Source organism: Pontibacter locisalis (genome assembly GCF_042684605.1).
GTDB lineage: Bacteria > Bacteroidota > Bacteroidia > Cytophagales > Hymenobacteraceae > Pontibacter > Pontibacter locisalis.
The window spans coordinates 217,691-274,431 of the sequence record NZ_JBHULU010000012.1; the positions used below are offsets into that span (position 1 = coordinate 217,691).

At 44.1% G+C, this 56,741-nt stretch carries 56 protein-coding genes and 1 pseudogene (2 of these 57 running past the window's edge); 28 read left to right on the forward strand and 29 right to left on the reverse strand.

Annotation, left to right across the window (positions count from 1 at the left end):
* A protein-coding gene (locus tag ACFSRY_RS09010) for a hypothetical protein (protein ID WP_377505696.1) crosses the window boundary here: on the forward strand, positions 1–694 show its 3' portion. Its footprint begins 467 nt before the window's first position; 694 of the gene's 1,161 nt are visible here — the last part of the coding sequence; its start codon lies off the left edge, out of view; it ends in the stop codon at positions 692–694.
* A gap of 12 nt (positions 695–706) precedes the next feature.
* Here ACFSRY_RS09010 and ACFSRY_RS09015 read toward each other — a convergent pair whose 3' ends face one another.
* The 3 genes from ACFSRY_RS09015 to ACFSRY_RS09025 form a co-directional block, all read right to left on the reverse strand.
* Entirely contained in the window at positions 707–1,468 is a 762-nt protein-coding gene (locus ACFSRY_RS09015) for a creatininase family protein (RefSeq protein ID WP_377505700.1), read from the reverse strand.
* A gap of 106 nt (positions 1,469–1,574) precedes the next feature.
* On the reverse strand, positions 1,575–2,807 hold the full coding sequence (gene gldJ, locus ACFSRY_RS09020) for a gliding motility lipoprotein GldJ (RefSeq protein ID WP_377505703.1): 1,233 nt from the start codon (positions 2,805–2,807) through the stop codon (positions 1,575–1,577).
* Between the two features lie 63 nt (positions 2,808–2,870).
* Positions 2,871–3,884 (reverse strand): PorP/SprF family type IX secretion system membrane protein, encoded by a 1,014-nt coding sequence (locus ACFSRY_RS09025; RefSeq protein WP_377505706.1) that lies wholly within the window; start codon positions 3,882–3,884, stop codon positions 2,871–2,873.
* Positions 3,885–4,027: 143 nt separating this feature from the next.
* Here ACFSRY_RS09025 and ACFSRY_RS09030 point away from each other — a divergent pair, with 143 nt between their 5' ends.
* Together ACFSRY_RS09030 and ACFSRY_RS09035 are read left to right on the forward strand one after the other, a co-directional pair.
* The gene (locus ACFSRY_RS09030; RefSeq protein WP_377505709.1) at positions 4,028–7,051 is read left to right on the forward strand and encodes an AsmA family protein; all 3,024 of its coding nucleotides are present in this window, start codon (positions 4,028–4,030) and stop codon (positions 7,049–7,051) included.
* Positions 7,052–7,317: 266 nt separating this feature from the next.
* A complete protein-coding gene (locus ACFSRY_RS09035; RefSeq protein ID WP_377505712.1) occupies positions 7,318–8,106 on the forward strand; it encodes a DUF4382 domain-containing protein in 789 nt (262 codons plus the stop codon).
* Between the two features lie 85 nt (positions 8,107–8,191).
* On the opposite strand, the gene ACFSRY_RS09040 is transcribed toward ACFSRY_RS09035, so the two are convergent.
* From ACFSRY_RS09040 to ACFSRY_RS09055, 4 genes are all read right to left on the reverse strand, one after another.
* The gene (locus ACFSRY_RS09040) at positions 8,192–8,668 is read right to left on the reverse strand and encodes a DinB family protein (protein ID WP_377505715.1); all 477 of its coding nucleotides are present in this window, start codon (positions 8,666–8,668) and stop codon (positions 8,192–8,194) included.
* Positions 8,669–8,673: 5 nt separating this feature from the next.
* Positions 8,674–9,066 carry a DUF6970 domain-containing protein gene (locus ACFSRY_RS09045; RefSeq protein ID WP_377505718.1) on the reverse strand — a complete coding sequence of 131 codons (393 nt, stop codon included), beginning with the start codon at positions 9,064–9,066 and terminating at the stop codon, positions 8,674–8,676.
* 108 nt (positions 9,067–9,174) lie between these two features.
* Positions 9,175–9,558: a diacylglycerol kinase gene (locus ACFSRY_RS09050; RefSeq protein ID WP_377505721.1), complete on the reverse strand. Its 384-nt coding sequence runs from the start codon at positions 9,556–9,558 to the stop codon at positions 9,175–9,177.
* A gap of 44 nt (positions 9,559–9,602) precedes the next feature.
* Entirely contained in the window at positions 9,603–11,141 is a 1,539-nt protein-coding gene (locus tag ACFSRY_RS09055; protein WP_377505725.1) for a hypothetical protein, read from the reverse strand.
* Between the two features lie 224 nt (positions 11,142–11,365).
* On the opposite strand from ACFSRY_RS09055, the gene ACFSRY_RS09060 reads away from it, so the two are divergent.
* Entirely contained in the window at positions 11,366–12,094 is a 729-nt protein-coding gene (locus ACFSRY_RS09060) for a hypothetical protein (protein ID WP_377505728.1), read from the forward strand.
* A 35-nt stretch (positions 12,095–12,129) separates the two neighbouring features.
* On the forward strand, positions 12,130–12,723 hold the full coding sequence (locus ACFSRY_RS09065) for a hypothetical protein (RefSeq protein ID WP_377505731.1): 594 nt from the start codon (positions 12,130–12,132) through the stop codon (positions 12,721–12,723).
* A gap of 149 nt (positions 12,724–12,872) precedes the next feature.
* On the opposite strand, the gene ACFSRY_RS09070 is transcribed toward ACFSRY_RS09065, so the two are convergent.
* The 7 genes from ACFSRY_RS09070 to ACFSRY_RS09100 all read right to left on the reverse strand — a co-directional run bounded on the left by ACFSRY_RS09070 (position 12,873) and on the right by ACFSRY_RS09100 (position 17,807).
* Positions 12,873–13,196 (reverse strand): peptide-methionine (R)-S-oxide reductase, encoded by a 324-nt coding sequence (locus tag ACFSRY_RS09070; RefSeq protein WP_377506199.1) that lies wholly within the window; start codon positions 13,194–13,196, stop codon positions 12,873–12,875.
* 39 nt (positions 13,197–13,235) lie between these two features.
* Positions 13,236–13,637, reverse strand: coding sequence for a methionine-R-sulfoxide reductase (locus tag ACFSRY_RS09075; RefSeq protein ID WP_377505734.1), 402 nt, complete (start codon positions 13,635–13,637; stop codon positions 13,236–13,238).
* 72 nt (positions 13,638–13,709) lie between these two features.
* Positions 13,710–14,684, reverse strand: a complete 975-nt coding sequence (gene rlmF, locus ACFSRY_RS09080; RefSeq protein WP_377505737.1) for a 23S rRNA (adenine(1618)-N(6))-methyltransferase RlmF — start codon at positions 14,682–14,684, stop codon at positions 13,710–13,712.
* Between the two features lie 155 nt (positions 14,685–14,839).
* A complete protein-coding gene (locus ACFSRY_RS09085) occupies positions 14,840–15,616 on the reverse strand; it encodes an SDR family NAD(P)-dependent oxidoreductase (protein WP_377505740.1) in 777 nt (258 codons plus the stop codon).
* Between the two features lie 101 nt (positions 15,617–15,717).
* Positions 15,718–16,200, reverse strand: a complete 483-nt coding sequence (locus tag ACFSRY_RS09090; RefSeq protein WP_377505743.1) for a DUF1905 domain-containing protein — start codon at positions 16,198–16,200, stop codon at positions 15,718–15,720.
* A gap of 94 nt (positions 16,201–16,294) precedes the next feature.
* Positions 16,295–16,975, reverse strand: a complete 681-nt coding sequence (locus tag ACFSRY_RS09095; protein WP_377505746.1) for a hypothetical protein — start codon at positions 16,973–16,975, stop codon at positions 16,295–16,297.
* A gap of 13 nt (positions 16,976–16,988) precedes the next feature.
* Positions 16,989–17,807: an AraC family transcriptional regulator gene (locus ACFSRY_RS09100; protein ID WP_377505749.1), complete on the reverse strand. Its 819-nt coding sequence runs from the start codon at positions 17,805–17,807 to the stop codon at positions 16,989–16,991.
* 123 nt (positions 17,808–17,930) lie between these two features.
* Here ACFSRY_RS09100 and ACFSRY_RS09105 point away from each other — a divergent pair, with 123 nt between their 5' ends.
* Positions 17,931–18,671 (forward strand): SDR family oxidoreductase, encoded by a 741-nt coding sequence (locus ACFSRY_RS09105; protein ID WP_377505752.1) that lies wholly within the window; start codon positions 17,931–17,933, stop codon positions 18,669–18,671.
* A 255-nt stretch (positions 18,672–18,926) separates the two neighbouring features.
* Here ACFSRY_RS09105 and ACFSRY_RS09110 read toward each other — a convergent pair whose 3' ends face one another.
* The 5 genes and pseudogenes from ACFSRY_RS09110 to ACFSRY_RS09130 all read right to left on the reverse strand — a co-directional run bounded on the left by ACFSRY_RS09110 (position 18,927) and on the right by ACFSRY_RS09130 (position 23,112).
* Positions 18,927–19,430, reverse strand: coding sequence for a YkgJ family cysteine cluster protein (locus ACFSRY_RS09110; protein ID WP_377505755.1), 504 nt, complete (start codon positions 19,428–19,430; stop codon positions 18,927–18,929).
* A gap of 256 nt (positions 19,431–19,686) precedes the next feature.
* On the reverse strand, positions 19,687–20,256 hold the full coding sequence (locus ACFSRY_RS09115) for a hypothetical protein (RefSeq protein WP_377505758.1): 570 nt from the start codon (positions 20,254–20,256) through the stop codon (positions 19,687–19,689).
* Positions 20,257–20,375: 119 nt separating this feature from the next.
* Positions 20,376–21,773: a class II fumarate hydratase gene (fumC, locus tag ACFSRY_RS09120; protein ID WP_377505761.1), complete on the reverse strand. Its 1,398-nt coding sequence runs from the start codon at positions 21,771–21,773 to the stop codon at positions 20,376–20,378.
* Between the two features lie 119 nt (positions 21,774–21,892).
* Positions 21,893–22,609 carry a hypothetical protein gene (locus ACFSRY_RS09125; protein WP_377505764.1) on the reverse strand — a complete coding sequence of 239 codons (717 nt, stop codon included), beginning with the start codon at positions 22,607–22,609 and terminating at the stop codon, positions 21,893–21,895.
* Positions 22,610–22,633: 24 nt separating this feature from the next.
* Positions 22,634–23,112: pseudogene (locus tag ACFSRY_RS09130) on the reverse strand (Mpo1 family 2-hydroxy fatty acid dioxygenase).
* A gap of 254 nt (positions 23,113–23,366) precedes the next feature.
* Here ACFSRY_RS09130 and ACFSRY_RS09135 point away from each other — a divergent pair.
* A complete protein-coding gene (locus ACFSRY_RS09135) occupies positions 23,367–26,291 on the forward strand; it encodes a CHASE domain-containing protein (RefSeq protein WP_377505767.1) in 2,925 nt (974 codons plus the stop codon).
* On the opposite strand, the gene ACFSRY_RS09140 is transcribed toward ACFSRY_RS09135, so the two are convergent.
* A complete protein-coding gene (locus ACFSRY_RS09140) occupies positions 26,288–27,430 on the reverse strand; it encodes a porin family protein (RefSeq protein ID WP_377505770.1) in 1,143 nt (380 codons plus the stop codon). The genes ACFSRY_RS09135 and ACFSRY_RS09140 overlap by 4 nt on opposite strands.
* Before the next feature lie 176 nt (positions 27,431–27,606).
* On the opposite strand from ACFSRY_RS09140, the gene radA reads away from it, so the two are divergent.
* From radA to ACFSRY_RS09160, 4 genes are all read left to right on the forward strand, one after another.
* Positions 27,607–28,986 carry a DNA repair protein RadA gene (gene radA, locus ACFSRY_RS09145; RefSeq protein WP_377505773.1) on the forward strand — a complete coding sequence of 460 codons (1,380 nt, stop codon included), beginning with the start codon at positions 27,607–27,609 and terminating at the stop codon, positions 28,984–28,986.
* A 230-nt stretch (positions 28,987–29,216) separates the two neighbouring features.
* Positions 29,217–30,404, forward strand: coding sequence for a baeRF7 domain-containing protein (locus ACFSRY_RS09150; protein ID WP_377505776.1), 1,188 nt, complete (start codon positions 29,217–29,219; stop codon positions 30,402–30,404).
* A 120-nt stretch (positions 30,405–30,524) separates the two neighbouring features.
* Entirely contained in the window at positions 30,525–31,547 is a 1,023-nt protein-coding gene (locus ACFSRY_RS09155; protein ID WP_377505779.1) for an SPASM domain-containing protein, read from the forward strand.
* Between the two features lie 34 nt (positions 31,548–31,581).
* Complete coding sequence (locus ACFSRY_RS09160; protein ID WP_377505782.1) at positions 31,582–32,514, forward strand: mechanosensitive ion channel family protein; 933 nt, start codon at positions 31,582–31,584, stop codon at positions 32,512–32,514.
* Between the two features lie 66 nt (positions 32,515–32,580).
* Here ACFSRY_RS09160 and ACFSRY_RS09165 read toward each other — a convergent pair whose 3' ends face one another.
* The 5 genes from ACFSRY_RS09165 to ACFSRY_RS09185 form a co-directional block, all read right to left on the reverse strand.
* On the reverse strand, positions 32,581–32,919 hold the full coding sequence (locus ACFSRY_RS09165) for a hypothetical protein (protein ID WP_377505785.1): 339 nt from the start codon (positions 32,917–32,919) through the stop codon (positions 32,581–32,583).
* A gap of 357 nt (positions 32,920–33,276) precedes the next feature.
* The gene (locus ACFSRY_RS09170; protein ID WP_377505788.1) at positions 33,277–34,080 is read right to left on the reverse strand and encodes an inositol monophosphatase family protein; all 804 of its coding nucleotides are present in this window, start codon (positions 34,078–34,080) and stop codon (positions 33,277–33,279) included.
* Positions 34,081–34,084: 4 nt separating this feature from the next.
* Positions 34,085–35,326: an Lnb N-terminal periplasmic domain-containing protein gene (locus tag ACFSRY_RS09175; protein WP_377505791.1), complete on the reverse strand. Its 1,242-nt coding sequence runs from the start codon at positions 35,324–35,326 to the stop codon at positions 34,085–34,087.
* Positions 35,327–35,344: 18 nt separating this feature from the next.
* Positions 35,345–36,034, reverse strand: coding sequence for a 16S rRNA (cytidine(1402)-2'-O)-methyltransferase (gene rsmI / locus ACFSRY_RS09180; RefSeq protein WP_377505793.1), 690 nt, complete (start codon positions 36,032–36,034; stop codon positions 35,345–35,347).
* 12 nt (positions 36,035–36,046) lie between these two features.
* Positions 36,047–36,298 (reverse strand): 4a-hydroxytetrahydrobiopterin dehydratase, encoded by a 252-nt coding sequence (locus tag ACFSRY_RS09185; RefSeq protein ID WP_377505795.1) that lies wholly within the window; start codon positions 36,296–36,298, stop codon positions 36,047–36,049.
* Between the two features lie 111 nt (positions 36,299–36,409).
* Here ACFSRY_RS09185 and ACFSRY_RS09190 point away from each other — a divergent pair, with 111 nt between their 5' ends.
* From ACFSRY_RS09190 to rpiB, 8 genes are all read left to right on the forward strand, one after another.
* Positions 36,410–37,279: an SDR family oxidoreductase gene (locus ACFSRY_RS09190; protein WP_377505798.1), complete on the forward strand. Its 870-nt coding sequence runs from the start codon at positions 36,410–36,412 to the stop codon at positions 37,277–37,279.
* Between the two features lie 88 nt (positions 37,280–37,367).
* Entirely contained in the window at positions 37,368–37,670 is a 303-nt protein-coding gene (locus tag ACFSRY_RS09195; protein ID WP_377505801.1) for a hypothetical protein, read from the forward strand.
* 74 nt (positions 37,671–37,744) lie between these two features.
* A complete protein-coding gene (locus ACFSRY_RS09200; protein ID WP_377505804.1) occupies positions 37,745–37,981 on the forward strand; it encodes a hypothetical protein in 237 nt (78 codons plus the stop codon).
* A gap of 84 nt (positions 37,982–38,065) precedes the next feature.
* Positions 38,066–38,761, forward strand: coding sequence for a metallophosphoesterase (locus ACFSRY_RS09205; protein WP_377505807.1), 696 nt, complete (start codon positions 38,066–38,068; stop codon positions 38,759–38,761).
* 387 nt (positions 38,762–39,148) lie between these two features.
* Positions 39,149–41,245 (forward strand): T9SS type A sorting domain-containing protein, encoded by a 2,097-nt coding sequence (locus tag ACFSRY_RS09210; RefSeq protein ID WP_377505810.1) that lies wholly within the window; start codon positions 39,149–39,151, stop codon positions 41,243–41,245.
* Positions 41,246–41,442: 197 nt separating this feature from the next.
* A complete protein-coding gene (gene glyA / locus ACFSRY_RS09215; RefSeq protein ID WP_377505813.1) occupies positions 41,443–42,717 on the forward strand; it encodes a serine hydroxymethyltransferase in 1,275 nt (424 codons plus the stop codon).
* Positions 42,718–42,741: 24 nt separating this feature from the next.
* Positions 42,742–43,584, forward strand: a complete 843-nt coding sequence (tatC, locus tag ACFSRY_RS09220; protein ID WP_377505816.1) for a twin-arginine translocase subunit TatC — start codon at positions 42,742–42,744, stop codon at positions 43,582–43,584.
* Entirely contained in the window at positions 43,584–44,021 is a 438-nt protein-coding gene (gene rpiB, locus ACFSRY_RS09225) for a ribose 5-phosphate isomerase B (RefSeq protein ID WP_377505819.1), read from the forward strand. The genes tatC and rpiB overlap by 1 nt, the downstream gene beginning before the upstream one ends.
* Positions 44,022–44,025: 4 nt before the next feature.
* On the opposite strand, the gene ACFSRY_RS09230 is transcribed toward rpiB, so the two are convergent.
* Positions 44,026–45,432 (reverse strand): hypothetical protein, encoded by a 1,407-nt coding sequence (locus ACFSRY_RS09230; RefSeq protein WP_377505822.1) that lies wholly within the window; start codon positions 45,430–45,432, stop codon positions 44,026–44,028.
* Between the two features lie 102 nt (positions 45,433–45,534).
* On the opposite strand from ACFSRY_RS09230, the gene ACFSRY_RS09235 reads away from it, so the two are divergent.
* The 4 genes from ACFSRY_RS09235 (at position 45,535) to ACFSRY_RS09250 (ending at position 51,108) form a co-directional block, all read left to right on the forward strand.
* The gene (locus ACFSRY_RS09235) at positions 45,535–45,927 is read left to right on the forward strand and encodes a ribosome-binding factor A (protein WP_377505825.1); all 393 of its coding nucleotides are present in this window, start codon (positions 45,535–45,537) and stop codon (positions 45,925–45,927) included.
* Positions 45,928–45,949: 22 nt separating this feature from the next.
* A complete protein-coding gene (locus ACFSRY_RS09240) occupies positions 45,950–46,759 on the forward strand; it encodes a class I SAM-dependent methyltransferase (protein WP_377505828.1) in 810 nt (269 codons plus the stop codon).
* Between the two features lie 32 nt (positions 46,760–46,791).
* On the forward strand, positions 46,792–48,015 hold the full coding sequence (locus ACFSRY_RS09245; protein WP_377505831.1) for an ABC transporter permease: 1,224 nt from the start codon (positions 46,792–46,794) through the stop codon (positions 48,013–48,015).
* Positions 48,016–48,189: 174 nt separating this feature from the next.
* A complete protein-coding gene (locus ACFSRY_RS09250; protein WP_377505834.1) occupies positions 48,190–51,108 on the forward strand; it encodes a DEAD/DEAH box helicase in 2,919 nt (972 codons plus the stop codon).
* Between the two features lie 50 nt (positions 51,109–51,158).
* On the opposite strand, the gene ACFSRY_RS09255 is transcribed toward ACFSRY_RS09250, so the two are convergent.
* Positions 51,159–51,815, reverse strand: a complete 657-nt coding sequence (locus ACFSRY_RS09255; protein ID WP_377505838.1) for a hypothetical protein — start codon at positions 51,813–51,815, stop codon at positions 51,159–51,161.
* Between the two features lie 185 nt (positions 51,816–52,000).
* Between ACFSRY_RS09255 and ACFSRY_RS09260 the strand changes: the two genes are divergently transcribed.
* The 4 genes from ACFSRY_RS09260 (at position 52,001) to ACFSRY_RS09275 (ending at position 55,415) form a co-directional block, all read left to right on the forward strand.
* On the forward strand, positions 52,001–52,441 hold the full coding sequence (locus ACFSRY_RS09260; RefSeq protein WP_377505841.1) for an SRPBCC family protein: 441 nt from the start codon (positions 52,001–52,003) through the stop codon (positions 52,439–52,441).
* Positions 52,442–52,499: 58 nt separating this feature from the next.
* Complete coding sequence (crtD, locus tag ACFSRY_RS09265; RefSeq protein WP_377505844.1) at positions 52,500–54,002, forward strand: 1-hydroxycarotenoid 3,4-desaturase CrtD; 1,503 nt, start codon at positions 52,500–52,502, stop codon at positions 54,000–54,002.
* Complete coding sequence (locus tag ACFSRY_RS09270; RefSeq protein WP_377505847.1) at positions 53,995–54,675, forward strand: carotenoid biosynthesis protein; 681 nt, start codon at positions 53,995–53,997, stop codon at positions 54,673–54,675. Before crtD ends, ACFSRY_RS09270 begins: the two co-directional genes overlap by 8 nt.
* 125 nt (positions 54,676–54,800) lie before the next feature.
* Complete coding sequence (locus ACFSRY_RS09275; protein WP_377505851.1) at positions 54,801–55,415, forward strand: TetR/AcrR family transcriptional regulator; 615 nt, start codon at positions 54,801–54,803, stop codon at positions 55,413–55,415.
* 84 nt (positions 55,416–55,499) lie between these two features.
* Here the strand turns inward: ACFSRY_RS09275 and ACFSRY_RS09280 are convergent, their stop codons facing one another.
* Complete coding sequence (locus tag ACFSRY_RS09280) at positions 55,500–55,742, reverse strand: DUF6952 family protein (RefSeq protein ID WP_377505854.1); 243 nt, start codon at positions 55,740–55,742, stop codon at positions 55,500–55,502.
* 6 nt (positions 55,743–55,748) lie between these two features.
* Positions 55,749–56,069 carry a thioredoxin family protein gene (locus ACFSRY_RS09285; RefSeq protein WP_377505857.1) on the reverse strand — a complete coding sequence of 107 codons (321 nt, stop codon included), beginning with the start codon at positions 56,067–56,069 and terminating at the stop codon, positions 55,749–55,751.
* A gap of 300 nt (positions 56,070–56,369) precedes the next feature.
* Between ACFSRY_RS09285 and prfA the strand changes: the two genes are divergently transcribed.
* Positions 56,370–56,741 carry the beginning of a peptide chain release factor 1 gene (gene prfA / locus ACFSRY_RS09290; RefSeq protein ID WP_377505860.1) on the forward strand. 705 nt of this gene lie beyond the right edge of the window, so the window shows 372 of its 1,077 coding nt (coding positions 1–372); the start codon lies at positions 56,370–56,372; the stop codon falls past the right edge of the window.

Consider the following 56,741-nt stretch of genomic DNA (forward strand, 5'->3'; position numbering starts at 1 on the left):
CAGAGATGGTGAAACTGTTCCTATGATCGAATTTAAAGGGGGAGCTAAGTATAACCGACCGGCCTCTCAGCATGATGTGGTAGAACCGACCCTTCGCCAGTCTCTGGTGGAAGGCTTTCGATATTTTAACACCTGGATTGATCAGGAAGCGAATAAGAATGAGTTGTTTGCAAAAGCCATTAAGGTGAAGTTTGAGGAATACAGCACAGTTAGAGATGATACTGTGTTTTATATTTCGGGGCGTCCACTAAGCTGGATTTATTTCACCGGAGCGCCTAATGCCGCCAGTAAATATGCAGCAGCCGTTTATCCGGGGTTTTCTTACGAGGGAAAGAGTGAGGTTATAAACGGGGAGATAGACCTTACGCTGGTAATGAAGGTGTTTGTTGTGAAAAGTTCTTCCTGGGTTAAAAATGCCGCCCGGGATGCCTACAGCCTGAACCATGAACAGCGCCATTTCGATATTGTAAAGCTGATCGCCGAACGCTTCAAGCAAAAAGTTAAGCCAGATAATCTGTCTTTAACAGATTATAACAGCAACATCCAATACCAGTACATTGAGTCGTTCCGGGAAATGAACCGCTTGCAGGAGCAGTACGACAGCGAAACGCGCCATGGCATTGACCAGGCTGCACAGCAGCGCTGGAATCAAAAGATAGACGAAGAGCTCAAGGCTTTATCTATTAAGAAATAACAGCTACCTCCCCTACTCATAGCGGTTTTGTATATTAATTTTAGCCAGCTCTAGGTAAAGCTCCGCTACTTTCTCTGTCACTACTTTGAAGAACTTCTCCCCTTTTTCCCTGGTGGCAGCTTTGGGGTTTCCGATTCCGGTATCCTTTGTAACCATAGACCATTGCCTTTCGGACCAGGCCCACCCTTCTCTGATGCCCTTGATCCTGGATTTTCTTTCTTTTCCCTCACCGGCTTCTTCTAACGGTAGCACCAACTCAGGCCTTAGGTAAAGTATCAGGCTGGTTTCCATTTCGTCAGCATGGTCTCCCTTCTCATCAAAGTGCTCATGTTTGTCAGGCAACTGAAACCAATTGCAGCTCACAAGCAACATCTCCGGAAAACGTAGTCCTAGTTCCCGCAGCATAGGTTTGAAATCATTACCACCGTGGCTGTTTACGATCAGAAGCTTATAAATCTTTTGTCTGTTAAGTACTTCAATAATATCCCCGAGTATGGCAAGTTGTGTGCTTGGGTTTAGGTTGATATCCAGTTTAATGTCAGCCTGACCAGTATTTACTCCAAAAGGAATAGTAGGCAGTACAATAACTTTGGCTCCTTTCTCCCATGCTATCCTTCCTGCTTCCGCAGCTATATTATCAGCTTCGATTACATCTGTAGCATAAGGCAGGTGATAATTATGGGCTTCTGTAGCTCCCCAGGGAAGTATAGCTAGCTCTACCTCCTGCTCTTTGATGGACTTCCAGTTGCTCTCGGCAAGTATATACGGTCTCATAAGCTCTGCTCCTTTAAATGGTAATCTGCTGTTTTATTGCAAAATGGAGTATAAAAAAAGCGCCCGGGAGTTATCCCGGACGCTTCCTTTAAATATTTCGATTTTATTATCTGTTAGATCCGGCGTTGATCATAGCGCAACGGAAACCGATAGTTGCTGTAGATGAGTCCTGAGCCATGAAACGGCGTGTACCAGGAGATAACCAGTAAGCAACATCTTTCCATGAACCACCTTTGAAAACTCGAACCTCATCGTTGATAAGAGAGTGGAAGCCTTCGCTAGAGTCATAGTTCTCTTTTTCATCCAGGTAACCATCTCTACGGAACGGGTTCAGGTCTTCAACATCCTCGTAGGAAAGCGGACGGTATACATCTTGTACCCACTCGTTCACGTTACCAGCCATATTGTACAGGCCAAAGTCATTTGGAGGATAGCTGTAGATATAATCTGTGATCATCGCTCCGTCATTCAGCGCACCTGCAATACCGGCATAGTCACCACGGCCACGCTTAAAGTTAGCTAAGAACTTACCCATCTCTTTACGACCATACGGGTTACGTACCTGGTGGCCATCCCAAGGATAAAGGCGGCGGTTGTTTTGGTTCTCATCTTCAGAGTACTGCGTACCGATCATTGCCTGGGCAGCGTACTCCCACTCAGCCTCTGTTGGCAGGCGGTAGTTTGGCAACACATAACCAGATTCGATAGATGGTTTTGTAGATTCTGCAGCTTCGTCACCGCCTCCTCTACGGCCTAAAAGGCCTCTTCTGCCACCGCCTCCGGCTTGCTTAGCAAGGTTTTCGTTCACTTTAGCTGTACGCCATACGCAATAGTCGTTAGCCTGCAGCCAGCTTACACCCACAACCGGGAAGAAGCGGAAACCTGGATAACGAAGGTAATATGTTACATAAGGGTCATTGAATGACAACTGGCGCGACCAAACAGTAGTGTCCGGAAGAGCAGCAGTATAAACCTCTGGCAGTGAATCCTGCTTTAAGTAATGCAGGTACTCCAGCCAGTGGATGTTTGCCACTTCTGTTTCATCCATGTAAAAAGACGCAACAGTAACTGTACGCTCAATATTATCACGTGTCATGGCTATGTCTTCCTCCATAGAGCCCAACACAGTACGACCACCTTCAATAAAGACAAGGCCCGGGCCTCCCTGAATATCAGCGTAATCATTAACAGCAAAAGCCTTTTCATCCTCGCCATACTCTATACCAGTGGCGGAGCTATAGTTGCCAGGGTCTCTGCTTGTAGGTTGATTTCCTTTAGAACAGGATGACAGGAGAAGACCTCCAAATGCCACAACCGTTAGATACTTTGCAAATTTCATAAAATAGTACCCAGTTAAGATAAGATTCTTGTATCGTAATTTATTATGCAATTATAAATAAAATCAGAATGCCGGACAAGGGATAGAATTGTTAATTTTCCGTCTTGAGCGGCCTCTAAGAAAACTATTAATTTCTAACTGTTCAAAAACAACAGAAATTTCATTTGCGCCCCCTACCTGTTTGCTAAAACCACTAAGCCCTATATCATGGCTAAATCCTATATTTAAGGATTTTATTTTTAAACCAGCTATTACGGCTAAAACCTGATCCTGGTTGGTTTCAGATACAGCAGGAACTCCTTTATATATTATACCTAACGAAAGAGGTGTATATATAGTGTGCACACCGATATCGAGCCTGTTAAAATTTATCTGATGTATGTAAGTAGCTGAAGGTGTAAAACTTAATTCAAATAACTGGCCTCGCTCCTGGTAGGAACTAGCATAGAACTTGTAGCCAGCATTAGCAACGTAACTTATAGGTACTTTTGTTTCATTTGCGAACCCATAATTTGGTTTATTTAAGTTTGCTACTTTTAGCCCGAACCAAAACTGTTCTGTAAAAGCCAGGCCTCCTACAGCAAAACTAAGGTAACTGCTAGGTTCAACAGTGTTCGCCTCAGCAGAAGTAACGGAGACTAATCCATTGTCCGATAACTGGTCCCCGAATACAAGGTTATCATAATTAATGCTAAGCCGCCCGTACGTGGCCTGCAAGCCTGCTGACATTGCCCACTTCTCTGTTAATTGTGTGTGGTAGCCATATCCGGCAGTAGCTTGTAGTTTTTGTAGTCCTCCAATACCAGCCCGGTCCTGCTGCAGTAGTAGGTTTATTGCACTTTTTGTATCTCCTACCCTGTAATCTGCGGCAAGCTGGTTAGAAATAAAAGAGCCGTTGAGCGCCGGCCACTGGTTTCGGTGAGCAACGGCAACGCTCCAGTTATGGTTCAGGCCAGAAAAGGCAGGGTTCAAGTATAATCGATTTGCATACTGTTGCGTAAAATGCACATCCTGTGCCATTGCATATAAGCTGCAAAGGCAAAAAACAAGGAAGAAAAATTTACGCTTATTTTTCATTTGAACGTCGCTCTAAAACCGCTTTGAACTGCCTTCAGGTACCTGAAAACAAAGCTTAAAAAATTATTTGCACGGTTTTAGCTATAAAATATATAGTTTAGCTTCTATAAGCTGTTATAATTGAAACTACTACTATCTTACTAATGAAAAAAGTAGCAATAGGCTTTTTTATCTTTTTGGCAGTATTGTTTGCCGCAGCAGCCCTGGTTCCGGTTCTTTTCAAAGATAAAATTAAACAAGCCCTCGACAAAGAGATCGCCAAGAATATAAATGCTCAGGTAATCTACGAAACAGATGACGTTAGCCTCTCCCTTTTTCGTAGCTTCCCAAATTTATCAATGAGCGTTGATAACCTTTCCATCGTAGGCAAGGATTCCTTTCAGACAGACACACTGGCACACATTCCCTCTTTTTCTATGGGTCTGGACCTGATGAGTGTGATCAGTGGCGATGAGCTGAAGGTAAACTCTATAACTTTAGACGAACCAGTAATAAAGCTTATTGTGCTGGAGAGCGGAAAAGCTAACTGGGATATCTTTATTGAAGATACTACTGTTACGGAAGCAGATGCGGCAGCCTCTGATTTTAAGATGGCTATAAAGAAGTGGGAGGTTAATAACGGAACGCTCTTTTACGAGGATCGCAGTATACCGATGAGCCTTGCTGGGTATAATGTAAATCATACCGGTAGCGGAGACTTCGAGCAGGATGTATTTGATATGGTTTCCGAGACTACTGCCGAGAAATTTAACCTGGTGTACGATGGTGTTAAGTACATCCAGAACGCTACCCTGGATGCGGAAGTGGTGATGACCATGGACCTGGAGCAGCAGCTGTACACTTTCAAAGACAACAGCATCAGGCTTAACTCCCTCCCCTTCAAGTTTGACGGATCAATCCTGATGCCTGATGAGACCATTGCCATGGACCTGACTTTCAGAGCCACTGATGCAGACTTTAAAAGTGTACTGTCTGTGGTGCCAGGGATGTATTCAGAGCAGTTTGAGGATATAAAGACTGAAGGCAAGCTCAGTTTTGACGGTTATATCAAAGGCCGGATGAATGATACTTTAACCCCTGGTTTTGGTACTGAGTTAAAAATAGTGGATGCTATGTTCAAGTACCCGGATATGCCGCAGGCTGCCACTAATATAAACGTGCACATGCTGGTAGATAACCCGGATGGTGACATGGCCAAAACAGTAATTGATGTAAAGAGATTACATATGGAGTTCGGTAATAACCCGATAGATGGCCGTGTTCTGGTACGGGGACTGGAACCAATGTATGTAGATGGTAACGTAAAGGCTAACGTGAACCTGCAGGAGCTTACCAATGTGTTCCCGATAGAAGGTACAACTTTGCGTGGCTTACTGAAAGTTGATGCCAACGCCAAGGGAACCTACAGTGAAAAGAAAATGCCGGTGATTGAAGCCGACATGGTGCTGACGAACGGCTACGTTAAGTCAAAAGACTTTCCTGAACCGATTGAGCGACTGAACATGGTGGCTAATATCCTGAACAAAACAGGAAACACTGATGACACCCGCATTAACATAGAGCAATTTAACATGGCACTGGCAGGAGAACCACTCGAAGGCCGTGCGTTGATAGTAGGAATTGATCAGCCAGCTTTCGATTTTAAAGTGGATGGTACACTGAACCTGACCAAGCTTACTAAAATCTTCCCGATTGAGAACACCACCCTTGCAGGAGTGATTAAGGCAAATGTAGCAGCCAAAGGAAAGATGTCTGATATAGAAGCTGAAAAGTATAGCAATGTACAGGCAAACGGTTCTGTTGCGATAGATGACCTGAAGTATGTAAGCACAGATTTGCCTAATGGAATAAGAATAGACAAAGCTGCTGCCACTTTTAATAATGACCGGATCCAGATACAAAGTTTGAGCGGTTACTTAGGCAAGAGTGATATTAGGGCTACTGGCACCGTTTCTAATTACTTAGGATATGCGCTTGCTGATAACCAGTCGCTACGCGGTAACTTCAACATCAGCTCTAACCGTTTCGATGTAAACGAATGGATGGTGGATGACGAAGGTGCTCCTGCGGATGCATCAACAGAAGGTGTGGTGGAAATACCCTCTAACCTTGATGTAACACTAAACATTGACGCGAAAGAGGTGTTGTATACTGATCTCAAGCTTAATAATGTTGCTGGGCAGGTGCAGGTAAAGGATAAGATTGCCAGGTTGAATAAAGTTACCTTCAATACGCTTGGGGGCACCTTTGCAACCAGCGGTAGCTATAACACCCAGGATCTGCAGCGCCCGTTATTCGATATGAAGCTGGATATACAGAATTTGGGTTTTAAAGAGGCATTCGATGCTTTTAATACTGTAAAAGTGTTTGCTCCTATAGCCCAGGTGTTGGAGGGTAAGTTCTCAACTAACTTTGCTTTTGCCGGTGAGTTAGGCCAGGACATGGTGCCAATCTTCAATACCCTTGATGGAACAGGGGTGATCAAAGTACTTAAGGCAGCTGTAAGAAATGTACCGTTAGTAAATAAGATCAGCAACCTCACAAACTTTGAGGAGCTGAAAAGCTTTGTTATCGAGAACAGGTACATAGATGCCCAGATTGTAGATGGAAAGCTGGTGGTGAAGCCTTTTGATATAACCGTAGGTAACATTGACATGTCAGTAGGTGGTAGCACCAGTGTGGATGGAGGCTTGGACTATGTAACTGCTCTGAATGTTCCGGCTGGCAAGGTTGGCAGAGAGGTTAATGCTCGTCTTGCTGGCATACTTGGCAAAGAGAATATGAAAGAGTCGGAGCGCGTGACACTAAAGTTAAATATTGGTGGTACTTACTCCGATCCCAAAGTTGCTTTAACGGGTGGTTCCGTGAAAGAGAAAGCCACTGAGTTTGTTAAAGAGGCTGTTGAAAACAAACTGGATGTTGCCAAGCAGCAAGTAGAGCAGCGCAAGCAACAGTTGCAGGACAGTATTCAGGCTGAGCTGGCTCGTAAAAAGCAGGAAGCAGAACAAAAGGCTCTGCAGGAAATTGAAAGAAAGCGAAGCGAGGCAGAGCAGCAAATTAAAAAACAGGCTGCAGACAAGATCAGTGATTTTCTGAAGCCTAAACCAAAACCAGCACCTAAGCAAGAGCCTGCTAAACAGGATACAACAAAGGCAACGTCAAATTAATACAATTTGTGGTGCTTTATATAAGTATGAATATATCAAATTGATATATTCTCATAAAGATGCCAAAAGCAACCGCTTCTGGCATCTTTATTTATGGGGTAAACGTAATTTCGTGCAATTATTTCCGTTCCTCCATCTGGATGGCCTCCAAGTGAGAAGGCAGGTGAAGATGCATTTTAAAATTAGATTTTAGCTTTTTCCATTTCTTCATCTTGTCTTCATTTTACTGTCAGATATTTGACAGATAACTTTAACATTCAATTATTATGAAAAGAAAACACATTCTACCGCTATTACTGAGCTGCCTTGTTTGGTTCAGTGCCTGCGACAATGAAAACGACAACACTGGTACTGCTAAAATGCAAGTTCGCATGACGGACGCGCCTGGTGATTATGAAGAAGTAAATATTGATATACAGTCAGTGCAGGTGCACAAAGAAGCTGACGGTGATGATGCTGGATGGATCACGTTGGATGAAATTAATCCCGGTGTATACAACCTGCTTGACTTTGCCAATGGTAAGGATACTTTGTTAGCTAGCTCTACTCTTCCGGCTGGTAAGATCTCACAGATCAGACTTATTCTTGGAAACGAGAACTCCCTGAAACTGAAAGACGGAACTATAACTCCACTTAAAACTCCTAGCGGACAGCAGTCTGGTGTTAAGTTAAGTATCAATGCCGATCTTGAAAGTGACGTTACGTATGTATTGCTACTGGATTTCGATGCAGCCAAGTCTGTAGTGCCAAGAGGCAATGGACAGTATAACCTGAAGCCGGTTATCCGCACTATTACCCAGGCAGTTGCTGGTGGAATCAGAGGTAAAGTAACACCAGCTGAGTATAAGCCGGGTATTTACGTAATCTCTGCCGCAAACGACACTATTGGTGGTTTCGCGAATGAGAGCGGCGATTTCCTTATCAAAGGCGTACCGGCAGGTACTTATACAGTTAAGTTCTACACAGAAAATGATGCTCATAACAAAACTGTAGAGAACGTAAGCGTATCGCAGAACCAGATCAAAGATCTTGGTATTGTAGAACTGCCTGAGTAGCAGAACCTGCTTTAGATTAAAACACACTATTAACACAAAAGGCTACCTGAACAAGGTAGCCTTTTGTGTTAATAGTGCTACAGAGTTAGTATACCTGGCCCATTAGCTCACGCACGTACGTTACGTAATCAGTGTTAGGCGGTGTATGTCCGTTTTTGCGCAAATCTGTTGCAACCTGAGCACGGTGATAGGTAGCGTGGTTAAAAGCATGCGTTAGGATGTCCAATACGCGGGTGCTGTACTTGTTGCCCTGGCTGTTTGTATAATTAATAAGGCGGTTAAATTCTTTCTCATCTGATTTATCCACTAATTCGGCAATCTTATAAGAAGCATACTGATGTAGCTTCTTTAGCTCTTCTAGGGAATGCTCCTGCCACACTTTTACCGAACTTTCTGTACCAGTTATACGGGCAATCCATATTGCCTGAGCGTTAAGGGCATGGCTCTGCAGGCGTAAAGCATTTGCAGGTACCTCAGGCAAGTTGCTGAACACATCCAGCATAGTTTGATTAGCCCAGATATTGTATTGTGACAGATTTTTTAATACGTCGTTTCCAGTCATTTTAATTAGCGTTCTCGTTTATCTTCCCAAATTAAAGTCTCATTTTGGCGCTTTTCAAAGAAATCGGGACAGCGGCCATCTCCCCTGCCAGTTATACCACCGTCCGGCTCGCATAAGATGTTGCCATGCTTGTCATAAAGTTTGGATGGAACATCACAGCATCGGCCTGTCAGGTAGTACACCTCCTGACCTTTGTAAGTATAACGGTGAATTTTAGCCGGTGGATTAGCAGGCTTTTGCTCCTCCAGCTCCAGGATCAGCTTTTTAAGCCATGGGGCAGACTGATCACTTGCTGTGGCTGCTTCTGGTAGTTGCGGCAATATCCCCGGCTTGCACGCACTTACAGCGTATATGATCCATATGCAAACAGGCCAGACCAATAGCTTTGCTTTACCCATTCAATTACTTTTAAAAGCGAGGCGCAAAGGTAAGTATTTTTGGATGAATTGCAGGAAGCTGCACAGATTGTAATAATAAGGCTCAGCTACTTTAGCTGTGGAAGTTACCTATTGAAAGTATAGATCGACAAAGAGCAGCAGGTATGGCAGAAAAACAATAGTGCCAACCACTGCAGCTGTTACGGCTGCAATTAGTACGGCACCGGCAGCCAGATCCTTCACTTTTCCAGCTAGCGGATTAAACTCCGGGGATACCAGATTGGTGAGGGCCTCTAAGGAGGTGTTGAAGATTTCTGCTGTGATAACTAATCCGATACTACCTGCTAAGAGGCACCATTCCACCTTTGTAACGCCAAAAGCAAAGCCGGCAACAACTACTACAAGTGCTGATAAAACATGCAGCCGCATGTGCGGCTCTGATCTAACAGCAGCGTTAATGCCTTTTAAAGCAAATAGGAAGCTATTGTAGCGTTTCTTAAAGTATGTTCTCAAGGTTTGCGAAGTCTATGATCAGAGAATGCAAGTTGCTTAAAATTTTATTCATTTTTCAGGCTGTTCTCCCAGGCACTGTTAGCCAGTTCCAATAAGACAGTATAGTAAGGGCGGCGCAGCATTTTAGCCTTCAGCCAAGCATAGAAGCTCATTTCCTGTATGTCGGTACCCTCAAATGTCGTAAACTCGAGGGTTCCTTCTACGTGTTGCATAAATCCTGATGTTTCAATAGCCTCCGGCTGATCAAGCATGTACTTAATTAGCTGCAGGTAGCGCTTTACATTTTGATAACCCGGCTCTTTTAGCAAACTTCCGAAAGTGCGCTCAAAAGAGCGGATTTTATTCAGAACCAGGTCTTCATTCCCCAGTTCATACTGCAGGATAAGTTCGCCTAGGTTTTTCTTTAGCACCCATTCCCTACCCATCTTCCCTTCGCACCATTTATCCGATCGTTTTATATTTAAGAGTACCCGGTTCGCCTTTACATAAGCACCCTGTACAAAGTAGTTAAAGCTAAGGCCCATTTGGGCTGTTAACTGGTCTTTGGTGCTTAATGTTAACTTACTTTTATAAAGCAGGTTCTCCATTAGCTCAATGGCTTCTTCGTTCCGGCGCAGGAATACTAGGTTGGCTACCATCAGAAAGGTATAGCGAGGGTAAAAGATTATGTTGTGGCTCTTACCTTCACCGTCTATACCTTGTTTGAGCAAGCCGAGGTAATGCATGGATTTACTGAACTTCTTATTGCGGTAGAGTACGTGTGCGATCATGTACAGCAAACTAAGCTTGTAATTCTGATGTGCTTTTCTGAAACCGTAACGCTGTTCTGCTTCATGGTATTGGTTGATGATGTAAGGCTCAAATGAAAGGAAATCTTTGCGTGCAAGTATGGCACTGCGGGTAATAGACATCAGTTTGTATAGCAGGGAAGGCCGTTTACTTACTGCTTCAGACAGATCATAAGAACGAAGAACATCCTGAATGATTTTATCGAAGTTTAAGTCGCTGCCCTGCCGGCGCACAGCGTGTAGCCGCTGATTAATAATGCTGTTCGCAATATTTGCTCTTTCATCTTCATCAGCTATCTTTTTGTTCTCATTTCGCTTTTCAATGATGAGGTCTAAAGAGTCAGCGAACTCACTGTCGGCTTTCTCTATCTGAAGGTTATAAACCGCATTCAGTAGATCGTATTGCTCATTAGCCAAAGCTAACTTCTCTGCCTTTCGTAGGTGAGTCCAGGCCAATTTATCTACCCGTGCATCAAAGAGGTAACTTGCCAGGGAAAGCATTCCCATTATGGAAGAAGCCGCCGTTATATCTTCCTGCAATCGTTTGAGCAGAATAAAATCTGTAAGGTGGCGCAGAAGGCGCTTACGAAGCGCATAGTAAGCTACAGGGTTAGGAGCATTGGGGTACAGCCGACTGATAAGCTGATCTGATGTGTACATCTGAGAATGTTGTAACAACTGGAATAGCTCCAAATCTTTCCGTTGTTTCTTCTTTTTTTGCCGCTTTATGAATACAGCCAATTCACGTTTATCATCCTCTGAAAACGTATCGAGTGTTTGTTTCAGATCATCCATTATTCACCTCTCAATTTTTACAGTTTTTTATACTTTCAATTAAGGTATGGAATGTTTTAAAAAGTCTAATAATAATTATGCAAATAATTTGTAGTCAGGCACATGTGTGTTAAACAAAGAGGTTTGTAAAGTCCCTAAATTATAAAAGTTTGCTTTCAGGGCCATAGCTTCTGGTTTACTTTTACTTCAAAAAATGCAACAGTAACCTCTAACCAATTACTACAATGAAAAAACTAGTTCTATCATTTTTGTTCTTTTTGGCAGCCTTTGCAGGACAGGCCCAGGATCTATTGATCAAACGTAACGGCGAAGAAGTGCAGGTAAAGGTTCAGGAAATAACTCTTGAAGAAGTTAAATACAAGCGTTTTGATAACCTGGAAGGGCCTGTTATCTCTATAGCAAAATCAGATGTTTTCATGATCAAGTATGAGAACGGCACAAAAGAGCTTTTTAAAGAGGCAGTTAAACCTGCTGCTGTTCCGCAATATACAGAAAGACAGGGGGGCGCTGCTTATGAGCAGGCGAGCCTGAAATTATCCGGACCACGCATTGGCTTTACTATTCTTAGTCAAAAGTACAGTGACAACATAAGAGACGAGTTTGATACTGATGTCAACGCTTTTATGACCCAGTTTGGATGGCAGTTTGAAACGCGTGTGTTTACACTTGAAAATGGAGTGTCAGGCCTTTTTGAGTTTGTGCCTCTAATTGGTGGTTTGGAGCAGGGCAAGTTCCTTCCAAGTCTGAGTGCACTGATTGGTATAAGAGGGGCCAAAGGATTTGAATTTGGTGTGGGGCCTAATGTATCGTTGGCCGGAGCTGGAGTTGTTCTGGCAGTGGGTACAAACTTCCAGAGCCAGGGGGTTAATTTTCCTGTGAATTTTGCGGTGGCACCTTCTAAAGATGGAGCCCGGTTCAGCGTGTTGTTTGGCTTTAACTCCCGTAAATACTAGGAACTGGTTTTCTCACATCTATAATTTTATGTTCCATGAAAAAATATTTATTGCTAGCTCTACTTGTGCTATTGCTGCAGAATGCGTTTGCACAGGATGTAATTATTAAGCTCACCGGTGAAGAGCTTGTTGCCCGCGTGAAGGAGATTACACTTCAGGATATCGTGTTCCAGCATCCCGATTCTGTGCAAGGTATAATGCACCGGATTGCCAAAGCAGATGTGTTCATGGTGAGATTTGCGAATGGAACAAAGGAGGTTTTCACTCAAAACCTCCCGGAAAACCAGTTAACCTCAGCAGAAGCCACTAACACTGCAGATATGTATTTACTGGGCAGAGAGGATGCCATCAGGTATTACAAAGGGAATGGAGCAATGTGGGGCTCGGCAGCATGTGCTTTAGTCTTTCCATATGGTTTGGCAGGATCTGCAATTATAGGTTTTACCCGACCAAAAGCACATAATCACATGGTTTCTGATGTTCGTTACCTTTCAGACCCTCATTATATTAAGGGATATGAAGAGCAGGCGCGGAGAAAGAAAATCGGGAAAGCTGCTGCTGGGGCAGGTATTGGTACTGCTACGATTTTTGTAGCAGCTTTCGCCATTGTTTTAGGTACTTGGCAATAAGGCATCTAAGAAAAAATAAGAACTGAAGTTAGTTTTAATAAGGCGGATTTTTTTGCAGGCCATGATTATGAAGCAAATATGAGTCTGAACTCGCTTGCTCCCTCCTTCTTTAGCAGGCTTTATCACCTCAGAAAAGAGTAACTGCTTCGTTATTCTCTGAAATAATCGGGGTCCAGCTTTATAGAGGCTGCATTGATGCAATAGCGTACATTTGTTGGTGTTCTGGAATCCTGAAACAGGTGCCCGAGATGTTGGCCACACCTGTTACAAAGCAATTGAACCCGATGGCGGCCATAGGTGTCGAGTGATTTATGTTTTACGCTCTCTCCTGCCTGGTCCCAGAAGCTTGGGAAGCCGGAGCCAACGTCAAACTTTCTACTGGCCTCAAATAAAACAGCTCCACAGGATGAGCAAGTGTAAACACCATGCTCATCCTGTCGTTGCCTTGAATCAATATTTTGATTTCGAACCAGGTTATCTGATGCTGTAGGTTGAAGGAATGTAAGCTTAACTTATAGGTCCTTCTCCAGGTCTTCTACCGGCACAAATTTCATGGATAGTGAATTTACGCAGTGGCGAATGTTCTTTGGCGTAAGGTATTCGCCCTCAAACACGTGACCCAGGTGCGCACCGCAGTTAGCGCAGACAATCTCAGTGCGGCGGCCATCAGCATCTGGAACGCGTTTTACGGCTCCGGTTATTTCATCATCAAAGCTTGGCCAGCCGCAATGGGATTCAAATTTATATTCTGAAGTATAAAGAGGGTTATTGCAGCGCTTGCACAGGTAAACACCTTCTGCCTTGTTATGCTCATACTCCCCCGTTCCAGGATATTCTGTACCCTTGTCTACTATTATGCGGGCTTCCTCTGGTGTTAGTTTATTATATTCGGATGGGTCTTTTGCTACTTTCATAGTACTCTGTTTTTGCTCAGTATACGTTTAGTTTTAAGAACAGAGAAAAAGGCAAAAGGGTTTTGGTGCTGATTATGACCTCTTATTCCATTTTGCCTCTACCCACTTCTTTTGCTGCTCCTGGGTAAGGAACGTCCAGGCGACGATACGGCTTACTTTATTCCCCTGGCTCATGGCAATAGTTTTAACCTCAAAAGCTTTAACATCTTTCAGAGCCTGAAGTACAGGTTTTAAATTGGCTTGCTTCGAAAGCAGAGTAGTAAACCAAAAACAGGATGTGGAGAATTGTTTGCTCTGATAAACCATGTCTTTCACAAACCTTTGCTCACCTCCCTCGCACCACAATTCCGCATTCTGACCACCAAAATTCAAAGTAGGTTTAGTAATTTTCTTTTGCTGTAAGTTACTCAGTTTTCGAAGGGTTCCGGCTTGAGCTTCTGCTAAAGAGGCATGGAATGGAGGGTTACAAAGGGTAAGGTCAATTCGTTCATCCTCTTTTATGATTCCCTGGAAAATGTCTCTGGGATTCTTTTGTAGTCGTAGTTCCACGCTGCCTTTTAAAGTAGGATTAGATTCGACAATCTTTTTAGCTGACTCAATGGAAACAGGGTCTATGTCGGCGCCTATGAATGACCAACCGTATTCTTTGTTTCCGATGATTGGATAAACGCAGCTTGCACCCACACCAACATCAAGGCACTTTACTTTCTGACCTTTCGGAATTCTACCCTGATTAGCAGCTCCCAGCAGATCTGCTGCATGATGTATATAATCTGCCCGTCCGGGAATAGGCGGGGTTAGGTAGTTCTGAGGGATATCCCAACCCTTTATTCCATAAAAATGTACAAGCAACGCTTTATTAAGCATTTTTACTGCCTGCGGATCAAAGAAATCGATGGACTCATTACTGTAAGCATTCAGCTTTACAAAAGGTCTTAGCTCCGGGCAACTCTTTATAAGCTGTTTAAAATCATAACGGTCACGGTGCCTGTTTCGGAGATGTAAACCAGCTTTTTCTTTGGGATGTATTTTCTTTTTTTGAGGCATAGAGGTTAAAAGCCAGGAATTAGTGCTGCGTAACTCTGGCCGACTTTGAGTTGGAATAGTAAGATGCCCTCATTCAAATGCTACTAATTGAGTATGGCAAAGCTACGCAGACAAAGGCGAATAACAGGTACATATTCTAGGGTTCTGCTCCTGTCTTATGCCCCCTGCCCTACATTCTGTGAAAGTCCGCCATCCATGAAATAAGTAGACCCTGTAACATAATCAGCATCTGACGAGGCTAAGAAGAGGGCAACCTTTGCTATTTCCTCTGGTTTGCCTGCTCTTTTCATTGGTATGTGCTGCTCACTCTTCTCACGAGCTTTCTTGTCGTCCACAGCCTCCTGATTCATGGGGGTGAGAATCATTCCGGGAGCAACGTTATTAACTGTGATGTCATCTTCGGCCAGTTCCAGTGCAAGAGTACGGGCTAAATTCCGAACACCTGCCTTCGAGGCGCAATAATCTGCTGTGCCAGCCGAAACAATCTCTTCGTGTACAGAGGAGACATTGATGATCTTGCCTTTGCCGCCTTCTTTCTGGCGATGCCGGATAAAAGCACGTGAGCAAAAGAAGGTACCATAGAGATTTGTGCGAATTGTTCTGTCAAAAACTTCTGTGTCCATGTCGGCCACCTTTATTCCTGAACCGTTTACAGCAGCGTTATTTACTAATATGTCTATAGTGCCAAATTTCTTCAGCGCCTGCTCAAACAGCTTTTCCACGCTTTGCTCCTCACTGATATCTACCTGCAGTACGATGCTTTTTCTGTTCTGCTTTTCTACCTGCTTTCGCGTCTCTTCTGCCCCATCCTTATCAGAGTGGTAGCAGACAATAACATCTGCGCCTTCCTTTGCAAATTCAATGGCAGTAGCCTGTCCTATTCCTGAGTCTGAGCCTGTAATTAAGGCTACCTTTCCTTTTAGTTTGTCCATAGCAGTAGTGGTTTTGGATGTGTTTGCCTCCAGCTGTTTTTTTGCTAAAAGCTTTATGTACATACTGCCTGTATTACCTGATGGTTTGAGATTAGTGGTTATTACTTTTCGTGCAGTTTCTGATTACTGAGGAGCTTGTTTATACTTTGAACGATCCGCTCTACTTTGGTCTCATCGGTTTTGGCGGAGTAAATCCAATCTACAAAGGCTTTCTGTTCGCCGTCGGTGCAGCTCTGGAAGTTTTTGTATGCAGCGGGTTCGTCCTGCAGGCACAGGAGCAACTCTTCCGGTACCTCCTGCGGGGTGTTATCAGCGTAAAGTATAACCTGCACCCAATCGCCGGCCTGCTTCTTTATCTTCTTTCGGATCTCTGCCCTTACCGGTAAAAACAGTTGTCCATTCCCCATTGGCATCAGGTGGTAGCCTTTTAGCTCATAGCCATCTATACTTCCCTTCACCCTTACCCAACCAAAGTGTGCATGCTTGTCGGGTGAAATCTCGGGAATAGCAGCATAAGTCCAGCCACCTTTGCCGGGAAATTTCTCGAGTAAGTAAGATTTATTTACCAGCGGCTGCTCTTCCATACTGTAACTTTATGCTTTGCGATAACTGTAGTCAAGTTACAAAAAAAGCAGCTCCTGCTGAAGCTGCTTTTTCCACTAATTTCCTTCTGAGCTATCAACCATTGCTGGTAACCAACTTACCCGCTAATCTCTCTTCCGGCTCCTCCTCTTGGCTATAGTTTCTGTAAACTGAATAGGCCATCCAGAAATAGGCTGCTCCCCATAGTAAATTGGTAAAGAACTGTAACAGCACCCCTGGCAGCGGTATAAGGGCAAACCCAAGAAAGGCCAGCCACCCCGACCATTTAGGCAACACGCCACTTCTCCAGACAGCCACAGCCATTAATGCTAGGCCGGCTAAGGTAGTAAATAGAGAAGCTCCCATAAATGCGGCTAATGCGCCGTCCATAGTTGCGAAACGTACTGCTTCTGTATTTCCTGCCAGTATCATTTCCCCTACAGCCGGGAACAGGAAAATAACCAGGGCAAAAACGCCTAATCCTAAAATGTGATGCGTTAGGGTGAACAGCAGTCCATAAAAAGCCAGGCGTTCTGCTTTTGTTTTTTGCAGGTACAGGTATAAACCTACCGTACCTATCATCTCCATCAACACACCCACCAGCCCTCTGGCTGCCCAGATAGAATAGTTGGAAGATGTAACAAGTTCAGCAAATGCCTGCGGGCGCTGTGCCGCCTCAAACAATACGTTTTCCTGCGGAATTAACAGGTCACCGAAGGCAAAGACAAGCCCTGCCAGCCCGAGGGTGCTCAGGCAGCTTACAATTCTCTTTTTCATAGTTTTATTTTGTTTAGTTAACCGGGATAAACCACTCTATAAATAAATTATCAGCCGTGTCTAAGGTGGGCAGCGTCTGGAACTGGAAATAGGAAATGCCATGGGTATGCTCTAGTTGCGCCTCGTGTAACAAGTGGCTGTTAACGATTACACCGATGTTGGAATATTCGGAAACTGGGCAACAGAACTTATACCTGGCAAACTTTCCGCCGGGGAGTGTCGTGATAAAATGCTTGTTGACGTTCAGTTTCGTGTCTTTCTTACAAACGATGGCAGCATCATAACGGCAGGCACTCGACAGGTTTACATTCTGGCAATCGTGTAGCACCCCTACATAAGTGAAATCATCTGGCGTTAAACCTTCGCTCTGGATAAAGCTGTTTACCTTATCCCATACTTTGTAGATGTCTTTGGAGAAGTAGTTGCCGATGCAGGGGAAAACGATAGCCTGCTGCTCTGGCAGGTGCACCACTTCACATTTAAGCGACACGTACTGCGCCTGCTGCAGGTCTTTGCTGTGCACATCCTGCTGTTTCCGGAATGCCTTCGGGGTGGCGCCCATTGTGCTTTTAAAAGCTCTGCTAAAAGCACTGTCGTTCTCATACCCAACCAGCAAACCTATTTCGGAGACAGGAAGCGTTGTCAGGCATAGCAGGTAAGCCGCAGTTTGCATCCGTTGCTTCAGTATAAAGCTGCCGATCGGCTCCTGCAGCTCATCTTTCAGCTTGCGGTGCAGGTGGTACGGAGAGTAGCCGGTTACCTTTGCCAGCTCTTCCAGCGAGATGTTCTCGTCCAGGTGGCTGTTGATGTATGCTAGAACAGAATTTAACATGGCCTTCAATTAATTAAACAAAGTTAAGCAGGCACAGGCAGATAAAATGTGCAGATCTTGCGGTTGTGTCATAACCTCCATCTCCAGCGGCAAGTATAAAAAGCTTTACGAAACTAAAAAACTATGAAGCTGAAAGACAAAGTAGCCATTGTAACCGGAGGATCGCAGGGAATCGGAAGAGCCACTGCGCTGGCATTAGCCGAAGCAGGTGCCAAAGTAGTGCTGGCCGCCCGCCACACAGACGATCTGAAGAAAGTAAAGCAGGAAATAGAAAGCAAAGGCGGTGAAGCCACTATAGCTGAAACCGATGTAACAGACCTGGAGCAGGTGGAAGCCATGGCTCAGACCGCTCTCGACAAGTATGGCACCATTGATATACTCGTGAACAGCGCCGGACTGATGCCGCTTTCCTATATGAAGAACCGCCACCTGGAAGAATGGGAGAAGATGGTAGACGTAAACCTGAAGGGTATTTTGAAAGCTGTGTATGCGGTGCTCCCGACCATGATAAAAAACAAAAGCGGGCATATAGTGAACATGGCGTCTATAGATGGACGCGTGATGTACCGCGGCGGAGCTGTGTACGGGGCTACCAAAGCTGCTATCATTGCGCTCTCTGAAGGGCTACGCATGGAGCTTTCTCCAGATTACAATATCCGCATTACGTCTGTGGAGCCCGGCACCGTAGACACTGATTTGCGAGAGTCTATTACAGACAAAGAGCTGCTAAACGACATGGATTGGGGCGATGGCGAATCGAAAATAGAACCGGAAGACATTGCAGATTCTATACTTTACGCGCTTACCTTACCAACTCGCGCTAATGTAAATGAGATTTTACTGAAGCCTGTCGGGAAGCAGTAGGGGTTGGTTTAATTACATTGCCATGCCGCAAGCTTGAGCGCAGCAGTAACTTGCGATAAAGAAAATTGTGTGTTTATAGTATATAATTCTTGCTGGCGCGAGCTTGTAGCTCGTGCCTTTTCTTTTGTAATGAAAAGGTAAGTACGAGCTATAAGCTCGCACTAGCAGGGATTTTGAAAGGAACGGTTGTTTTTAAAAAGCCATCGGTATAAGTGTTTGTACAGGAACCTTTATTCAGGCAATAATTTTTTACTACTAAAATACAGTGACACCAAATTTCTTTGACAGCAGATCATCAAGTTGCTTAATATCTGTTATCAGATCTTCGAAGTCCTGTGTTGATGCTAACGCATGCTTGTTTTTCTGATGCAGGTTTTTCAACTCGGCCATTTTAAAGTAGAATGATTGGGACTGTAGCTTAATAGGTAGTAGTGCTAACTTTTCTTCGATAGCGCTCTTTCTCTGTTTAGCCACATCAACTATTTCGACAGCCGAAGTATAATCCAGTTCCTTTCGTAGGACAGACTCCAGAAGTTCACAATTGTAGCTGGCACATTGTTTCGGCCTGTCTAAGTAAATAGTGCAACCATCACAATATTTTTTGCAGGGCTGAATAAAAACCCCATCATTACTTGCTTCCTCAATATCCAGTAATTCTCTTATCGCAGGCAACTCTTCATGGCTAACCTGTACAAAGCCAATTAGGGTGCCGTCGCAACACAACCCACAAGCCAAACAAATATTTGTTGAATCAATCATATTTACTGAATTTAAGCACTTCTTTTATGTGCTGTTTGAAGGTAGCTTAAACTACAGCTAGTAATTGTATAAACGAGCCACGACTACTTTTAGTCGTTTTGTTGGCGCGAGCTTGCAACTCGTGCTAAATTTTTGTGATGAAAAGAGTACGAGCTGCAAGCTCGCACTAGCGGGGGAGTATTGCTGCAGAAAGCGCAGGTTAGAAACTGGTTAGAAAGCATAACAACAAATTAGGCTGTTGCTGAACTTGCGGCAGTTAGAGATGCTTTAAGATTCTCTTGTTTATGATACTATCAATCTCATTCACAACTTTTAATATCCAACACGGTAATCTATCACATTCAAGAAGAACATTTAACCATAGCCTGTTTCCTTCTACTGCACAATCAAGCTCATGGAGCAAGTTTTTTATCTTCTTAGGATACTTTCCTCCGTCTTCATACTTTCCTTTGTAGTGTACAACTTCATTTCTTATAAAAATTATCATTTCAAAGGACTGAAAAGGTTCTTTGGAGCTATCCCAAGAGTTCTCTTTTAGAAGCGTGCATAACAGATTAAATTTCTCAATTATAGATATCTTTCTCTGTACATCTATAATTACTTTGATTGAAGAATGAAGCTCTGTACTTGGGTCTATTTCGAAAGCAGCAATTAGTTCATTGATTTTAGCCTCAATGTAAGTAGTAGCATATAGAATAGCTGTTAAATTCTTCTGATGTAAAGACAAGAAATCTTTAACTTCTGTAGGATTGGTTATTGATCTTGCAATACGCTCCAAACCAACTATAAATTGGCTGCTTAAGTTGTATCTCTGCTTTGTTCCCATTAAAGGCTATTTACTTTAAAAGTACTAAAGAACTTTAAATTTTTGGATTGATTAACAACAAATAAAGGAAAAGCAGCCCCTTCCGGAGCTGCTTTTCCTTTATCCTAAAACTATAGTTCTTACTTCTTCAAGCTGCCGATCATATCTTCCGGCTTCACCCACTCGTCGTACTGCTCGTTGGTTAGCAAGTCAAGGGCGATGGCTGCCTGGCGAAGGGTTGTGCCTTCTTTATGCGCTTTCTTCGCGATTTTGGCTGCGTTGTCGTAACCGATGTGCGGGTTCAGGGCTGTCACCAGCATCAGCGAGTTCTCCAGGTTCTCTTTGATGCGGGCCGTGTTTGGCTCGATACCTACCGCGCAATGCTTGTCGAACGAGTCACAGGCGTCACCGATCAGCTGGGCGCTCATCAGCAGGTTGTAGATCATCACCGGCTTAAACACGTTCAGCTCGAAATGGCCGTTCATGCCACCCACCGAAATAGCCACGTCGTTACCGATCACCTGTGCGCAAACCATCGTCATAGCTTCTGCCTGCGTTGGGTTTACTTTACCTGGCATGATAGAAGAACCCGGCTCATTCTCAGGGATCAGGATCTCAGCGATACCAGAACGTGGGCCAGAAGCCAGTAAACGGATATCGTTGGCGATCTTCATCAGCGATACAGCCAGTTGCTTTAAAGCACCAGAAGTCTCAACCATGGCATCGTGTGCGGCAAGGGCTTCGAACTTGTTAGGAGCCGTACGGAACTGATGTCCGGCATACTGAGAGATTTTATCTGCTACAAGCTCAGCATAACCTGCTGGTGTATTAAGGCCTGTACCAACTGCAGAACCTCCCAAAGCAAGGTCTTTCAGGTGGTCCAGTGTGTTTTCCAGCGCCTTCATACCATACTCCAGCTGCTTCACATAGCCAGAAAGCTCCTGGCCAAGTGTAAGCGGCGTAGCGTCCATCAGGTGCGTGCGCCCGATCTTCACCACATCCATAAACTCCTCAGACTTGCTGTGCAGTGTGTCACGTAGTTTCTTAACCAACGGCAGCGTGTGCTCTACCACTTTTTTATAGGCGGCAATGTGCATCGCTGTCGGGAAGGTGTCGTTAGAAGACTGCGACTTGTTTACATCATCGTTCGGGTGGATCTTCTTTTTCTCATCCATTAGGTCGCCGCCCAGCAGTACGTGTGCACGGTTAGCCACTACCTCGTTCACGTTCATGTTAGACTGCGTGCCCGAACCTGTCTGCCATACTACCAACGGAAACTGGTCGTTCAGCTTACCTTCCAGGATCTCGTCGCATACTGTAGAAATGATCTCGGCTTTGTCCTGCGCCAAAACCCCTAGCTCAGCGTTAGCCTGCGCAGCAGATTTCTTAAGAATAGCGAAGGCTTCGATTACCTCCTGCGGCATCTGCTGGCCACCAATCGTAAAGTTTTCTTTAGAACGCTGAGTCTGAGCGCCCCAGTATTTGTCAGCAGGCACCTCAATTGGGCCCATCGTGTCTTTCTCTACGCGAACTTGCATATAGTTTTATGTTTGGTTTAAAGGATCAATTTCTGTGGTAAAATTACGAAAATATTTTTCGGGTACTTAGCCTTAGCATACATCCGGCAATGCATCACTATGAAAGAGTAATAAGTTTTTTACCGGATCACTCTTTTTCCGGAGCCTTCCGCAAGCAAAGCAATCATTTCCAGTGGCACCGGCTTAAGGTAAGCCGTATTTATATTAGTCTGGTCGTTAAAAGAGATCAGGTATTCTCCTTCAGCTCCTAAGTAATGAATGCTCTGAATGTCCTGCATCTGGTAGTCACGCTGCTCCAGCAACAGGTTTGTTATTTCAAGCTTCTCTCTATCAATGGCTACATGCCAGCGCATCCCGTACCAGGCCACTATGCCTGATATTACAAGCATCAGCATAAAAAGGATATTATACTTTCGGTTAGACCTCTCTCCTTCGACTTGTACCATATAATTCTTATAGAGCTCATAATCGTGGCTAAGCAGCGTGTTTTGTATCAAACGCAGGGGAACTGTCGCCAATGTAAGGCCCATTAACAGGCCCGGCGCAAATAAAGCTCTGAAATTTGGAGTAAGCACAAACAAGTGCTCTTTGGAGGCATGCATGATACTGGATATCATGGCCAGCACCCCTGCACTGAATACAGCCAGAACACTGGCGAAAAAGAAGTAGGCTATGGTAAGTTTCAGCTCTTGCTTCTGAATATACTTCACTTCATCAGGGGCCATGGAGCCACCCCCTTTAGCCGGAGAGATAGTTCGGAGGGTGTACCGCACAACGGGCAGAAGAACTGCCACAGCAAAAAAAGCTAAAAGTAAAATCTTGACGATCTCCAGCATAGGGATAATTAGTTTATCGCAAAGTTAATACGGGATACCTAATTTCCGATAAATAAAGCCAAGCAGCCAGGCCGGCCCTATCAGCAGGAACTGCAGGTCCTTTAAAAATGATGGTTTTTTGCCTTCTACCTTATGTCCGTAAAACTGCCCTATCCAGGCCAGAACAAATACAAGAAGGCTTACCAGCCAGAGCGGCGCTTCTGTGGAGATATCTACAAAATAAACGGCCCACAACATAAAGGCGCATACCAGTGCCATGCCCACAAACATGGTAAAGTAAAGGCGTAGGTAAAACAGCAAGCCTAGTAGTATGACTACTGTGCCAAAGTGAATTAAAGGCTTCACCTGAGGTGGAAAAGGAGCTTTTAAGGGCTCGCTGGGGATGCTTGCCAGCAGTCCTATGATGCTGAAAAATATCAGAGGAACACATACCCAGTGAATAAGTTTGTTTGATTCTGGTGGCTCTGGCCATACTCATCAAACCACTGCTGCATTTTTTTCATGTAACTATAAGTTAAAATGGCAAATGCTGGATGAAGTAAGAAAAGTACACTTTTAGTTATTGATAATCAAGCTACCTGAGCTGGTTTCACAGCGTTAAAATCTAACAAAATAGGAACTGTTGTTACTTTTTTGTAGTTGGGGCTTTTAATCTTTTTTTATATATTTGGATACGCCAAAACGCGATTTCATGCCGCTTCTGACAAGGTGCCTGCATTTCTGTAGTGGTAAGTCTGAAAAACAACCTTAATTCTATATGACGCTTGCGAGGCTGACCCTGTTTATCAGAGACTATTTCATCGCTGTTTTCTCTTTCCTCCTTATATTTCTGCTTACCCTTTTCATTTACTCAGAAACAAAGAAGAAAGCAGAAGAACGTAGCGAGAAGCTATTTGCTTTAAGGGCCAACCAGGTCACTGAAGCAATAGACAAGCGCATGAACGACTATATCCAGATTCTCATTGGGGCCAAGGCGTTTTTTATCGCCTCCGACACAGTGGAGCGAAAAGCATGGAGCAAGTACTATAAAACGCTTAACCTGGAGGAGAATTATCCTGGCATCCAAGGCTTCGGCTATACCCATTTTATCAGCCCTAACGAGCTGAAAGAGCATGAGCAGAAAATAAGACGGGAAGGCTTTAAGTCCTATAAAATTTATCCGGAGGGCGAAAGGCCGGTTTATAGCTCTATCATATATTTAGAGCCCTTCTCCGACAGAAATCTTCGTGCTTTTGGCTTCGACATGTTCAGCGAGCCTATCCGGCAGTCGGCTATGCGTATTGCCCGTGACACAAAACAGCCTGCCTTGTCTGGCAAGGTGCGGCTGGTGCAGGAAACAGGGAAAGATGAGCAGGCAGGCTTCCTGATATACCTACCCATTTATAAGAATAATGCTGACCCGGAGTCTATAAAAGACCGGCAAAAGCTTATCAAAGGCTTTGTTTACAGTCCTTTCAGAGCCAGTGATTTAATGACATCCATTCTCGACGAAGATTTCAAAGACATTGATATTGAAGTATATGATGGTACATCTATGGATAAAGAGTCGTTGCTGTTTAGCTCTGATTCTACCTTATACTTCCATACAGAAAGTGATAGGCGGTTCAGCAAGGTAGGCACAATTAGCCTGGGAAATCATACATGGCGCCTGTACATCACGGCAAAACCAGAGTTTGGCAGATATGCTGATACAGAGCTGCCATACTTTATCCTGATGGGTGGCTTTATAATAAGCCTGCTCATGTTCTTTATTATTTGGTCCTTATCAAATACGAGACGCTCTAATAGGCTGAAGCAAACTATTACAGATAATGCTACGGCAGCCTTGTTTATGATGGACGAGAGAGGCTACTGTACCTTCATGAATCCGGCCGCAGAAGAAATGACCGGCTATACGTTTGAAGAGATCCGGGAAAAGCCCTTGCATAACATGATCCATTACATGCATCCGGACGGTTCGCCTTATCCGCTGCATGAGTGCCCGATAGATAGAGCGCTACCGACAAATAACGATATTAGAGCACATGAGGATGTTTTCATCAGAAAAGATGGCTCGTTCTTTAATGTTACCTGTGCAGCAAGACCTATATTGGTTAATGGTATTCCAAAATCTACCATCATTGAAGTACGTGATATCACAGATGAGAAGCGAACCCAGCAGGCAATTATAGAGAGCGAGTCAAGGTTCAGAACCATGGCAGACAATGCCCCGGTAATGATTTGGATTACGGATGTCTGGGGGCAGTGCATTTATGTAAATAAGCAGTGGGCAAACTTTACAGGGCATGCTGTGGAAGAAGGTATAACAGGTGGGTGGCAGAGCGTAGTTGACCCAGATGACCTGCATGAATATAATGAGCTCTATCAAAAGTCGGTAGCAGAGAAGTCTCCTTTCCGAACTGAGCTTAGGATGAAGCAACATAGTGGCGAAATGCGCTGGGTAGTAAATACTGGCACACCTCGCTTTGGCATCAATGAGGAGTTCCTGGGTTATATAGGCTCCATCATTGATATCACGGAAATAAAGGAGGCTGAGCGTAAAGTAAAGCAGAACGCTGAATTATTGCAGAAGCTTTTCTTAGAAGTGCCAGCACTTGTTGGATTGGTACGTGCCCCTGATTTTCAGTATGTATTGGCAAACCCTGAGTACAGAAGGTTATACAGCAACCGTTCGCTGGTTGGCAGAACCATTTATGAGGCGCACACGAAAGTAGAAGGCAAAGGGTTTTTTAATAGAATAGAGCAGGTATTTAAAACAAGTGAACCCTTTGTTGGGAAGGAAGTACCGGCGGTGGTGGAGCGCAGGAGCGATGGAGAGAAGGTGTACGGTTACTTTAACCTGGTTTACCAACCGCTCATGGACAGCAAAGGTGCCGTAGAGGCCGTGTTGGTGTTTGCCGTGGAGGTGACAGAGCTTGTAGATGCCCGAAAGGAACTACTCACTAAAAATGATGAACTGCTGTACAAGAACGATGAGCTGGTTCGTATCAACAATGACCTCGATAATTTTGTGTATACAGCTTCGCATGACCTGAAGTCTCCCATTGCCAATATGGAGGGCTTAGCTGATTTGCTACGTGATATCCTGGAAGGGAAATTAGATCCTGAGGATATGCAGGTGCTGGACATGGTACAGGATTCAGTGAACAAGCTAAAAGGTACCATTGCCGATCTTGCTGAGATCACCAAAGTACAGAAGGAGCTCCACTCTAAGGTGGAGCCGGTTTACTTTGAAGATGTGCTACAGGATATCACCAGTGATATTCAAGGTCTGCTAAATGAATCTGGGGCAACCGTAAAAACGGACCTGCTGGTAAAGCAGTTGCTATATGCACGTAAGAACCTGCGAAGCATTGTCTATAACCTCGTTTCAAACGCTGTAAAGTATAAATCCCCAGACCGTGACCCCGTCGTTACAATCAGAACTTATGAGGAAAATGACTGTGTAGTACTGGAAGTGCAGGATAACGGCTTGGGAATCAAAAAAGAGCAGCAGCACAAGTTATTCACTATGTTCAAGCGTCTCCACAGTCATGTGGAGGGTACAGGTATAGGCCTGTATATCGTGAAGCGAATCATCGAGAATAACAGAGGCCGCATTGAGGTTGAGAGCGAACTGAACAAGGGAACTACCTTTAAAGTGTACTTTAAGCAGGATCCTGTTGCTGCTACCCTGCATTAAAGAATGATGGCTGCTGACAACTGATAGGCGCTAATAACAGCTCTTAAGTCGTCATTTTCGTTGTGGATGTCTCTGCTATTGTCATTGTTGTAGATGTCCCTGCTAAAGCGTAGCTCTAAGAGAAGAGTTCTTCTGCCGCTCAAGGTGTATTGTATTCCAGCGCCTCCTAAATATCCGACTGACCGGTTAGCATCACCATAACTCTTTGTCAATACCTGTCCCGTTTCATAAGTAGTGATCCTCTTTATGTCATTAGATATGAGGAAGTTTATGTTTGGCCCGGCATTTACAAAGGGCCTTATTCTATTTTCACCAAAAGTATACTTAAGCAGAAGAGGTACCTGCAGCTGGGTGATGTTGTAGGTAAAAGTATTTGTGTAGTCTACAGCAAAAGGGTGCTGGTATTTATACACACTTTCAAAGCTATGCTGCGCATAAGAAACTTCTGGTTGAACAGACCATTTTTTGTCAGCCATGTGAATATTCAGGAAAATGCCACCAGATAGCTTATTGCCTCTCTCAAAATCGTCACTGGTTTCAGGCAGATTGGAGTCGAAGCGAAAGCTGGAGCTTAACACTGCAGCCCTGATTCCAAACAAAACACCTATTTTTGAATGATTTAAATAAACTCTGCTTTCCTGATCATCATACTTACACGCACTGTATTTCCGCACAAAATCAGCCAGACTTGAGGCTGTATATCTAGGAAGGTTTTTAGAAGATGCCTGAAGCGTTTCACAGTCACTCGCAAAAGATGCAACAGTGCCTTTGTAGTAGGGCTGGTAAAGTTGTATGACAGGGGAATTAGGCTTTTGTAAATAAAATTCTACCCCTTCTTCTATGCCATTACCACTGTAAAGTTTCACGGGACCATCAACCACGACCCTTAGAAAGACGATTTTATCTGCTTTGCCTGCCGTTACTTTTTTTGATTCATAAAAGATGCTGTCGCTTGTGCTATACGTTAGAACATCTTTCGCTGAATACCGCTGAAAATGCTCACTGCCGTTTTGTTTAAAGTTAATGCTTTCAGACATGCTTTTCTCCTTCAAGAGAACACCTTGTAGCGTATCTGATTTAGCAGTAACCAGGTATGCAGGTGTTGTGTTGCTTTGGGCAAAGCAATTAATTGTGAACAAAGCAAAAAGTAAAAAGGGAACCGAGTGTCTAAGTTTGTAAAGCATAAGAAGGAATAGTGTAATTTTATATCTTCCAAAGGTATAGTTTAATGCTATATTTCGAAATCCATATTGAATAAAAAGTAGATTAAGATTGTTATGCAGGAGTATCATATTCCAGAATTGATAAAGACACAATGGCAAAAATAAAAACATCATACTTCTGCCAGAACTGTGGTGCCCAATCGGCTAAATGGATAGGCAAGTGCCCGGCCTGCGGCGAGTGGAACACATATGTAGAGGAAGTAGTACAGCGGGAAGAGTTAACCCCCACCAGTGCCTGGAAAGTAGGAAGCAGCACAGCGCAGGTTTCAAGCAAACCTAAGCCGATTGCAGCTATCAGCTATCAGGAGCAGCAGCGTATCATAACACCAGACCAGGAACTGAACAGGGTATTAGGTGGCGGTATTGTACCTGGTTCTATGGTATTGATAGGAGGAGAACCGGGTATCGGTAAATCGACGCTTATGCTGCAGATAGCACTTAGTCTTTCAGGGCTCCGTGTGCTTTATGTAAGTGGCGAAGAGAGCGAGCAGCAGATTAAAATGCGGGCTGAGCGATTGATAGCACAAACCTCGGACTGCTTTATATTGACAGAGACAGGTACGCAGAATATCTTTAAGCAAATAGAGCAGTTGCGCCCGCAGGTGCTGGTGATAGACTCCATCCAGACACTACACTCTTCTTTTATAGAGGCTGGCGCCGGAAGTGTAAGTCAGGTGCGAGAATGTACAGCAGAGTTGCTGAAGTTTGCGAAAGAGAGTGGTACGCCTGTATTCCTGATCGGGCATATCACCAAAGAGGGTAATCTGGCAGGGCCGAAGATACTGGAGCATATGGTAGATACAGTGCTCACCTTCGAAGGAGACCGCCACATGACGTACCGCATCCTCCGCACCACAAAAAACAGGTTTGGTTCTACTTCGGAACTCGGTATATATGAAATGCTGGGTTCAGGCTTGCGTGAGGTTAGTAACCCTTCGGAGATACTGATCTCACAGCGGGAAGATGCTTTTAGCGGGATTTCTATTGGCGCGACGCTGGAAGGTAACCGGCCCCTGCTGATAGAGGTGCAGAGCCTGGTAAGCCCTGCTACCTATGGTACACCACAACGCGCCAGCACTGGATTTGATGCGAAGCGTCTGAATATGCTGCTGGCAGTACTGGAAAAACGGGGAGGTTACCGCCTAGGGGCACAGGACGTTTTCCTGAATATTGCCGGTGGCTTGAAAGTAGAAGACCCTGCCCTTGATTTGGCAGTATGTGCCTCTATTCTTTCCTCTTTTGAAGACATGGCTATTCCAAGTACCACCTGCTTTGCGGCAGAGGTAGGTTTAGGAGGAGAAATACGGGCTGTCAATCGAGTAGAGAACCGCATCAGTGAGGCCGAAAAGCTTGGCTTTAGAGACATTTATATCTCTAAGTATAATAAAAAAGGACTTGATCTGGGTAAGTTCTCAATCAATGTTCATTCTTTTGGAAGGCTGGAGGATGTGTTTAGCAGCTTGTTTGGCTAAAGGCTTAGCACCAAAAAGATTAAAACAACATTATTTGTAGAACCGCCTGGTACTTTAGTGTGCCAGGCGGTTTTTTGTTAGGGTCTTTCGCAGCAAATGCTTTAAAAGCTCATCTTTTGCGCTTAAATAACCGTTCATATTATTGATGCGTACTTAATTTCTACTCCTTACTGTTAAAAAGACAGGAAGAGGAAACCGATTTCAGATCTTATACTAAATAAAAACAAACTATGGCGTTGATAAACAAAAGTGACATTGAGAAACTGCTTAATGTACAGAATAACACAAAGAATGCACTGTGTATATCTATTTATATTCCAACTCATCGGGCTGGGAAAGAAACCCTTAACGGACAGGATCATATTCTGTTTAAAAATAAAATAAAAGAGGCAAAAGCATTGTTGGCACGCCATGATGTGCCTGAGGCTGAAATAGAAGAATACATGAAGCCCGCAGAGGCTCTGATGAATGATAATGGTTTTTGGCGCCATCAGGCAGAAGGTTTGGCTGTATTTATTACTAAAGGATTTTCAACCCATTATACTGTTCCGGTAGAGATGCCTGATGTAGTGTATGTGCTGGATCATTTCTATTTCACACCCCTGTTGCCAATTCTAAGCCAGAATGGCCGTTTCTTTATCCTTTGCCTGTACCGCGAAAAAATAGGCTTTTATGAGGCTACTATTGAAAAGATCAGGCCAATCGATGTTAGTTCCTTTGTGCCTGAAACTATGAATAAGGCGCTTAAATTCGATGTAAAAGGTAATGACCAGGATTTTACCAACTCCACAACGACTGTAAACGGTACAAACATAGTACATGGTCCGGGCTCTACGAAAGGGGATGAGGAGCACGAACGGGTAAGGGAATTTATGCTGGAGATTGATAATAGCCTGCAGAAAATTTTACACAATGCAACGGAGCCCTTAGTACTGGCTGGGGTGGACCACTATTGTGGTATCTACCGAAACATCAGCAAGTACAAGAACATCGCACCTGAAAATGTTAGCGTCAATGAGAATGCTGACGTTTTCAATATGAACAACCTGCATGAGAAGGCGCTACCTGTTGTTAGACCGCTAATGCAGCAAAGCCATACAGACTCTCTTAACCGCTACCAGAACGTGGCAGGCACCGGAGTTACATCAGAAGATATTGCCACTGTGGCTGCGGAAGCCGTGCATGGTCGGGTGGATACTTTATTTATTTCGCCAAGTGAGCCTGTTTGGGGTACATATGATGCCAAAAGTGCTACTGCCGAGGTGCATGAAAACTATCAGCGCGGAGACCATGACCTGATAAACCTTGCAGCTACCAAAACATTGGCCCAGGGAGGGAAAGTTTTTGTAAATAGCTACAATGGCATGAATGAAGTTACAGATGGCCGTGCTAATGTGAAGGCTTTGTTCAGGTACTAATATTAACCTGACTTTGGTCGTTAGCGGCAGAAAGTATAATTTAGTGGGGCAGCCTTTGTGGTTGCCCTTTTTTATATCACAGAACGCATCTTGTTGTGTTTTGCCTTAGCCGCCTACTGCATGAAGCTGCAATTAACCGATGGGTTAAATTTTCTTTCTAAACTGACACCTTTGCGTACACTTAATGCGCTACAGGTTGTTAGTAGTTATATCGTGTCTAAGATAACGGGTAAGGCAACACACTGGGGGCATCCGCTGAGCATTTCACTCGAGCCAACAACTTCCTGCAACCTGCGCTGCCCGGAGTGCCCCAGTGGGCTCCGTTCCTTTACCCGCCCCACAGGTATGCTGCAGGATGATCTGTTTATGCAAACTATTGATCAGCTGCACAGGCGCCTTTTATATCTTATCTTCTATTTTCAGGGTGAACCTTACCTGCACAAGAACTTTCTTGGATTGGTAAAGTATGCGTCTGACAGAGGGATATACACTGCTACCTCTACCAATGCCCACTACCTGAACGATGAGATGGCTCGTAAAACAGTAGAGTCTGGCCTGGACCGCCTTATCGTTTCTATTGACGGCACAACACAAGAGACTTATGCCGCTTACCGGGTGGGTGGTAAGCTGGATAAAGTGCTGGAAGGTACGCGTAATGTAGTGAAGTGGAAAAAAGAACTGAAGTCTAAGACTCCGCACATCATGTTCCAGTTTTTGGTAGTGCGGCCTAACGAGCATCAGCTGGAGGACGTACAACAACTGGCAAAGGAGCTAGAGGTGGATGAGGTGGTATTTAAGACTGCTCAGATTTATGATTATGAAAATGGCTCTCCGCTCATACCTACCATAGACTATTACTCGAGATACAATAACAACGGCAACGGCACTTACTCCATCAAGAACAAGCTGCTTAACCACTGCTGGAAGATGTGGCACTCCTGTGTTATCACCTGGGATGGGCTGGTAGTACCTTGCTGCTTTGATAAGGATGCTGAATATAGACTGGGAGACTTGAAAGGGAGCAGTTTTACCGAATTATGGCGAGGGGCAAAGTACAATCAGTTCCGACAAGCGTTACTGGGCTCTCGTGCAAATATTGAAATGTGCCGGAACTGTACAGAAGGCACTAAAGTGTGGGCATAAAAACAATTAAACTGAAAGACTGTTGGAAACATCTATGAGAGACATAAATAAGGCTCTTGAGCTGCTTTTAGATAAGCTGGAGTCGTGGGGGGATCAGATAATTCTGATGCTTCCAAACCTGTTTGTAGCCCTTGTGCTCCTAATTGCTACATTTTGGCTAGCTAAGGTTATTCAGAATGCGCTGGACCGTGTAATTAGTCGCTTTTCTCATAGCGCCGCCATTAACAACCTGGTTTCTACGCTGCTTTACATAGCCTTACTGTTAGTAGGTTTCTTCTTTGTGCTCAGCGTGTTGCAGCTCGATAAAGTAGTTATTTCCTTACTCGCCGGTGTCGGTATTATCGGTTTGGCATTAGGTTTTGCCTTTCAGGATATTGCAGCCAATTTTATTTCGGGTGTGATTATAGCAGTACAGAAACCCTTTGGTGTAGGCGACATGATTGAAACAAACGATTACTTTGGAGTGATTGAGCGGATTACATTGCGCACGGTTGATATCCGTAAGCCAACGGGCGAGTTGGTAAAGCTTCCGAACAAAATGGTGTTCGAGAATCCATTAACTAACTTCTCCTTTCATGGCATCCGTAGGGTAGATGTGGAGGTGGGAATCTCTTACGCAGAGGATCTGGAGCAGGTGCAGAAAATAGTAACGGAGGCACTGGAAGATGTTAAGAACCGGGTAAAGACCCGTGAGATTGAAGTTATGTTTGATGCCTTCGGGGATAGCTCCATAAACTTTAAAGCACGTTTCTGGGTCAGCTACAGTAGGCAGGTGGATTATGTAGGGGCAAAAAGTGATGCTATTATCCGTATAAAGAAAGCTTTCGATGCCAACGATATACTTATCCCTTTCCCTATTCGTACGCTAGACTTCGGTATAAAAGGAGGAGAGAAGCTAAGCGAGGAACTGCAGGCGATAACTGCTTCTATCAAAAACGGACAGCCTCTAGGTGGCAATGGTCACTAAAATGGCTTTAGCCTGGAACAGTAGCAGCAAAGGCCGGTTATAAAACCGGCCTTTGCTCTTTGTTTCTTACTTGTCTTTCTTATCCAGGTTTTTACCTAAATCCTCTACCTGCTTCAGGAAATTATCTATTTGCTCATCAGCATAAGGTCCATAAGAGTTAGAAACAGTGCCTTTAAGACCTGTATTTGTTTCCAAAGCATACAGTATAGACATGTCATCAGGGTTGCTTTCACCTTCAAAACGGTAGAAATCAACGATGCGCACCTGCTCAGGAGGAAATGTCTCCTTTTCATTAGGTGTGCACAATTTACCGTCTTGAGTTACATTGAAATCATACTTAAAACCATCTTTACGCAGGCGGTTCAGTACGTTTACTAAGGATCTTTCTTCAACTTTATCTTGCATAGCAAATACTGTTTATTGTTCTAATTGTCGAGTATAGAACTATACGCAAAATAGAAGATTGGATACAAAAGGGGGGTAAATAATTACAATCGAGGCCAGACCAGAAGGTAACCAAGCAGGAAGAACGGAGGGGAAACAGTTAATTTATTCTAGGCCGTCTGCTTTTTTTCAAATTCTTTCTGAATCTTTTTTAAATCGATGGTAGAACAGGCGCCGCAGCCTTTCGCGCATCCGCTTTTAGCGAAAAAGCTAAGGTACACCAAGCGGCCCATATAGAAAGCGGCCGCCAGAAAAACAATAAAGATGATTAACTCCTGTATCATACGCTCATATCAACTATACAAAGGTACAAAAAGTTTACTTGCTGATCTGCTTCCAGTGCTCTGCTATTGTTGCCAGCATCTCGTGGTGAATAGTGGTGTTACTGGCAACAATTTCACGGCCAAAGATATAATCTCCTCCCTCGGAAAATTTGCTTAGCTTCCCTCCTGCTTCCTGTACGATAAGTGCTCCACCGGCTACGTCCCAGGCATTAAGGTTATATTCAAAGAAGCCTTCAAACCTGCCGATAGCCACATATGCCAGGTCTAGAGCAGCAGAGCCAATGCGTCTTATCCCATGAGATTTGCTCATGAAGCTTCCTAGCACCTGTAGGTACTGCTGCGTCAAGCCAAAGTCGTAGTAGGGAAATCCTGTAGCGATCAAAGAATCTTTTAAAGCAGGAGCATCCGATACTTTAATCGCGTTGTCATTGCAAAAAGCACCCCCTCCTTTGTAAGCTGAAAAGCACTCGTCGCGGTTCGGGTCATACACTACACCAACTACTACTTCATCTTTGTCCAACAAGCCTACACTTACAGTGTAAGCCGGAAGACCATGCATGAAGTTAGTTGTACCATCCAGAGGGTCTACTACCCAATTGAACCGCTCCCCTTTTGTGTTATCTGTCTTTTCTTCAGTGATAAATCCTGCTTCTGGCAATATTTTGCGAAGCCCTTCCACTAGCTTCTCCTCTGCCTGCTTATCAACATAAGAAACCAGGTCATTTACCCCTTTCTGCTCTATGCTGGAACGGTCAAAGGTTTCTCCCTCGTTCATGATAAAAGCTCCTACACTTCGGGCTAGTATGTTCAGGTTCTGGCTTAGCTGCTGCAGATTCATAGGTTTATATTCTTTCTTTTACTTTGGATGTAGTAACGGGCACCGGGGCTTTTTTAGAAAGCCATACCGTATAGGCAGCCCTCATGCCTATTGCCAACACTATCGGTAGGAAAGCCATATGGAACTGCTGTGGCCACCATGGCCAACCGATTACGAGCAAGGCGGATATCGCAGCTGTTAAAAGCAGGTATACTTCCAGCCATTTAGGTAGCGCTACTTTTTTAGCTATGTAAATGGCAACTATCAAATGAGTGGGGATTCCCCACAGCAGGTTGAAGTTGTTGGCTGTTGCCTGGTGGTCAGTAGCAAACCACAGAAGCAGGAAAACCACTCCTAAAAAGCCTGTGATCAGGAACAAGGTAAAATCAAGCGCACGGCTTCGACGGCGCCTCATAAAATCAAACACAGTGATAGCGGTAACGAGTACCAGTATAACCCAACACAGTAGCAGGGGGGTGAACAGTGGTGTTTCCGGTAGCCTGGAGGTGTCCTGAAGAAATACTGCCTGGGGTAGTCCTGTGAGGGGCACCATGTGTCCATTCTGCATAATAGTAGCATTGGCAAATCCTTTGGAAAGGTAATCTGGCAGGAACATGTACTGATAAGGCGTTGCTTCCTGATCAATTACGGCACCTAGTGCCAGGTCTATGCCAAAATCTCCCCAAGGCTGTGGCGGCAGGTAAAGGTCAATCAGGTTTCTGAAAGTGTAGTCCCTGTCAAACTCATCAAGCTGGAAAGCAATCTGATTATCAGGGAAAGTTGCCTCTAACCCATCACGGATACGGGTAGCGCAGTTGTCGAAGAAGAAGTCGTAGAGGTAAAAACGGTTTTCCGGCAGGAAATTATGGGTAAGAAAGCCCCAGTATTTTTGCCGTTGCTCTGGCGTCAGGTTTAACACCTGTTCATACACAGAGCGATTATCCATGGTATAGCTGTAGAGGAAATCAGAAAAGTGAGCCGCTGACAGCTTATATCTGAGCTTGCCCTGGGCAAATTTCAGGTAGAAGTTAGGTTCATTGAAATCAAACGTGCCGTAGTTGAATATGATGTCCATTCCACTTGCAGGATCTTGTACTCTTACAGCGCTGTGCCCGAATACCGCATACAGGTCGTTTCCACTGGAGCAGGTAATAAGGCTGATCTTCGCATCCGGCGAAAGCTGGTATCCTTCAAACTGCGCTTGTCCCTGCAGGGCATAGAAGCAGAAGGCAAGTAGGAATAAGAGAGTCTTTAAGTGCTTTTTCATAAAGTTTATTTACAGGACTTACGCCTTTGCTCCTGCTACTACTATCACAAATTCTCCTTTTATAGCTTTTGTGGTAAAGATTTGGATTAGCTCATCCAATGTGCTGTTTATAGTCTCCTCGAACATTTTAGAGATTTCACGTGAAACAGAGGCCTCTCGCTCTCCGCCAAAGTACTCTTTAAACTGCGTGAGTGTTTTGAGCAGGCGGTGCGGGGATTCATAAAAAATCATGGTCCTTTCCTCCTCTGCCAAACTTATCAGCCGTGTCTGGCGCCCTTTCTTTACAGGCAGAAATCCTTCGAATGTGAAGCGGTCTGTGCTAAAGCCGGATTTCACTAACGCAGGAACGAAGGCAGTGGGGCCAGGTAAGCACTCTACCTTTATATCATGCTTCAGGCACTCACGGACCAGAAAAAAGCCCGGATCTGAAATACCGGGTGTACCAGCATCGGAAATAAGGGCCATTATCTCTCCTGCTTTCATCCTGTCAACAAGGTGTGCTGTAGCTTTATGCTCATTGTGCAAATGGTGGCTGTGCATCCGCTTTTCTATACCTAAGTGTTGCAGAAGCTTTCCACTGGTGCGGGTATCTTCAGCGAGAATTACATCTACCTCCTTCAGAATGCGAATGGCGCGCAGTGTTATGTCTTCCAGGTTGCCAATAGGTGTTGGCACCAGGTATAGGTTCGTTTTTTCCTGTTCCTGCATAAAACAAAGATACTACTCTTTACTCTTTAGCTTGTCGTAAATCTTATCAATCTGCTCGGCAAGCTTGCGGTCTTTCTCTGTAACAGTATTTCCGGCATCATGTGTAGTAAGCTCAATGTCGACTTTGTTATACACGTTGCTCCACCATGGATGGTGATTAGCCTCTTCTGCAATAACTGCAACGCTATTCATAAAAGCCATAGCTTGTTTAAAATCTTTAAACACCAGGCTTCGCCTCAGGGCATTGTTCTCTTCTTTCCACATATATGATGATGCTTATGTCTGATTTCAAAGTTTTACATAGAATAACATGCCAGATTTAGCAGGCGTATAGTGTAAAACCGTGTTAAACAAACGGAATTTATACATAAAGCTATGAAAACTATGGATAAGAAACCTAAATCTATGCCTCCGCAGATACAGAAAGACCAGCCGGGAGATCAGTATAAGATGAACCCTGAGCCGGAGGTAATAAGAGATTCTTATAAGGGAAGTGAAAAGTTGCAGGAGAAGGTAGCGCTTGTTACTGGTGGAGACAGCGGTATAGGACGCTCAGTAGCAGTGCATTTTGCACGTGAAGGTGCTGACATCGCTATTGTTTACCTGGATGAGGATAAGGATGCAAAGGACACAAAAAAAATGATTGAGGAGGAAGGCCGCAAATGCCTGCTGATTTCTGGGGACGTTGGAGACGAAAAGTTTTGTCAGAAAGCAGTGAAGCAGGTAGTGAAGGAACTGGGTAAGCTGGATGTTCTGGTAAATAATGCTGCAGAGCAGCATGAGCAGAATGACTTAAAAGATATTTCCAAGCAGCAGTTGCAGAAAACCTTTGAGACAAACATCTTTAGTATGTTCTACATGACTAAAGCTGCGTTAGAGCACATGGGAGAAGGAAGTTGTATTGTCAACTCAACCTCCGTCACTTCCTATAGAGGCAGTCATCACCTGATGGATTATGCCTCTACGAAAGGTGCTATTACTGCTTTTACCCGATCGTTGGCTCAAAATCTGGCTGAAAAAAATATTAGGGTGAACGCAGTAGCTCCCGGTCCTATCTGGACACCCTTGATTCCTGCCTCATTCGGGAAAAAGAAAGTAGGCGAATTCGGCCAGAATGTGCCTCTGAAGCGGCCAGGCCAACCTTCTGAGGTGGCCCCTGCATATGTATTACTTGCGTCTCAGGATGGTTCTTATATAACCGGGCAGGTGATACATGTTAATGGAGGAGAGCAAGTGGGAGCTTAAAAGAGTTAAACCATAGAGCTTTAAAAAGAGTAAAACAGTACAAAAGGCGCTTTAATTTCTAGGCGCTTCTCATTAACAAAGTAAAGTTATGGCTGAAGATAAAGATAAGAAGAGCCAGCTGCGAGGCCAGGGGCCAAACCAGCGGCCAGTACGAGTAATAGAAGACGACACAAGTGAGCAGGAGATGCGCGAGGGACACATCATTCCGGGGGCAGATCCGCCTAAAAATGAGCACCAGCGCGGGGGCTTTGGTAACCGTGATGGTAAAGAAGGTTTCGGAAGCGACACCGCTTCGGAAGGTCCATCAGCTACAGGTGTAAATGACTACGCTGACGACGGTGTCCCACCACCTGATAATATGCGTGCCGAAGAAGAAGGCCGTGGTACATAAACCATGGCACAGTGTTATAAAGTATAATCTGAACTGCGTTCAGAGAATGTTTAATTAAAATAAAGGAGGATATTATGCCATCATATAAGCATACTCAGCCAAGCTCTGAGAACAAAGGAAGACCAACAGGCAAAGGTCAGGACAAAGCGGCCGGTGCCAAACCAGTGGATCCTAACCAGACAAGGGCTGAACATGAAGAGCTAAAGAAGAAACATACTGAGGGAGCGGGTGAATTAGGGACAAATATTAAAACAAACAATCCTAACCGCAATACCAACAAGCCCGAAATTGATAACAACAAGTATAATTAAACTGAGTTAACTGTTTATAAAAATAGCACCTGCAAAAAGCAGGTGCTATTTTTATAGCTAAATCTAATAGCAACTTTAAGCAAAATGGCCCGATACGCCCTCACAGACATTCATGGCTGTGCCCGTACAATGAAATCTATCCTGCATGAGCAACTAAAGCTTAAAAAAACAGATGAACTCTATATTCTAGGGGACCTTGTTAATAAGGGTCCGGAAAGTAAAGGCGTTATCGATCATATCCTGCATCTCCAGAAACAAGAGTACCAGGTTCAGTGTTTGCGCGGCAACCACGACCAAATGCTGTTGGATGCTTCTAAAAAAGGCGAAAAGGCGCTCAACCTTACGTCAGATGAGAAAGAACTCGTGCTGCAAAGCTTTGATATCAAAGGCTTCGATCATCTGCCAAAGAAGTATGTTCAATTTATCAAAAGCCTTCCCTACTACTTTGAATTACCAGACTATTACCTGGTTCACGCTGGCTTTGACTTTAAACAACAAAATATTTTCAAAGACACGGATGCTATGATGAACATCCGGAACTACAAAGTGAACTGGGATTCTCTGGATAACAAGCGCCTGCTGCATGGCCATACCCCCACTGCCCTCCATAGTATAAAAAAAGCCGCCGGGCATAAAGAGGATAAAATAAACCTTGATGCCGGATGTGTATACTATCGCAATGCTGCTTACGGTAATCTTGTAGCTCTTGACCTTGACTCACAAGAGCTGTTTGTGCAGCCAAATGAAGACCGACCTTACACTGTAGCAAGAAAAAGCTAGCCTTCTCCAATTTCCTCTCCTTTTTTTAATGGTAGTTAATAGATAAGGTGTCTTATAATTAATTGTATTATTTATATACTTCTATATAACGCCGAAACTATATTCAAAGTAAATAGTATATTATATAGGTAATATAGTGCTTGTGCCTGCTGTGATTCAATTTGAGGGTAAAAGGTTAGGAGATTTTCTAGAGCAGTAGGAATAAAGTTGTTTTTACTATGAAATAGGCAATACAATTCGCTGTGGATTGTTTGTGTTTTTTCAATAAAAATTAAATTAATTTTTAGCTGCTGAAGATATATGAAACACTTTTACTCAGGTACTAACAACAAACTCTATTATTCTTTAAAGAACCCGCAACGACGACCAAGCCGGAAATTTCCATTTATGTCAGTTGCACTTACTGCCCTGATACTCTCCTTTTCAGTTACAGGATTTGCACAGACCTTCACTTCGTCTGTAAGTGGTAACTGGAGGAGTGCAGCTACATGGGGGAAAGTTGCTCCACTAGATAATATTTTAGTGGAAGGAATTCATTATCCTGGGGCAAGCAATGATGTAACTGTTGCCGCCGGTACGGTGGTAACAGTAGGTAACGGTAGTTCAAGTGCTAAGTGTAAGTCCATAAGCCTAAAAGAAGGGAGTGGAAACACTAGTGGAAGCCAATTAACAATTGAGAGTGTACTAGAGGTTGTGGATATAAAATTAGGTTTTACGATGGGGGCTACTGCAAATCATCAGCCAATACTAAGAATTATAAAGGATGGACATCTGAAGATTTCGAATGCCATCGATTATACTATTGGTGGCAATGGGCAAGCTTTTTTTGTTTATTACTTTGATCCTGGTACTACCATTGAGTACAATGGCGCTGGAGATCAAACAGTCATGTCATTTATTCCATACAAGAACCTGATATTAAGTGGGGGTGGAAATAAAACGCCTGTAGGAGCATTAAGTGTAGCAGAAAATTTAACAATTAATAATACAGCTAACTTTCAGGGCGGGAGCTCCTCCCTAACTCATTCAGTAGGCGGAAACTGGATCAATAATTCAACTTTTACGGCTGGCAACTCTACTATTAACCTAAACGGAGCAACTTCGCAGGAGATAAAAGGCACCTCTGCTACGCAATTCCACCACCTTACAATGAATGGGACAGGAACAAAGAGTTCGATACGTGGGGTGACAGCAACTGGTAACCTAACAATCAACAATCCAGCTACATTTGAGGCAGGCTCCTTTACCCATACGGTTGGAGGTAACTGGACAAACAATGGCACATTTGTTCCAGGGACTTCCTCTGTCGTTATGAATGGGACTACACCACAGCAAATCGGGGGTACAGTTGCGACTACCTTTAATAACCTTACAGCCTCCGGAACACAAGGAACTACTCTTACAAACAACATAAGGGTTCAAAATTCCTTGACCCTTAACAATAGTAATTTGAATACCGGAACCGGCACAGACTTATCTTTTTATAACCTGGTAACTTTGGATCCGACAGCTACACTTTCAGGCGAAACAGACGCTTCCTATATCAAAGGGAGAGTAGCTACACAGCGCCCTATTACATCCGCTGGTGCGACCTTCGGAGGTATAGGACTCAATGCGATCAGTAGTAGCATGAATCCTGGTGAGATTAGAGTTGAACGAGTGACTGGCTTTCCCCGCCAAGGGAATGGAAACTATAGCGTGCCTCGCTACTATGAAGTAAAACACGTAAGCGGCGACGTTACGGACCTTGACCTGAAGATGGAGTTTTCTTTCCTAAACACGGAACTGCAACCACAGACAATCAGTGACTATGAACTTGTGAGAGAGGTAGTGGATGGAGACTTTGACAAAGTAAAAAGTGCAACCGCTCCTTCAAGGCCTCTTGCCGTGCAGAACACTGACAAAGGTATTTTTGGTCGTTACACCCTTAGTAACAGATTTAACCCTTTGCCGGTTGACCTGGTTTGGTTTAAAGCCGAAACAAAAGGGAACGAAGTGTTATTAACATGGCAGACTGCCTGGGAACTGGAGAATAGAGGATTTGAAATACAGCTGTCTAAAGATGGGAAATCTTTTGAGAAAGTAGGATTTGTTGAGGCAGGTTCCCCCAATAAGACCGGTGCTCAATCCTATGCTTTCCTGCATGACAACTACCATGGAACCGGTACACGCTTTTATCGCCTTGCACAGCAGGATTTGGACGGCACCATCAATTATTCTATTATCAGATCAGTGGAAATTCAGAATGAAGGTGCCTTCGCAGTTTACCCGAATCCTTTCATTAATGAGTTGACAGTAATTCTGCCAACAAACTACTCCTGCCAGGTTGTGCTGACGAATCATTTAGGCAAACAGGTTTATAGTGCATCTGCCGGTGCATCCCAGCATAGTATCCGGCTAAGTACGCCTCTGCAGAATGGGGTTTATTTTCTTACAGTTCAAACAGAGGGTAACACCTATACCCAAAAAGTCATAAAGCGTTAGGCTTCAATTAAAATCTTTAAGCAAAGGCTGACAGCAGAAGAACTGCTGCAGCCTTTGCTTTTTGCATAATAGGGCCTAGACTTTAATTACACAAGCCTAAATCTGCTTCAGCTTCCCCTCCCGTATATAAACTTCTGAAACATTGGTTTATTCCGGTGCAAGCTTTAATTTTGAGCCCTAATAACCAAAAATAAGTGATGCAGAAAGATACAGCGATATTTGACCTTATAGCACAAGAGAAAGCACGCCAAACACATGGTATTGAACTGATCGCCTCAGAGAATTTTGTTTCTGATCAGGTAATGCAAGCCATGGGTAGCGTTATGACAAATAAATATGCCGAAGGCTTACCCGGCAAACGTTACTACGGAGGTTGTGAGATTGTTGACAAGTCTGAGCAATTAGCTATAGACCGTGCAAAAGAGTTATTCGGTGTGGAGTGGGTTAACGTACAGCCTCACTCTGGTGCTCAGGCAAATGCTGCTGTTATGCTGGCAGTGCTTCAGCCAGGAGATAAGATTCTTGGCTTTGACTTGTCTCATGGAGGTCACTTAACACATGGCTCTACAGTTAACTTCTCCGGAAAACTGTATAATCCATCTTTCTATGGTGTTGAGCAGGAAACAGGTCTGATCGATTTCGATAAGATAGTGGAGACGGCTCGTCGTGAGCAGCCTAAACTTATAATCTGCGGTGCCTCTGCCTACAGTCGCGACTGGGATTACAAGAAATTGCGTGAAGCTGCGGATGAAGTAGGAGCTTTGTTGCTAGCAGATATCTCTCATCCATCTGGCCTGATAGCACGTGGTTTGTTGAACGACCCATTTGAGCATTGCCACATCGTAACCACTACTACACACAAAACACTTCGCGGACCACGTGGAGGTATGATCATGATGGGTAAGGATTTTGAAAATCCATTTGGCTTGAAGACTCCTAAAGGAGAAACGCGTATGATGTCTTCTGTGCTGGACGGTGCTGTATTTCCGGGTACACAAGGCGGACCATTAGAACACGTGATCGCAGCGAAGGCGGTAGCATACTATGAAGCGCTAACTGACGATTACCTGGGCTATGTTAAACAAGTGCAGCAAAATGCACAAGCCATGGCAAAATCATTTGTCGATTTAGGGTATAACATCATTTCAGGAGGTACTGATAACCACATGATGCTGATAGATCTGCGTTCTAAGGGGATCACAGGTAAACTGGCAGAGAATACACTGGTGAAGGCTGATATTACTATCAATAAAAACATGGTGCCTTTCGATGATAAGTCTCCTTTTGTGACATCAGGAATGCGGATAGGTACGGCAGCAATTACAACGCGTGGTTTAAAGGATACGGATATGGGCCGCATCGTAGGTTTGATCGACCAGGTGTTGACTAACCACGACAACGATACCACGATTGGTGATGTGCGCAAGGAAATAAATAAATGGATGCAGGAGTATCCGCTTTTCGCTTACTAGTAAAAATAATAGGAGCCACTTTTGATGGATCAACCATATATGGATGAAGAGCAGCCCCAGGAAATGTCCTTTGTGGACCACCTGGAGGAGCTAAGGTGGCATGTTATAAGAGCATTAGCCTCTATCTTCATCTTCGGAATAATTGCCTTTCTGGCCAAGGGTTTTGTATTTCACGATATCATCCTGGCACCGTCACGTACTGACTTCCTGAGTTACAGGGTGATGTGCGAGGTGGGGCAAAAAATAGGTTCTGATGTGTTGTGTATAGACCAAATGGGTTTTACGATACAAAGCCGTCAGATGAGCGGACAGTTTACCATGCACTTGCTGGTATCAGCAATTCTTGGTCTGGCTGCGGCTTTCCCCTACGCCTTCTGGGAAATATGGCGTTTTGTTAGACCGGGGCTTTACCCGCAGGAGCGTAAAAATTCACAGGGAGCTGTGTTTTTTGTGTCAGTACTGTTTGCGTTAGGTCTACTGTTCGGCTACTATGTTGTTTCTCCGATCTCTATAAATTTTCTGGCAGGCTACCAGGTAGATCCAACAATCGTTAATGAATTTGACCTTTCATCGTATATATCTACACTGACGACCCTGTGCCTGGCCTGTGCTTTCATGTTTGAAATGCCTGTGATCGTGTTCTTCCTGACAAAGGCGGGCCTGGTCACACCTGAAACCATGAAACTTTATCGCAGGCATGCATTTGTTGTTATTTTGGTAGTAGGTGCTATCATTACACCTCCTGATGTAATAAGCCAGTTGTTAATTTCAATGCCTCTGATGTTGCTGTATGAGGCTAGCATCAGAATTTCCAGGTCGATCCGTAACAAAGACTTGAAGCGTTTAAACGAAGAAAATACAAGATAATGGCACTTAAAATAGCAATAGGCGGAGACCATGCGGGCTTTACCTATAAAAGAATGCTGAAGGAAGTACTGGAGGAGCTTGGGCACGAGATACAGGATTTCGGTCCTGATTCAGAGGCTTCTGTAGATTATCCTGATCACGTACACCCTCTTGCTAAAGCAGTTGTTAACAAGGATGCTGATTTTGGTATACTTATCTGTGGAAGCGGGAATGGTGTTGCAATGACAGCAAACAAATACCAAGAAGTTCGTGCCGCTCTCTGCTGGACACCTGAACTGGCAAAGCTGGCAAGGGAGCATAATAATGCGAATGTACTCTGCATTCCTGCTCGCTTCGTGTCGGAAGATGTGGCAAGAGAAATGCTCAGGACATTCCTGCAAACAGACTTTGAAGGTGGTCGCCACCTGAACAGAGTAAACAAGATAGCCGCCTGTTAAGCGGCTATCTTTCTTTTAACCTGTACATGTTGGGGTTCTCTGCAGGTTCATACCTGTCGAAGATTCCTGGGAGCTTATAACTAAGCTCCGGCATTAGATTCTCTTTATCTACAATATAAGCAGGCATTTCTTTGCTGAAGTTCCTTTCGACCTCATATACGGCCTGGTACTCGTCTAGCTGCCTGAAGTGTCGTTTAGCAAGCTCCCAGTTGAGGTAAGGAGTGGCTGGTTTGTTGTGAATGTAATAGCTTATGTCATTTCCGAGTACCAGAACAGTTTTGCCTTGCGAAGGCATCTTGTTTTCTGATTCAACTAACAGCGGTGACTCATCCAGCATCAGGAACTGGTTGATACTAAGCACCATTCTGTAGCGTAAAATAAGTACCCCGGCAAGTGCCACCAGAAACGTAGTGTTCAAAATCCAGGGTTTCCATCCGGAGGTAAAAAGGAACTCGCTGAAGTACGCTATAGGAGGCAGCGCTAATACAAAAGTAGCCACTGAAATTTCCTCACGGGTAAAAATAATGAGAAGGCTTGTCACCAGCCACACCCACATCAGTTGCTGAAACTTTACCTGAAACACGAGGCGCTGTGGCAAAGAGGAAGCACTAAAAAGCGATAATAACAAAATAACAGCTGGAATTGCCATTAACTTAGCTACGTCTGCGGGCGGCCTCAGAAAGTCTACCTGTAGTTGCCAGGGGCGAAGCAGGTGCAGGCTTACAAACTCCGACAAAGCACCTGTATAGAAGTAGTAGGTTATCAGCATGGCATATGGGAATGCAAACCCACAGAGCATCAGTAAAAAGCTGCGAAAAGTCCCTGAAGCAAAGAAGATAACAGCAAACAGGCCAACAAGGAGAAATATTGCTAACGGCAGGTAGCTTAAAGCTGCTAAACCAATCATAAAGCCTCCTACAAACAGTCTGTTATTTTCAAAGCCTTCCCGGGATAAGGTTATAATGTAAGGCAAAGACATGATAACAAACGTATTCCCTATAAGCAACGGCGTGAGCATGTTAAACTCAAAAGAAATGCTGCCCAAAATAAGGTACAAAAGGGCGGGGAGGTAGTTGTTGCCTGCATAAACCTTATGGCGGTTCAGGGTACTGTTAAAAAGGAGAGCCTGTAACAACAGGAGCAGCATTGCTGTGATCCTGTAGGCTATGAATGAACGGCCTGCCAATAAATCAATTGCCCAAAAGAGCATAGCCGAGAGAGGCGCTGTATTATCATACACACCGCTGTACATATCAAACCCGTCTGCCAGTCGCTCTCCAATGAGCATGTACAATAATTCTGGCGCTGTAGCAGGTATTCCCCAAAGAATTAACGGAAGCTGAATGCCCAGGTAAATTATAACCAGCAGGATCAGTCGGGAAGGCAGTATGCTTCGGAAGTAACTAATCAAGTAAAGACAGAGTTAGAAGGAACTATAAACTGGCCCTGCCCGAAATGAGTAAGGCGCTTTTGGGGTAAAAATGCGAAATTAATATGATATTTGCATCTTCGTATGGAAAGTAAAAGACAACAGAAGTTTTCGCGCCTGATTCAGAAAGAATTGGCGGATATCTTTCAGCGTGAGGTTCCGCATCTATTTGGTGGCGCTTTTATATCAGTAAGCACAGTGCGGGTGTCTCCGGATTTAGGTTTGGCACGCACTTACTTAAGCGTTATGATGGCCCCAAATCCACAGGAGCTGTTGCTGGAGGTTCGTTTAAACAGTAAAACAATTCGTCATCATTTGGCTCAGCGCATCAAAAACCAGGTTCGGGTTATACCTGAGCTGGCGTTTTACCTCGATGATAGTGCTGAATATGCCGCTAACATGGATAGAATCTTTTCAAACCTTGATATCCCACCGGAAAGTGAAGATGACGAGGATGATGACACATACACTAAATAAAGCTTAAGCTTCTTTCACCCTTATGCAGTATGATCCTATAAAGCGTGTGCTTGGTGATGTTTTCAACAAGACCCCTTTTCTGCGCCGCGTATTTTACAACTTACTGGACCTGCTGTTATTGCGGACCTGGCATGTGCACAAAGAGCTGCGCGATTGGGCAACAAACCGCCGTAACAAAGAGCAATATATTTTAGATGCCGGTTCCGGCTTCGGGCAATATACCTATTACCTGTCTGGGATGAGCAGCAAGTGGAGCATAAAGGCAGTAGATGTTAAGGAAGAGCAGATATCTGACAGTAACTGCTTTATCCGTGCCATTGGTCGCCATAATGTAATATTCAAAATTGCAGACCTGGTAAAGTACCGAGAGCCTAATAATTATGATCTTATACTTTCAGTTGATGTGATGGAGCATATTCTGGAGGATGTAGAGGTGTTTCGAAATTTCCATGCTTCCCTGCGCTCCGGAGGAATGCTGGTTATTTCTACGCCATCTGACCAGGGAGGCTCTGATGTTCATGGCGCAGGTGAAGAATCCTTTATAGAAGAGCACGTCCGGGACGGTTATAATATTCAGGAAATTCAGGATAAGTTAAAGCTTGCCGGGTTCAGAAGAGTGGATGCTCGTTATTCATATGGTAAGCCTGGGCAAATCTCCTGGCGTTTGTCCATGAAGTACCCGCTGGTGATGCTGAACATCTCTAAAATTTTCTTCCTGGTGCTGCCGTTCTATTACCTAGTAACTTTCCCGATCAGCTTAGTGCTAAACTGGATGGATGTGAATCAAAAGCATGCTTCAGGTACAGGCTTGATTGTAAAAGCATGGAAATAATTAACCATAAACCAGTGTTATTTTATAATTAAATGAACGTCCCTTTTCTAATAGCGAAGCGTTATTTTTTCTCTAGAAAGAAGAGGAACATCATTAGTATTATTTCCAATATAGCCATGATAGGCGTGGCTGTTGGCTCTGCGGCCCTGATTATTGTTCTTTCAGTTTTTAATGGTCTGGAAGACCTGATCCGGGAAATCTATTCCAGTTTTGATCCGGACCTGAAGATCACTGCCGTAGAGGGCAAGTCTTTTGAAACAGATACCGAGTTCATGAACCGGATACGCAACACTCCAGGTGTGGCGGTTGTGTCGGAGATAATTGAAGATAATGCCCTCTTGCGCTACAACGACCGGCAGATGGTGGTAAAGGTTAAAGGCGTTAGCGAGAACTTCTTTGAGCAGAATGAAATTGCTGAATCGATAGTTGAGGGAGACGTTCAGCTAGAAAAAGACGACACCTATCATGCCCTGATAGGGAGGGGTGTACAGTATCAACTTTCAATAAGGCCAAACAACCAGTTTGTGCCGCTGCAGTTCCTTTACCCCCGCAATACAAAGTTCAACCCACTGAATCCGGAGGGGGCATTCAATAGTTTAAATATTGTGCCCGGAGGAGTTTTTGCTATAGAACGGCAATATGATGATGCCTATGTTTTTGTGCCACTTAATTTTGCTGAAGAACTTTTGGAGTATGGCCGGCGTCGTACTGCCCTTGAACTAAAGGTAGAAGAAGGCTTTAATATTGAGCAGGTAAAACAGGACCTAAAACAAGTTTTGGGTGATAGTTTTAAAGTTCAAAATAGCGATGAGCAGCACACCAGTCTCTTGCGCGCTGTTAAGGTAGAGAAGCTATTTGTGTTCATTACTTTTGCCTTCATCCTGTTTATTGCTTCCCTCAACATTTTCTTCTCCCTCTCAATGCTTGTTATAGATAAGAAGAAAGATATTGCCATACTTGCCTCCATGGGCGCCACAGCTAAAACAATTCGGAACATTTTCCTTTTTGAGGGAGCTCTGGTGGCCTTGATTGGTGCAGCCTATGGCTTAACACTGGGTATGTTGATTTGTAACCTGCAACAAACCTTTGGCCTTGTAAGTATGGGAATGGCAACATCAGTCGTGGAGGCATACCCGGTAAAGATGGAAGTCGAAGACTTTGTGCTGACAGGGGTTGCCATTATCATAATCACCCTGCTTGTATCCATCAGGCCAGCACGAAAAGCGGCTGCCATGTCTGTTACGGAGAACCTGTAAACTTCTCCCCCTGCAAATCTGCATTTGCGGATTTAATTTCCTAACAAAAGTCTTCAGCTCCTGTTTCGCCACAGGATTTAGTGTAATAGTACTTTACAGTGGCGAATAGCCTTTATTTTGATAGGAATTATATTGTTTTAGGGCTAAATTTGAAGTCCTAAAACTGTCTTTGGCATGAAAGTTTATACCACGCAGCCTTTTCAGGTAATTTATTCTTTATTCGAGCATGAGTACCTGGGATACTTATTCGAGTCTTTTGTGGTTCAGGTAAACTCCAAGGGGCAGCTTACCCTGCAGCATCAGAATATTTCCGCGAAGAATGCAGATGAGTTTGCTGCGCGTTTGGATGCCAATGATTTTAAGCTGATTCAACTTATTGATCAGATACAACAGGATGCCGTTCTGAAGCGCTTCTCACCGAAGAAAAAGTCGCCTGTAGACTTCTTTCTGAAGGTTTATGATCCGGAGAAAGGAGACAAAACCTTACAAGATAGCATCAGCCACTACATACAGGGGCGAATGGGTAAGATACTGGACCTGCTGTGCAACAAGATGACCTTCATTATGGGTAAGGATGGGGAGCCGACCTGGAAGCGAATTAACATCGCTACAGAAAAGGCTACAGTACTTTTCCACTTCATGCGAAATGCTGATAATACCCATTACTTCCCTACTATCAAATACAACGGCCAGAAACTGGATTTTCAGTACCGCAACGCAGCCCTTATTTGCTATGAACCCGCATGGCTCATGTTAAATGACGTGGTGTACAGCTTTGAAAAGGATGTGGACGGGAAGAAGCTACAGCCATTCCTGAATAAAAAGTTTATTGTAGTGCCACGCTCAGTAGAGGAGAACTACTATCGCAAATTTGTGGCCCCTTTACTGGAGTCTTTTGATGTGCATGCAAAGGGGTTTGACATACAATCTGAAAAGTATGAGCCTACTCCTTTTCTCCATTTTTCGGAAATAGCTACAACAGAAGCTCCTGCAGTAAAAGGGAATAGCAACGGCGCAGCTAGTAAAATACTGTTTACACTCTCTTTTAAATATGGAGAGCACCTGGTGCAGGCACAGGAGGCGAAACGCATCAGTGTTAGCATGGAAAAGACGCCAGAATCATATGTCTTTCACAGGCTCATCCGGAATGTGAATCATGAGAAGGATTTTGCCAAAGAACTAAACAAGCGGGGGCTGGAAGTAAAGAACGGGCAGGTAGTGCTTGATAAAAGCGACGCATTCGGCTGGTTGAATAGTAATCTGCAGGAACTGGAACAGCTGGGATTTGCTGTAAAGCAGGCGGATAGTGTAGGAAAGAGCAGCGGGAAGAACTATTTCATCGGTGAGATAACCCTGGATGTAGATATCTCTGAAAAGAATGACTGGTTTGACATTTATGGTACTGTCCGGTTCGGAGAATTTGAGGTACCCTTTATCAAACTTAAAAATTATATACTAACTAAAAATAATGAGTTTCAGCTTCCGAATGGCCAGATTGCCATTATACCGGAAGAGTGGTTCACGCAATATATCGAGCTTTTTGCTTTCTCAGAGGGTGAGCACCAGTTAACCCTGAAGAAGCACCACATGGCTTTGGTAAACGACCTGCAGAATGGGAATCTGGCTACCGTTACTATGAGCCGTAAGCTGGAGCAACTGCGAGAATTTGAAATGATAGAGGATAAGCCGCTGCCGGCCGGTTTCCAGGGTGAACTCCGTCCTTATCAGAAGGCGGGATATAACTGGCTGCATTTTGTGCAGAACTATAAGTTTGGTGGTTGCCTGGCTGATGATATGGGACTAGGTAAAACGGTTCAGACGTTGGCAATGCTGCAGCACCGCAAAGAAAATGGTGCAGAGTCTGCTTCCCTGCTGGTGATGCCGACTTCCCTCGTGTATAACTGGATAAATGAGGCGCAGAAGTTTACACCTGACCTGCGTGTTTTAAACTACACCGGTACCTACCGTTCAAAGGATGTCAGCCTATTTGCAGATTATGATGTAGTGCTCACTTCTTATGGAATTGTAAGGTTGGATGCCGAAATGCTTAAGAGCTATTATTTCGACTATATCATCCTGGACGAATCACAGGCTATAAAAAACCCGGACTCCAATACTTCTAAATCGGTGCGTGAGCTAAAGTCAAGGCACAGGCTTATACTAACCGGTACGCCAGTAGAGAACAGCACTATGGATCTATGGTCGCAGATGTCGTTCATAAATCCGGGGCTGTTAGGTAATCAGCACTTCTTCCGAAATGAGTTTCTTAAACCTATCGAGAAAGAGAAGGATGAGCAGAAAACACGTAAGCTACACGCTCTGATAAAGCCGTTTATACTTCGCAGGCACAAGTCTCAGGTTGCCAGGGAGCTGCCAGAAAAGATCGAGCATACCACCTACTGTAAAATGACAGAGGAACAGGAGCACGCCTACGAAGAAACCAAGTCATACTACCGAAATAAGATTCTGACAAGCCTGGAGGAAAACGGCCCTGGGAATATGCAGTTCATGCTCTTGCAGGGACTTACAAAGCTTCGCCAAATTGCCAATCACCCTTTAATGACTGATTCTGGTTATGAGGGAGAATCCGGGAAGCTGAAGGAGGTAATGCGCATGACTAAAAATGTGGTAGGGAAAGGGCATAAAGTTTTAATTTTCAGTCAGTTTGTGAAGCACCTGGAATTGATTCGGAAAGCGTTAGATGAGAAGGAGATCGCTTACACTTACCTTGATGGTAATACAAAAAACCGGCAGGCACAGGTAGAGCGATTTCAAAATGATGAAAGTATCCAGGTATTCCTTATCTCACTCAAAGCTGGTGGTGTGGGCTTAAACCTTACGGCCGCAGACTATGTGTTTATTCTTGATCCTTGGTGGAATCCGGCGGTAGAAGCACAGGCTGTAGACCGGGCGCACCGCATTGGGCAACAGAATACTGTTTTCACCTACAAATTCATAACAAAAGATACTGTAGAGGAAAAAATACTAGCCTTGCAAAACCGGAAGATTCAGTTGGTAACAGACCTCATCAGCACAGATGAAACCATTATCAAAAGCCTTACAAAGGAGGATATTGATAACCTGCTCAGCTAGATGTAGATCATAGATAAAAAAAGAAGGGCTCCTGATCAGGAGCCCTTCTTTTATCCTTCCCTTTCCTCATAAGGAAGCTTTTTAGAGGCTTTGCGTATTATAGCACTGATGATGGTGTAGGTATCGCTGCCGAGCCCACGGTCCAGAGACTTCTGATAGCGCCACAGCAGTTCCCCTGTTTGCCCATCGTTTATGGCAATACTAGCAGCTCCAGAATTTGTTGGGAGAGCATACGTGTCAAGAAGTAGTCCCATGGCAAGTGCAGCACCATCAGAAAGTGGTTTATCGGTTTGAAGAGTGCCACTGATAATGGCATCTACTCCTAATATCTCCGCAAGCTCTTCATAGGTGTAAGATTTTATGTCTTCCTGGGTAATATTGTGCCGGTAAAGCAACGTATTCGTTTTATGTATATCCTGTACATCTATGGCAAAGTTTTCCTTGCCTTTTTCTTTTAAGAAGAAAGAGTAAAGCGCGTTTTGCACAGCCAAAGCCTCCTTTTGCTCCATTTCTTTGTGTCTTTTTGGTCCTAAGCGCTCCATTTGGTTTGGCCGTAGGTTAATTATAGTTTCGAAAGGGATAATTGCCAATGTTTTATGATCCTTTGTTTTCGCATGAAAAGCTGGACTTGTATAAATAGCTCTGTTCGTGCAGCTGCCGAAAAAAAATGAGGCTAAAAGTAAAAGTAAGTAAAGAGTCCTTTTCATAATTTTATTTGTTTAGGTTAAAAGGCTGCTAACTATTCAGCAGCAAAAACCTAAAATCAAATAATATACCATTATTATATATATCATATGTTACATGGTAAACTGTTTAAAAAGTACAGCAAAAAGGCGGTGCTGTGTTAAAAAATAACAATTCTGGGAAAGTGGGGTTAAGCTCTAAAAGGAATATGAAAATTCACATAAAAACAGAGGTAGCTAGGGATTATAAAGAGGTGTTTGAAGCTTTTGATGAGCGGCTGTTTCGAAAACTGTCCCCATCTTTTCCTAAATTAAAGCTTTTGCGTTTTGATGGAAGTGAGCCGGGAGATGTAGTGGATGTAGAGCTGCAAGCCGGATTTAGATCCTTTCGGTGGACGAGCCTGATAGTGGAGAGAAGTATAACTGACAGCGGAGCATTTTTTATAGATGAAGGTCAGGTGCTCCCCCCTCCCCTGCGCTCCTGGCATCATAAACATCTGGTCACTAAAGAAGGAAAGGGTTCTGTTATTCACGATATTATTGATTTCAGTACAGGCCTTAAACCGCTGGACCTGCTGCTCTACCCACTCATGAGGTTACAGTTTGGGATGCGCAAGCCGGTTTACCAGCGGGAGTTCGGTAAGGTGTAAAACCTTTCCTGTACTCCATCAGTTTACTGCACAACAACTAAAAGACGTATATTAGAGAATGTCGAAAGCGGTCATCATAGGGGCAGGAATTGGAGGCATTGCCACAGCTGTGCGTTTAGCTGTGAAAGGTTACCATGTAACTGTATTAGAAGCAAACAATACCTTTGGCGGCAAAATGCATGAGTTTTGGTTGGGGGGGTATCGCTTCGATGCCGGGCCATCGCTGTTCACAATGCCTCATCTGGTGGATGAACTGTTTGCTTTGGCCGGACGTGATCCTAAAGAATATTTCACCTATACCCGGCTTAACCCCATTACCCATTATTTCTGGCCTGATGGGAGCCATGTAAAAGCTTATGCCGATGCCACTAAATTTGCAGAGGAGGCTGAGCGGCAACTGGGTGTGCCAAAAAAGGCAGTGCAGGATGCGCTGGCAAAGAGCAACAGGCTATACAAAGGCACAGCAGACACCTTTCTTAAAAAGTCGCTGCATAAGCTGGATACTTACCTTAGCCCGGATGTGCTGAAGGCGCTAAGCTGCCTCTCTGACCTTGGCCTGACCACCACCATGCACGAAGAAAATCTTAAGCAATTCTCCGATCCGCGCTTCGTGCAGTTGCTGGATAGGTTTGCCACTTATAATGGTTCTGATCCATACCAGGCGCCTGGCACACTCAATATTATTCCGCACCTGGAGCACAATATCGGTGCATTTTATCCGAAGGGTGGTATTTATGCTATTGCAGCAAGCCTTGTAAAACTGGCGGAAGAGCTTGGGGTAGAGTTTAGGTACAACGAAAAAGTGAACCGGATTCTCACAACTAAAAGTAAGGTAACAGGTGTGGAAACCAGCAGCAGCACCTACGAAGGAGATCTGGTTGTGAGTAATATGGATGTGGTGCCAACATACCGAAGACTCCTGCCAAACCACTCAGCACCGGAAAAAACGCTGCAGCAGCCCCGATCAAGTTCTGCGCTTATTTTTTACTGGGGTATAAAACAAAGCTTTCCGCAACTGCATGTGCACAACATCTTCTTTAGCCAGAATTATAAAACGGAGTTCGAGCACATTTTCAAGCACAAAACAATAAGCGCAGACCCAACAGTCTATGTTAACATAACTTCCAAAGCAGAACCAGGTGATGCTCCCCGTGGTAGCGAAAACTGGTTTGTGATGGTAAATGTTCCCCATAATCAAGGGCAAAATTGGGAGCAGCTAACAGCTGATACACGACAGGCGGTGCTGATTAAATTAAATGCAATGCTAGGGACTAAGGTGGAAGCGCTTATTGAGGAGGAGCAGATTTTGGATCCGCTACTCATTGAAAGCCGGACGTCGTCTTTTGGAGGCGCTCTTTATGGCAGCAGCTCCAATAACCGGATGGCTGCTTTCCTCCGTCACCCCAATTTCAGTTCAAAGCTTAAGGGATTGTATTTTTGTGGCGGGAGTGTGCATCCGGGGGGCGGTATACCTTTGTGCTTGTTATCTGCCAAAATAGTAGGAGAGCTAGCGCCAGCTGCTGTTGCCTCTCCTGTTAAACCATTTCAACACCATGCCTGATACTAAAACAGCTCCTCTGTTTGCACCCGTTGCTGATAAGTATAAGAGGTTTGCTTTACCCCTTGCAGTGGCCGTACTTGTTATATTTCATGCGGTAGGTTTTTGGGGAATGATGTTTAGCGGAAGCCCCGAGTATTTTCAACGGCTAACCCCAATGAACCTGCTGCTCACCAATACACTGCTCTTTTCTTTCCACCGGCATTGGAGCGCTCATTTTATACTTTTTGCCCTTGTTGTTTTTGCTGTTGGCTTTTTCTCAGAGGTGGTAGGTGTACACACCGGAATTATCTTTGGTGATTATGTTTATGGCGAGGCATTGGGGCTAAAGGTTTGGGAGGTACCCCTCCTGATAGGGCTCAATTGGCTGATGCTGGTTTATGTAACCGGCGTTATCAGTAATAAGCTAACCCTGCCATGGATAGGGAAAGGTGCCTTGGCTGCGTTGCTCATGGTTATACTCGACTTTTTTATAGAACCTGTTGCCATGGCTTTCGATTTCTGGAGTTGGAGGGGTGGGGAAATTCCTCTTTCCAACTATGCCGGGTGGTTCGGTATAGCGTTGCTGCTGCAACTGTACTTCCAGAAAGCCGAATTTTCAAAACAGAATGCTTTAGCGCCTTATGTATATTTAGTTCAACTCCTTTTCTTCCTATGTATCGGGGTGCTACTTTAAACTAAAATATAATTAAGTAGTACGTATCTACGAATTACAAAATATAACCGACCAAATTGTGTAGTTTGCGTAGTTAGTGCACGTACCATAAAAACAGGGTAGGTTAAAGTAAGATCTGATTTAAAATGACATTTCTGGAAACAATACTGGAGGAGACTCTTCAGATTTTTAAAAAAGAGGGCATTGAGGCAAACTCTGAAGAACAGCTAATCCAAAAGCTAGATATAAGGGAGTCTACTTACAATGAGATGTTCAAGAGTAAGACAGATTTAGTTAAAGCAACTGTGTTGTTTGATCTTGAGACGCAGGAAAGAGAACATGTCCGGATTTTAGCCAATGCAAAAAATCCAATCGAGGAGATCATGCTAATGTTGCAGGATGGGTTGGATAACCTTAAAACGATAAACCCCCTCTACTATGTTGACCTGCAGCGGGAGTATCCGGATATATGGAAAATTTGCCTGGACCATCTTAACTCTTATTCCTATCATCAAATTTCAGATATAATAAACAGGGGTATTATTCAGTCTCTTTTCCGAAAGGATGTAAATCTCCAATTGGTAACAAAAATCATTCTGGAACAGCTCACAATGATCCTGAACCCAGTTGTTTTTCCTCCGGACCGATATAATATCAGAGAAGTTTTCAGGAGCGTTTTCCTGTACTACATCAGAGGTATCTGTACGGAAGAGGGAGGCAAAATGGCGGAAGAGTTCTTCTCAAGAATCAATAATAAATAGTTCTGCAGTAGCAGATTGTTGTAAAATAGAATGTCCGGGCTACAGATGTAGCCCGGACATTCTATTTTACCAGGGTTTTATTTCTTAGCTGATGGAGACACGCACTTTCTTTGTATACTCCCTTAGCGAAGTTTTAAAATCGTTGCCGTTATCCTCCATATCGTTTAGAATCCAGACGGCAGCAAGAACGTGTGTTAGCTGCTCCCCTTCGTCCTCTCCTTCCACTTCGATAGCTGGTTGCTGCTCATCAACGATTGCCTCTTCTGCAGCCATTAGCTCATGCAGGTTATAATTCTCAACCAGCTTTTTTATTGCAGGTATCTTCATACTAGTTTATACATCAAGTTTATGAATAAGTGATAATACTGCCTCCTCTTTGCTGGCAGCTACAGAATCCACCAGTTTCCCATCTTTAAAAACAGCGAAGAAAGGCAGGTTGGTAACCTCTGCTAGCTTACGAGCCTCAGGGCTGGTTTCTGCATTTACATCTACAAAGGCAATGTTTGCAAAGCTTTCGTCATCAGACATGCGCTTAAACTTTGGCGCGAATAAACGGCAGCTGCCGCACCAGTCCGCATAGTACTTTACTACTACCTTTTGATTAGAGTTAAGTACCTCGTTAAAATCACTATCTGTTGCTTTTATTACAGCCATATTTCGTCAAATTATTAGTTTTAAATCAGATTAGGTACCCTTAAGCATACTTGCTTCAAAAGTAAATGTTTCAAGCCAAATATGCAGCTTTTGCTATAGTTAATAGAAACAAGACTAGTTGTGGTTTGTTCATTTAAAGGCGTTGGCAGGCGCAGCTTTAGTTCAGGAAACTAACTAAACCCTGGGCAAGGTTATAGCTATGAGTTATTTACAGCGATTGAACATCTTTTTAAGCTAATTTGTATAAAAGAAACTACACTGCAATTTTGTATCTTTGCAGCCTAAAACCAGACAAGACCCATGTTAGATAAGTTAGAAGCCATTAATCAGCGATTTGAAGAGGTAAGCCAGTTGCTTATTCAGCCTGATGTGGCCAGCGATATGAAGAAATTCAAGGCGCTGAACAAAGAATATAAAGATCTGGATAAGATCGTAACAGAGTATAAAAAGTACCTGAACATCCTGAGCAACATTGATAACGCGAAACAGGTGATTGCTACGGAAAAGGATGAGGACTTCCGTGAGATGGCCAAAGAAGAGCTGGATGAGCTAATTCCGCAGCGCGAGGAAATGGAAGACAAACTGAAGGAACTCCTTATCCCTAAAGACCCTAACGATAGCAAGGATATCATCATGGAGATCCGTGCAGGTGCCGGTGGCGATGAGGCCTCT

Excerpts from the sequence above, each read along its gene's own strand:
- ACFSRY_RS09245 (WP_377505831.1), top strand. The coding sequence starts at position 46,792 with ATGAACGTCCCTTTTCTAATAGCGAAGCGTTATTTTTTCTCTAGAAAG.
- ACFSRY_RS09095 (WP_377505746.1), bottom strand. The coding sequence starts at position 16,975 with ATGAAAAAGAGAATTGTAAGCTGCCTGAGCACCCTCGGGCTGGCAGGG.
- ACFSRY_RS09285 (WP_377505857.1), bottom strand. The coding sequence starts at position 56,069 with ATGGCTGTAATAAAAGCAACAGATAGTGATTTTAACGAGGTACTTAAC.
- ACFSRY_RS09210 (WP_377505810.1), top strand. The coding sequence starts at position 39,149 with ATGTCAGTTGCACTTACTGCCCTGATACTCTCCTTTTCAGTTACAGGA.
- rpiB (WP_377505819.1), top strand. The coding sequence starts at position 43,584 with ATGGCACTTAAAATAGCAATAGGCGGAGACCATGCGGGCTTTACCTAT.
- ACFSRY_RS09045 (WP_377505718.1), bottom strand. The coding sequence starts at position 9,066 with ATGGGTAAAGCAAAGCTATTGGTCTGGCCTGTTTGCATATGGATCATA.
- ACFSRY_RS09025 (WP_377505706.1), bottom strand. The coding sequence starts at position 3,884 with ATGAAAAATAAGCGTAAATTTTTCTTCCTTGTTTTTTGCCTTTGCAGC.
- ACFSRY_RS09105 (WP_377505752.1), top strand. The coding sequence starts at position 17,931 with ATGAAGCTGAAAGACAAAGTAGCCATTGTAACCGGAGGATCGCAGGGA.
- ACFSRY_RS09160 (WP_377505782.1), top strand. The coding sequence starts at position 31,582 with ATGAGAGACATAAATAAGGCTCTTGAGCTGCTTTTAGATAAGCTGGAG.
- ACFSRY_RS09110 (WP_377505755.1), bottom strand. The coding sequence starts at position 19,430 with ATGATTGATTCAACAAATATTTGTTTGGCTTGTGGGTTGTGTTGCGAC.
- glyA (WP_377505813.1), top strand. The coding sequence starts at position 41,443 with ATGCAGAAAGATACAGCGATATTTGACCTTATAGCACAAGAGAAAGCA.
- ACFSRY_RS09075 (WP_377505734.1), bottom strand. The coding sequence starts at position 13,637 with ATGAAAGTAGCAAAAGACCCATCCGAATATAATAAACTAACACCAGAG.
- ACFSRY_RS09250 (WP_377505834.1), top strand. The coding sequence starts at position 48,190 with ATGAAAGTTTATACCACGCAGCCTTTTCAGGTAATTTATTCTTTATTC.
- tatC (WP_377505816.1), top strand. The coding sequence starts at position 42,742 with ATGGATCAACCATATATGGATGAAGAGCAGCCCCAGGAAATGTCCTTT.
- ACFSRY_RS09170 (WP_377505788.1), bottom strand. The coding sequence starts at position 34,080 with ATGAATCTGCAGCAGCTAAGCCAGAACCTGAACATACTAGCCCGAAGT.
- ACFSRY_RS09055 (WP_377505725.1), bottom strand. The coding sequence starts at position 11,141 with ATGGATGATCTGAAACAAACACTCGATACGTTTTCAGAGGATGATAAA.
- ACFSRY_RS09035 (WP_377505712.1), top strand. The coding sequence starts at position 7,318 with ATGAAAAGAAAACACATTCTACCGCTATTACTGAGCTGCCTTGTTTGG.
- ACFSRY_RS09125 (WP_377505764.1), bottom strand. The coding sequence starts at position 22,609 with ATGCTGGAGATCGTCAAGATTTTACTTTTAGCTTTTTTTGCTGTGGCA.
- ACFSRY_RS09275 (WP_377505851.1), top strand. The coding sequence starts at position 54,801 with ATGACATTTCTGGAAACAATACTGGAGGAGACTCTTCAGATTTTTAAA.
- ACFSRY_RS09205 (WP_377505807.1), top strand. The coding sequence starts at position 38,066 with ATGGCCCGATACGCCCTCACAGACATTCATGGCTGTGCCCGTACAATG.
- ACFSRY_RS09260 (WP_377505841.1), top strand. The coding sequence starts at position 52,001 with ATGAAAATTCACATAAAAACAGAGGTAGCTAGGGATTATAAAGAGGTG.
- ACFSRY_RS09255 (WP_377505838.1), bottom strand. The coding sequence starts at position 51,815 with ATGAAAAGGACTCTTTACTTACTTTTACTTTTAGCCTCATTTTTTTTC.
- ACFSRY_RS09090 (WP_377505743.1), bottom strand. The coding sequence starts at position 16,200 with ATGGAAGAGCAGCCGCTGGTAAATAAATCTTACTTACTCGAGAAATTT.
- ACFSRY_RS09175 (WP_377505791.1), bottom strand. The coding sequence starts at position 35,326 with ATGAAAAAGCACTTAAAGACTCTCTTATTCCTACTTGCCTTCTGCTTC.
- ACFSRY_RS09065 (WP_377505731.1), top strand. The coding sequence starts at position 12,130 with ATGAAAAAATATTTATTGCTAGCTCTACTTGTGCTATTGCTGCAGAAT.
- crtD (WP_377505844.1), top strand. The coding sequence starts at position 52,500 with ATGTCGAAAGCGGTCATCATAGGGGCAGGAATTGGAGGCATTGCCACA.
- ACFSRY_RS09030 (WP_377505709.1), top strand. The coding sequence starts at position 4,028 with ATGAAAAAAGTAGCAATAGGCTTTTTTATCTTTTTGGCAGTATTGTTT.
- ACFSRY_RS09135 (WP_377505767.1), top strand. The coding sequence starts at position 23,367 with ATGACGCTTGCGAGGCTGACCCTGTTTATCAGAGACTATTTCATCGCT.
- ACFSRY_RS09165 (WP_377505785.1), bottom strand. The coding sequence starts at position 32,919 with ATGCAAGATAAAGTTGAAGAAAGATCCTTAGTAAACGTACTGAACCGC.
- ACFSRY_RS09115 (WP_377505758.1), bottom strand. The coding sequence starts at position 20,256 with ATGGGAACAAAGCAGAGATACAACTTAAGCAGCCAATTTATAGTTGGT.
- ACFSRY_RS09060 (WP_377505728.1), top strand. The coding sequence starts at position 11,366 with ATGAAAAAACTAGTTCTATCATTTTTGTTCTTTTTGGCAGCCTTTGCA.
- ACFSRY_RS09280 (WP_377505854.1), bottom strand. The coding sequence starts at position 55,742 with ATGAAGATACCTGCAATAAAAAAGCTGGTTGAGAATTATAACCTGCAT.
- ACFSRY_RS09200 (WP_377505804.1), top strand. The coding sequence starts at position 37,745 with ATGCCATCATATAAGCATACTCAGCCAAGCTCTGAGAACAAAGGAAGA.
- rsmI (WP_377505793.1), bottom strand. The coding sequence starts at position 36,034 with ATGCAGGAACAGGAAAAAACGAACCTATACCTGGTGCCAACACCTATT.
- ACFSRY_RS09240 (WP_377505828.1), top strand. The coding sequence starts at position 45,950 with ATGCAGTATGATCCTATAAAGCGTGTGCTTGGTGATGTTTTCAACAAG.
- ACFSRY_RS09270 (WP_377505847.1), top strand. The coding sequence starts at position 53,995 with ATGCCTGATACTAAAACAGCTCCTCTGTTTGCACCCGTTGCTGATAAG.
- ACFSRY_RS09150 (WP_377505776.1), top strand. The coding sequence starts at position 29,217 with ATGGCGTTGATAAACAAAAGTGACATTGAGAAACTGCTTAATGTACAG.
- gldJ (WP_377505703.1), bottom strand. The coding sequence starts at position 2,807 with ATGAAATTTGCAAAGTATCTAACGGTTGTGGCATTTGGAGGTCTTCTC.
- rlmF (WP_377505737.1), bottom strand. The coding sequence starts at position 14,684 with ATGCCTCAAAAAAAGAAAATACATCCCAAAGAAAAAGCTGGTTTACAT.
- ACFSRY_RS09040 (WP_377505715.1), bottom strand. The coding sequence starts at position 8,668 with ATGACTGGAAACGACGTATTAAAAAATCTGTCACAATACAATATCTGG.
- radA (WP_377505773.1), top strand. The coding sequence starts at position 27,607 with ATGGCAAAAATAAAAACATCATACTTCTGCCAGAACTGTGGTGCCCAA.
- ACFSRY_RS09195 (WP_377505801.1), top strand. The coding sequence starts at position 37,368 with ATGGCTGAAGATAAAGATAAGAAGAGCCAGCTGCGAGGCCAGGGGCCA.
- ACFSRY_RS09100 (WP_377505749.1), bottom strand. The coding sequence starts at position 17,807 with ATGTTAAATTCTGTTCTAGCATACATCAACAGCCACCTGGACGAGAAC.
- ACFSRY_RS09235 (WP_377505825.1), top strand. The coding sequence starts at position 45,535 with ATGGAAAGTAAAAGACAACAGAAGTTTTCGCGCCTGATTCAGAAAGAA.
- ACFSRY_RS09185 (WP_377505795.1), bottom strand. The coding sequence starts at position 36,298 with ATGTGGAAAGAAGAGAACAATGCCCTGAGGCGAAGCCTGGTGTTTAAA.
- ACFSRY_RS09190 (WP_377505798.1), top strand. The coding sequence starts at position 36,410 with ATGAAAACTATGGATAAGAAACCTAAATCTATGCCTCCGCAGATACAG.
- ACFSRY_RS09015 (WP_377505700.1), bottom strand. The coding sequence starts at position 1,468 with ATGAGACCGTATATACTTGCCGAGAGCAACTGGAAGTCCATCAAAGAG.
- ACFSRY_RS09085 (WP_377505740.1), bottom strand. The coding sequence starts at position 15,616 with ATGGACAAACTAAAAGGAAAGGTAGCCTTAATTACAGGCTCAGACTCA.
- ACFSRY_RS09155 (WP_377505779.1), top strand. The coding sequence starts at position 30,525 with ATGAAGCTGCAATTAACCGATGGGTTAAATTTTCTTTCTAAACTGACA.
- fumC (WP_377505761.1), bottom strand. The coding sequence starts at position 21,773 with ATGCAAGTTCGCGTAGAGAAAGACACGATGGGCCCAATTGAGGTGCCT.